Source organism: Klebsiella sp. GG_Kp146, from assembly GCF_040061975.1.
Lineage (GTDB): Bacteria > Pseudomonadota > Gammaproteobacteria > Enterobacterales > Enterobacteriaceae > Klebsiella > Klebsiella quasipneumoniae.
On record NZ_JBEAHA010000007.1, the window covers coordinates 1 to 55,314 of the forward strand.

A 55,314-nucleotide genomic window follows, 5' to 3' on the forward strand; every position below is an offset into this window, starting at 1 on the left:
CGGTGGAAGCCGCCATCGCCCGCGCCAAAGCGCGCAAAGCCGAACAGCAGGCCGCCCAGGCGGAAATCGCGTCAACCGCAGCCAATGACGACCCACGCAAAGCGGCCGTCGCCGCGGCGATCGCCCGCGTTCAGGCGCGCAAAGCAACACAGCAGGCAGTTAACGAGGAATAAATGGTTTTCAGAATCGCAAGCTCCCCCTATACCCATAACCAGCGGCAGACTTCGCGCATTATGCTGCTGGTGCTGCTCGCCGCCGTGCCTGGCATTGTGGTCCAGACATGGTTTTTCGGCTGGGGCACCGTCCTGCAGATTGTCCTCGCCGCTCTGACGGCCTGGGCAATGGAAGCCGCTATTCTCAAACTGCGCAAACAGCCTGTTGCGTCCACCCTGAGGGATAACTCCGCCCTGCTCACTGGCCTGCTGCTGGCGGTGAGTATTCCGCCGCTGGCCCCCTGGTGGATGGTGGTGCTCGGCACCGCCTTTGCCATAGTGATCGCCAAGCAGTTGTACGGTGGACTCGGCCATAACCCCTTCAACCCGGCGATGATCGGCTACGTCGTGCTGCTGATTTCGTTCCCGGTGCAGATGACCTCCTGGCTGCCTTCATACGAGATTGCCGCCCATATCCCGGCGTTCAGCGATACGCTGCAGATGATCTTTACCGGTCATACCGCCGCCGGAGGCGACATGGCCAGCCTGCGGCTGGGTATCGACGGCATCAGCCAGGCAACCCCACTGGATACCTTCAAAACCTCCCTGCATGCCGGACATAGCGTCCAGCAGGTACTGCAGTTGCCGGTTTACGGCGGCGTTCTGGCGGGCCTGGGCTGGCAGTGGGTGAATATCGCCTGGCTGGCGGGCGGACTGTTTCTGCTATGGCAGAAAGCGATCCGCTGGCATATCCCGGTCAGCTTCCTCGTCAGCCTTGGCCTGTGCGCAACCCTCGGCTGGATCTTCTCGCCGCAGAGTCTGGCCTCACCGCAGATGCATTTGCTCTCCGGAGCCACCATGCTTGGCGCCTTCTTTATTCTGACCGACCCGGTGACGGCTTCGACAACCAACCGCGGCCGTCTGATCTTTGGCGCCCTCGCCGGCCTGTTGGTGTGGCTTATTCGTAGCTTCGGCGGTTACCCGGACGGCGTGGCGTTTGCCGTTCTGCTGGCGAATATTACCGTGCCGCTGATCGATTACTACACGCGCCCGCGCGTGTATGGCCACCGTTGAGAGAGCGAAGATGTTAAAAACCATGCGAAAACACGGCGTCACGCTGGCGCTGTTTGCCGCCGGCTCCACCGGGCTAACGGCGGCGATCAATGAGTTGACCAAAAGCACTATCGACCAGCAGGCGGCCCAGCAGCAGAAAGCGTTATTCGACCAGGTTTTACCTGCTGACCGCTATAATAACGATCTGCTCAAGAGCTGCTATCTGGTCAGCGCCCCGGCGCTGGGCAAAGGCCAGCATAAAGTGTGGATTGCCAAAAATAACGACCAGCCGATCGGCGCGGTCATGGAAGCCACCGCGCCGGATGGCTATTCCGGAGCGATCCAGCTGCTGGTGGCCGCCGATTTTAGCGGCACGGTCCTCGGCACCCGCGTGACCGAGCATCATGAAACCCCGGGTCTGGGGGATAAAATCGAGCTGCGCCTGTCGGACTGGATCACCCATTTTACCGGGAAAGTCATCCACGGCCAGGGCGACAGCCACTGGGCGGTCAAAAAAGACGGCGGCGATTTTGATCAGTTCACCGGCGCCACCATCACCCCCCGGGCGGTGGTCAATGCCGTTAAGCGCGCAGGCCTGTATGCACAAACGCTGCCTGCGCAACTTCCAGAATTCAGCGCCTGTGGAGAGTAACCATGAGCGAAGTTAAAGACGTCATCGTCCAGGGTCTGTGGAAAAACAACTCCGCTCTGGTTCAGCTGTTAGGGATGTGTCCCCTGCTGGCGGTCACCTCGACCGCCACCAACGCCCTTGGGCTGGGTCTGGCGACGACCCTGGTGTTGACCCTGACCAACCTGACCATCTCCAGCCTGCGCCGCTGGACCCCGGCGGAGATTCGGATCCCGATCTACGTGATGATTATCGCCTCGGTGGTGAGCGTGGTGCAGATGCTGATCAACGCCTATGCGTTCGGTCTGTATCAGTCGCTGGGGATTTTTATCCCGCTTATCGTCACCAACTGCATCGTGGTGGGCCGCGCCGAAGCCTTTGCCGCCAAAAAAGGACCGGCGCTGTCGGCGCTGGACGGCTTCTCTATCGGTATGGGGGCCACCTGCGCGATGTTCGTGCTGGGCTCCCTGCGCGAAATCCTCGGCAATGGCACGCTGTTTGACGGCGCCGACAGCCTGCTTGGCAGTTGGGCAAAGGTCCTGCGCATCGAGGTTTTCCATACAGACACTCCTTTCCTGCTGGCTATGCTGCCGCCAGGCGCCTTTATTGGCCTCGGCATGATGCTGGCGGTAAAATACCTTATCGATGAACGTAGCAAGCAGCGGAAGGCGCAGGCGGCCCGGGCCGACTCTGTCGCACCGTCTGACGCGACAGGGAAAGCGTAATATGAACAAAGCCAAACGCCTGGCGATCCTTACCAGGCTGCGGGACAACGATCCCCACCCCACCACCGAGCTGCATTTCAGCTCGCCGTTTGAGCTGCTGATTGCCGTCCTGCTCTCGGCGCAGGCGACCGACGTGAGCGTCAATAAAGCGACCGCCAAACTCTACCCGGTGGCCAATACGCCTGCGGCGATGCTGGCGCTGGGGGTGGAGGGCGTGAAATCCTATATCAAAACCATCGGCCTGTTTAACAGCAAAGCGGAAAACGTCATCAAAACCTGCCGGATCCTGCTGGAGCAGCACAACGGCGAGGTACCGGAGGACAGAGCGGCGCTGGAGGCGTTGCCCGGCGTGGGCCGCAAAACCGCCAACGTGGTGCTAAATACCGCCTTTGGCTGGCCGACGATCGCCGTGGACACCCATATCTTCCGCGTTTGCAACCGGACGCAATTCGCCCCCGGGAAAAACGTCGAACAGGTGGAAGAGAAGCTGCTGAAGGTGGTTCCCGCCGAGTTTAAGGTCGACTGCCATCACTGGCTTATTCTGCACGGCCGTTACACCTGTATCGCTCGCAAGCCGCGCTGTGGCTCCTGCCTGATTGAAGACCTTTGCGAATTCAAAGACAAAGTCTACGCCTGAGCGTTTTACTCACGACCATAGCCTAACTTTGGGTTATGGTCCGCGTTTGACTATTTAACCCGCCGTTAACACCAGATAAACCGCATTTTCATGGGTTATTATCCGGTTATATAACAAACAACCAGCTCATTCATTTTTTAGCGGCGCAAAATTTCTATACATTTGTGATCCAGATCATGCTCGCAACTCGATGTTGAAAGAATGTTATTAAAATGGAAATAAAAGTCAGGCAATACAACGGCTGATCAAAGATCACCAGGATAATAAGCCATGAATTTTTAGGATAATGGACCATATCACTGCTTTATTGCGCAATCAGTAGAATATATCGCCTTTCCGGGGAAAATGGGCGAATCAAAAAGATAAAAATAGCAGCGATAACGTAACGGTGAAATTTAACTCTGGATAACATTCATATGTCCGGAGCATTATACCGCCCTGATTATGTGTAACAGATTATTACAAAGGCCTTGCCTGATGCGCCAGGATAGTGAACATTACCTGCCGTTTTCCCTCCAAGAATAACTATAAAGGCGGCGGTCCAACGAGATTGCGCCCCGAACACCCCCCAGTAAATATGGGATGTAAAAAAAGAGGTATATGTGTCTACTGCAAACAATAAACCAGCAGAAAGCGTGAGTCTGAACGCTTTCAAACAACCACGCGCGTTCTATCTCATTTTCTCGATCGAGTTGTGGGAGCGTTTTGGTTACTACGGCCTGCAAGGGATCATGGCCGTTTACCTGGTAAAACAGCTGGGTATGTCGGAAGCGGATTCCATTACTCTGTTCTCCTCCTTTAGCGCGCTGGTTTATGGCCTGGTCGCCATTGGCGGCTGGCTGGGCGATAAAGTGCTGGGTACCAAACGCGTCATTATGCTGGGCGCTATCGTGCTGGCCATCGGCTATGCGCTGGTCGCCTGGTCCGGTCATGACGCCGCTATCGTCTATATGGGTATGGCGACTATCGCCGTCGGTAACGGCCTGTTTAAAGCCAACCCGTCTTCCCTGCTTTCTACCTGCTATGACAAAAACGATCCGCGTCTGGACGGTGCATTTACCATGTACTACATGTCCATCAACATCGGTTCGTTCTTCTCGATGCTGGCAACTCCGTGGCTGGCCGCGCGTTTCGGCTGGAGCGTCGCCTTCGCCCTGAGCGTGGTGGGGATGGTGATCACCATCATTAACTTCGCCTTCTGCCAGAAATGGGTGAAACAGTACGGTTCAAAACCGGACTTTGCCCCGGTGCATATGGGTAAACTGCTGGCGACCATCGCTGGCGTGGTGGTGCTGGTCGCTATCGCTACCTGGCTGCTGCACAACCAGGGTATCGCACGCATGGCGCTGGGCGTCATCGCGCTGGGTATCGTGGTGATTTTCGCCAAAGAGGCGATGGGCCTGAAAGGCGCCGCGCGTCGCAAAATGATCGTCGCCTTCCTGCTGATGGTAGAAGCGATCGTCTTCTTCGTACTGTACAGCCAGATGCCGACCTCTCTGAACTTCTTTGCTATCCGCAACGTGGAGCACTCGATCCTCGGCCTCGCCTTCGAGCCGGAACAGTATCAGGCGCTGAACCCGTTCTGGATCATGATTGGTAGCCCTATTCTGGCCGCCATCTATAACAAGATGGGCGACCGCCTGCCGATGCCGCACAAGTTCGCTATCGGTATGGTGCTGTGCTCCGGCGCGTTCCTCGTCCTGCCTTTAGGGGCGAAGTTCGCCAGCGACGCCGGTATCGTCTCGGTTAACTGGCTGATTCTGAGCTACGCACTGCAGTCTATCGGTGAGCTGATGATCTCCGGCCTCGGCCTGGCAATGGTCGCTCAGCTGGTTCCCCAGCGTCTGATGGGCTTCATTATGGGCAGCTGGTTCCTCACCACCGCCGGTGCGGCAATCATCGCCGGGAAAATCGCCAACCTGATGGCGGTACCGGAAAACGTCACCGATCCGCTGGTGTCGCTGGAAGTGTATGGCCACGTGTTCCTGCAGATCGGTATCGTCACCGCGGTCATCGCCGCCCTGATGCTGCTGACCGCGCCGAAGCTGAACCGAATGACTCAGGACGACAGCGCGGACGTAAAAGCACGCGAAACCGCGGCAGCCTGACGCCGCAGGGAAAACCAATTATTTTTAAGCCGCTAACGTTAGGTTAGCGGCTTTTTTTTTACCCCTGGCGGGACTAACATACAGAAAACTGTAGCCACGAGGAGTAACGCATGAAACTGTTCTACAAACCCGGCGCCTGTTCCCTCGCCTCACATATCGCCCTGCGCGAAAGCGGCCTGGATTTCACTTTGCAGAGCGTGGATCTGGCAAGGAAACAGCTGGAAAACGGGGAAGATTATCTGCTGATCAACCCGAAAGGTCAGGTGCCGGCGCTGCTGCTGGATGATGACATCCTGCTTACTGAGGGCGTGGCTATTATGCAGTATATCGCCGATCAGGTGCCGGACCGCCATCTTCTGGCGCCCGTGGGCTCCGTTGCCCGTTACCAGACCCTGGAATGGCTGAACTACGTCGCTACCGAACTGCACAAAGGCTTTACGCCGCTGTTCCGCCCGGACACCCCGGAGGACTATAAGCCCGTTGCGCGCGCGTTGCTCGAGAAGAAACTGCAGTACGTGGATGCCTCGCTGGCGGATAAACAGTGGCTCACCGGCCATCGCTTCACTATCGCCGATGGTTATCTGTTCACGGTGCTGCGCTGGGGCTATGCGATTAAACTGGATATGGCCGCCTGTGGTCATATCGGCAGCTGGATGGCGCAGGTGGCGGCGCGTCCGGCAGTGGCTGACGCACTGGCAGCGGAAGGCTTAAAGTAAGACCCGACTCTGCCCGGCGCTCTGCCGGGCAGAGTCGGAAAGTTACAGTCGGGTGGCGCTGAAGCAGTGCTCCGGCACAGCAATACGATCCTGCGCCGCCACCACCTGCAGTTCATACTCCTGCATGTTTTTGGTGGTCAACATGATCTCGTACACTGCGGCGGTGACGTGCTCAAGCGCATCGCGCAGGCTGGCGCCCTGCAGCAGTTTCACCAGCAGCAGACCGCTGGTCACATCGCCAACGCCCACCGGCTGACGCAGGCCAAAATCCACCAGCGGCCGGCTGATATGCCAGGCTTCATCTGCGGTTACCAGCAGCATCTCAAAACGGTCCATGCTCATGCCGGCGCGGGAAAGATGCTTAACCAGCACCACCTCCGGCCCCTGGGCAATCAGCTCCCGCGCGGCGGCCACCGCCTCGCTCACGCTGGCAACCGGATGACCGCAGAGGATCTCCAGCTCCACCAGATTAGGCGCAATGATATCGCTGGCCGGCAGCGCATAGCGCACGTGGAACTCCGCCACGCCCGGGGCGACGATGCAGCCCTTCTCCGGATGGCCCATCACCGGGTCACAAAAATACTTCGCCGCCGGATTGGCCGCTTTTACCTGACGCACGATGCCCAGGATATGCTCGCCCTGTTCAGCAGAGCCGAGATAGCCGCTCAGTACCGCATCACAGGTCTGCAGCTTATCGATAGCGGCGATGCCCTGGACGATCTCCGTCAGGTGCGAAGGCGGCATCACACAGCCGGTCCATTTGCCGTACTGCGTGTGGTTGGAGAATTGTACGGTATTGAGGGGCCAGACATTGGCGCCCAGGCGGCGCATCGGGAACTCGGCGGCACTGTTGCCGGCGTGGCCAAACACAACGTGAGACTGAATGGCGAGGATGTTCTTCATTTTCTTACCACAACCCTAAAAAGAAAAAGGGCGTGGTTTCCCACGCCCTGGTAGTATTTTTTTATTTCCAGCAGACCAGGCAGTAATTCTTCTTACCGCGGCGCAGCAAGGTGTAGCGGCCGAACAGGCGATCGCTGTCGGCAAAAACATATTCCGGATCGGCCTGTTTTTCACCGTTGATGGTCACTGCGTTAGAGGCGACGGTTTTACGCGCCTGGCCGCGGGACGGCTGCAGCTCGGAATCCACCAGCGCCTGCAGCAGATCGGCGCCCTTTTCCATCTCGATCATCGGCACGCCGTCCTGAGCCAGCTGTTCGAAGTCAGCTTCGCTCAGGTCGCTCAGGTTGCCGTTGAACAGGCTCTCGGTAATGCGTTTCGCCGCTTCCAGGCCCTCTTCGCCGTGCACCAGACGCGTCACCTGCTCTGCCAGCACGTACTGGGCGCGCGGCGCTTTACCGCTGTTTTTATCTTCTTCTTCCAGGGCATTGATCTCTGCGATGTCCATAAAGGTGAAGAACTTGAGGAAGCGATAGACGTCAGCATCCGCGGTGTTGATCCAGAACTGGTAGAATTTATACGGACTGGTCTTTTTCGGATCCAGCCACACGGCGCCGCCCTCGGTTTTGCCGAACTTGGTGCCGTCCGCTTTGGTAATCAGCGGCACGGTGAGGCCAAACACCTGGTTCTGGTGCAGACGACGCGTCAGATCGATACCGGAGGTAATGTTGCCCCACTGGTCGGAGCCGCCAATCTGCAGCGCCACGCCGTGCAGCTTGTTCAGGCAGGCGAAGTCGTAACCCTGAAGCAGATTGTAAGAAAACTCGGTAAAGGAGATGCCCTGATCGTCACGATTCAGGCGCTGCTTCACCGCTTCTTTGTTGATCATCTGGTTAACAGAGAAGTGTTTACCAATATCGCGCAGGAAGGTCAGCACGTTCATGCTGCCAAACCAGTCATAGTTGTTCGCCGCGATCGCCGAGTTGTCGCCGCAGTCAAAATCAAGGAACGGGGCTACCTGTTTGCGGATTTTATCCACCCACTCCTGTACGGTATCCTCGGTATTAAGCTTACGCTCAGCGGCTTTAAAGCTTGGGTCGCCAATCAGACCGGTAGCGCCGCCCACCAGCGCCACAGGTTTATGACCTGCCTGCTGGAAGCGTTTCAGGCATAACAATGGAACAAGATGCCCCAAATGCAAGCTGTCAGCGGTAGGATCGAAGCCGCAATAGAGCGCGATCGGGCCTTGCGCCAGTCGCTCTGCTAACGCTTCCTCGTCCGTCACCTGGGCTACCAGCCCCCGCTCTTGCAATTGTTTAATCAAGTTACTGCTTGCCATCAAATTCTCCATGTATAAACGACTGCACCTCTGCCGGTACACGACTTTTCGCCAGATGCGAAAAGTACATAGAATAAAGCGCCGGCCCTTTCAGCGCCAGCGCTTCGATAACTAATTTCGGCAATTACGGTGCCAGGCGGTCGATTTTCCAGGCGCCGTTATCGCGCTGGTATAAAAAGCGATCGTGCAGGCGATGTTCGCCCCCCTGCCAGAACTCCATCTGCTCGATGCTGACGCGGAATCCGCCCCAGAAACTCGGCAGCGGCACTTCACCCTGCTGGAATTTCTGCTTCAGCTCGAGGAATTTGCTCTCCAGGATACCGCGGGCAGAGATCCGGCTCGACTGTTGCGAGACCCAGGCGCCGATCTGGCTGTCACGCGGGCGGCTGTGGAAATATTTGACCACCTCCAGCGTCGACAGGCGTTCCGCTTTGCCGATCACCATCACCTGGCGCTCCAGCATATGCCACGGAAACAGCAGGCTGACCTGCGGGTTATTTTCAATCTGATGGGCTTTGCGGCTGCCGAGGTTGGTATAAAACACCAGCCCTTTTTCGTCGTAATGCTTAAGCAGCACAATGCGCTGATAGGGTTGGCCGCGCTCGTCGACGGTGGCAACCACCATGGCCGTTGGGTCGGCGAGTTTCGCGTCGCAGGCCTGACGCAGCCAGCGCTCAAACAGCGGCAGAGGTTCAGCAGGAAGATCGTGGCGACGCAAACCGCCACGGGTGTATTCACGGCGCAAGTGCGCGATTTGCTGGAGTTCGTCGTTATCAGACATGGCCATTGAGGATATAGTCAAAAGGTGGCGTTATTGTGCGCCCCCCGGACAGAAATCTCAACGTTTGGCGGTCTGCAGCTGGCAGTTATCGAGGACGATGCGGTCGCGCTTATAGACGGTGGCGGTATCGCCTTTCGACCAGAAGACATAGACGCCGTCGGTGTAGCGCGCGCCGGAAGCCGACAGCCCCTCTGACAGATTCAGCTGCTGATTGTCATAGATAAAACTAACCTGCTGGCGTTGGTTATTGCGATGGACCGTCAACGGTTTCTGGTCGCATTGATACTCCAGCGTGTCCGTCTGCATCCGCTCGACAAACTGGTTGTAGTAGCTACAGCCCGCCAGCATAAAAGGTACAACTGCGATAAGAATTTTTTTCATTCGTTTGCCTTCGACTTTCCCGGTCACGGAGGGCACTCCGCCCTCCGCTTAACTTTTCCAGTTTACCGGTCGCGTCGTCTTTAAGATTTCAGTTAACTCCGATTCTGCGGCGGGTTAGCAGGAAAAATGGCGCCCAGCACCGTGGCTTCGCTGGCGCCGGTCACGGAGGGCAGATTACCCGGCAGGCCGGCGATCGTGCGCCAGGCCAGCCAGGCAAAGGCCAGCGCTTCCATATCATCGCCGCTGATCCCCGCCTCATCGGTGGTGGAGACTTCGGTTCCCGGCAGCAGGGCCGCCAGGCGCGCCATTAACAATGGGTTACGCGCGCCGCCGCCGCACACTAACAAACGCTCGCAGCCGCCGCTTAACAATACCTGCTCACTGATGGTCACGGCGGTTAATTCTGCGAGCGTTGCCTGCACATCCTGCCCGCGCAGCCCCGGATAACGAGCCAGATGCTGCTCCAGCCAGCCGTAATTGAAATATTCCCGACCGGTGCTTTTCGGCGCCGGCAGGGCAAACCATGGATCGCTCAGCATATCCTGCAGCAGCGGCAGGAGCACTTTACCTTCGCTGGCCCATTGGGCGTCCTTATCGTACGGTTTGCCCTGCTGGCGCCAGATCCAGGCGTCCAGCAACATATTTCCCGGTCCGGTATCATAGCCCCGCACCGGCTGGCCCGGCACCAGCAGCGATACATTAGCGATCCCGCCGATATTGAGCACCATCCGCCGCTCAACGGGGTGCGCCAGCAGCGCATGATGGAATGCCGGCACCAGCGGCGCCCCTTGCCCGCCAAGCGCCATATCCCGGCGACGAAAATCCCCCACCACGGTGACGCCGGTATGGGCGGCGATCTGGTTGTTATCGCCAATTTGCATCGTATGCGGCGCGTCGCCCTGGGGTTCATGCCATACGGTCTGTCCATGGCAGCCGATGGCAATAACGTCGGTGGGTTTGAGCTTTTCCTGACGCATCAGCGCCAGCACGGCATCGGCAAACAGCCGCCCCAGTCGGGTGTCCAGACGACCTAGCTGCGAAAGGGTCAATGACTGGCCCTGGCAAATCGCCAGAATCTCTTCTTTTATCGCGTGTGGGATGGGCCAGGTGAGACTGGCCTGCTGCGCCACCATGTTTTCATTGATGGCAGCCAAAACGACATCGATACCATCAAGGCTGGTACCAGACATAACGCCAATAAAGCGACCCGATCTCATACGTTGTTCCTTCATTCCATGACCCTTGTATATCCTTCACTCCACCATAAAGTGTCCGCTAATGCTATGTTGTAATAATACTTTTTAACAATAGAGCGACAATTCAGAGAACATCGTAAAGAACCGGCGTTTAGTTAAGGTTGAAGCACCATTAATTATTATTTTTTGTATAGTCCGGAGAGAAGCTATGCCCGCCGACGACTAAATGCCATATAATTAACCGCATGGACGTTCAATTGAACACCTTCGGTGAACAGGAGATTCATAAATGATTTTACGTGTTTTGGCTGTATCGATGATTGGTTTCACGCTCGCAGGCTGCGTGAGCAGCAGCGGCCTGTCCGGCGATGTGTATTCCGCATCTGAAGCCAAACAGGTGCAGAGCGTGACATACGGTACCATCGTGCATACCCGCGCCGTACAGATCCAGAGCGGCGACGACAGCAATGCCATCGGGGCGATTGGCGGTGCGGTGCTGGGTGGGTTCCTCGGGAACACCATCGGCGGCGGTACCGGACGCTCTCTGGCCACAGCGGCAGGTGCGGTCGCGGGCGGCGTAGCCGGTCAGGGCGTGCAGGGTGCGATGAATAAAACCCAGGGCGTGGAACTGGAAATCCGTAAGGATGACGGCAATACCATTATGGTGGTGCAGAAACAGGGCAGCACCCCATTCTCCGTGGGTCAGCGCGTGGCGATTGCCGGCAGCGGCAGCCAGGTCACCGTCTCTCCTCGATAATCCCTCTGACGATGCGGCCGGTTATGCCGCATCGTATTTTTCCTCTGCATTTATTACACTCTAATAGCTACGCATTAGCATTCAGACATCTTAATTTTTGAATTGCATTAATCATTGCGCCTGCGCAATATTTTATCAGTCATCCCCGACTACTCTTCTGCACATTACTCTTTTAATGTCGACGCAATATCGTTACCCTTGCTTTTCCCTGTGGAATATTGTCTATGCCCAAACACATGAATCATATCGTTAAACGTCTTATCGTTTATATTTGTATTTGTTTACTGGCCGGGGTCGGCATGACCGGGTTGACGGACTTTTTTCACACCAGATTCAACAGCACTTCATCTACACTATTTCCTCTGCTGACCAGTTTTCTGATGGTGTTTCATATCACTATTGCCTGTTTTATGGGCATGAAATACTGGAGCAGCAAGCGTCGCCTGTATCTGACCCCTGTCGCTTTCGGCTTTGCCTGTTCGGCGTTGCTGATGCTGGGCACGCTCAGCAGCTATCCGGACTGGCTCAGCTGTAATCCCTCGCCGGTGGTGAAACAAAATGACGCCGTCATATATTATTTCTTTCGCAATATAATGATGGCCGTCTTATTCATGTCATCAATTATTTTGTATTATTTCCGCCGGCGCATCATGCATTCCTGGAAAGCCCATGTAATGACTTTCGCGGCATGTATTGTTCTTGTATTAACCATTATTTTTTTATCATGGCTGTACTCCAGCCACTCGCCGAAACTGAGCATCAATTTTATCGACGACCTGAATCATACTTTCACCCCGCTGTGGAAAAGTATTATCAGCTGGCTGCTGATGGCCGTCTGGTTTATCACGCTAATATTAATAATTTGCTTGAGTAAACTGCGCAATATTTTCTGGTATAGCGGCGCTTTTTTTTGCAGCGCATATTTGTTCACCCTCTTCCGGCTGCTCTCTACCGTTGGGGAACTCGATCAGGCCTGGTATCAGGCGCGTTTTTTTGAAACGCTGTGCACCCTGTTCCTGATCCTGGTGCTGCTGGTCGACGTCTTTATCCTCTATCGGGAGTCTAACCACAAGTATGTCAACTCCTACCAGAATTCGATCCGCGACCCACTGACCCGCCTCTATAACCGCAGCTTCTTCTATGACAGCCTAAACCAGCAGCTGGCGAAGGTGAAGGCCCAGCATCCGCTGTCGGTGATTATCAGCGACCTCGACCATTTCAAACGCATCAACGATAACTACGGCCACATCGCCGGCGACAAGGTGATCCAATTTGCCGCCTCGGTGCTGGACAGCCATTCGCGCAAGGATGATGTCGCCGCCCGCATCGGCGGTGAGGAGTTTGCCCTGCTGCTGGTCAACACCTCAGAGAACGAGGCGCAGGCGATCGCCGAGCGCATCCGTCTGGCGGTCAGCGCCGAGCAGACCGCTCTGCCAGAGCGGATGACCATCAGCATGGGGGTGTATACCACCCATGACAGAAGTGTGACGGCGGAGGAGTGCGTTCAGCGTGCGGACGAAGCCATGTATGAAGCAAAAAACAGCGGACGTAACCGGGTGGTGATCTGGCGACGCCAGGGCGGGTAAAAAAAGGCCCGGGATAGCCCGGGCCGCAAAGGATTAATCTTTTGCCTGGAGATCGAGGATATTTTGTTCAAGTTTACGAATTAAGTGGAGCAACGTCTCCACTTCCTGCTTCGAGACCCCCGTGAGGATTTCATCGCGGGTCTTGCCTATCACCTCTTCCATCTCATTGATCAGCGGTTCGGCTTTTTCAGTCAGCTTGATGCGTTTGGCCCGCCGATCGCTTGCGCAGGTCTGGCGAGAAATAAGCCCTTTCTCCTCCAGCTGATCGAGCGTACGCACCAGCGACGGTTGTTCAATACCGATGGCTTTCGCCAGCTGGATCTGCGACTGCTCAGGCGGCAGCTGGTGGATGTTATGCAGCGTGACCCAGTGGGTCTGCGTTAACTCCAGAGGTTTCAGGCGATGGTCGATTAGCGCGCGCCAGACGCGAACTAAACGTGCCAGATCAGAACCAAGTGGCGATTCCAATTTCATCTCCTTATAATTAGCTTGCTAAGTTATTATACTGATTTTAGAATAGTGTGCAGCATTTGAATAATCAAAACAAATGAATTACTTGATTCAACAAAAACCAAAACAATGATTTACACTGTTAAAGAGTAGCACTTCCTGAGGTTATCCCTGTTATGGCAAAGGATTTTTGCTTGTGAAACTGAGTCTTAATTCATCCGGATTGCCGCTGCAGGACCTGATGTTCGGCGCATCCGTCTATTTCCCTCCGTTGTTCAAAGCCGTCTTGCTGGGCTTCTTTATCTGGCTGTTTTTACATCGCCAGCTGCGTGACTGGATGTATGCGGGCGACATCTGGCATCCCCTGCTGATGGATCTCTCCCTGTTCGCGCTCTCGGTCTGTCTGGCCCTGCTGTTATTGATTGCCTGGTGATCTACCTGCTATGAAAAAATTAAAATATTTGTCAACGCTGTTGGTGGCGGCCATCGCACTGGTTGCCGCGTGGTTGTTATGGAATTTCTACACTCAGTCCCCCTGGACCCGCGACGGGAAAGTGCGAGCCGAGCAGGTCGGGATCACCCCTCAGGTCTCCGGCAGTATTTTGCAGCTTAACGTGGCCGATAACCAGCGGGTCAAGGCCGGTGAAGTCTTGTTTACCATCGACGACACCCCCTACCGCATTGCGGTGCTGAACGCCCAGGCGCAGCTGGCGAAAGCGCAAGCTGAGGTGGCGAAAGCGCAGGCAGAGCAAAGCAAAGCCGCCAGCGAGGCCCGCCGTCGCAGAAACCTGTCGCAGAATGCCATCTCGGCTGAAGACCTTGAAAACGCCAATACCGCCCTGAATACCGCCACCACCACCCTGGCGGCCGCCAGAGCGGGAGTCGGTGTCACCGAGGCGGCGCTGAAGCATGCGCAGTGGCAGCTCAACCAGACGGTAGTCAAAGCGCCGGTGGACGGCTGGGTGACTAACCTCTCCACCCGGGTCGGCGATTACGCCACCACCGGCCATCCGGTCTTTGCCCTGGTGGACAGCCATTCGTTCTATGTGCTGGGCTACTTTGAAGAGACCAAACTGCGCCATATTCGCATCGGCGATCCGGCGCAAATCATTCTCTACAGCAATCAGCAGACGCTGCAGGGGCATGTCGCCAGCATCGGTCGCGCGATTGTCGACCAGAGCGTGGAACAGGGAACCGGGCTGGTGGCCAATATCAAACCGAATATCCCCTGGGTCCGCCTCGCCCAGCGCGTCCCGGTGCGGATTGCCTTTGATAGCTTGCCGGCCGATGTCACTCTGGTCTCCGGCACCACCTGCACCGTCTCGATCGGCGGACAGTGATGAATCTGCAGACTCTGTCATGGCGCACGCTGCCCTGGGTTAAAGCCACCCGACCGCAGTGGCGATACGCGCTGCGTAACGGCATCGCCATGTGTCTTGCGCTGAGCATCGCCTACGCGCTGGATCTGGATGAGCCCTACTGGGCGATGACCTCCGCGGCGGTGGTCAGCTTTCCCACCGTCGGCGGGGTGATCAGTAAAAGTTTTGGCCGCATTGCCGGCAGCCTGCTCGGCGCCTGCGCCGCCCTGCTGCTGGCGGGCCATACGCTCAACGATCCCTGGCTGTTCCTGTTCAGTATCTCCGGCTGGCTGGCGCTCTGCACCTGGGCCTGCGCCCTGTTCACCAACAACGTGGCCTACGCCTTTCAGCTGGCGGGCTATACCTGCGCCATCATCGCCTTTCCGGTAATTAATATCAGCGACAGCTACGAGCTATGGGTGATTGCCCAGTCGCGCGTCTGCGAAGTCATCGTCGGGATCCTGTGCGGCGGGTTGATGATGATGATCCTGCCCAGCACCTCCGATGGCAGCAACCTGCTGACGGCTCTGAAAACTATGCACGCCCGCCTGCTGGAGCACGCCAGTCTGCTGTGGGTACCGGAAACGACGGATGCTATCCGCACCGCCCATGAAAGCGTAATTGGCCAGATCCTGACCATGAACCTGCTGCGCATCCAGGCCTTCTGGAGCCACTACCGCTTCCGTCGGCAGAATCCCCTGCTGAACTACCTGCTACACCAGCAGCTCCGAATGACCAGCGTCATTTCCAGCCTGCGGCGTATGCTGCTGAACTGGCCTGACGCCCCGGCCAATACCCGCCAGGTGCTGGAGTCGTTGCTTGCGGAGCTCGCCACCGCCAATGCTGACAGCTATCACGTCGCCCGCATTCTGGCGCCGCTGGCGCCGCCGCCGGGCGCGGATTACCGCCACCTTGCCTTCTGGGGGCGGTTACGCTATTTCTGCCGCATTTATCTGGAAAGCAGCCGCTGGATCCGCCGGGTTGAAAATGCCTCGGCGATCGCCGAGTTCAATGTTCCTTCCGCACCCGCGCTGACCCGCCACACGGACCAGGCGGAAGCCCTGCTCAACGGCATTCGTACCTTTTGCGCCCTGGTGGCGATAGGCGCGTGGGGGATCAGTACCCAGTGGACCAGCTGCGCGGCGGCCCTGACCCTGGCCTCCATCTGCTGCGTACTCTACTCGGTGTCGGCCTCGCCGTTTCGCTCGCTGACCCTGCTGATGCAGACCCTGGTCCTGCTGTCGCTGTTCAGCTTTGTGGTGAAATTTGGCCTGATGGTGCAGATAACCGACCTGTGGCAGTTCTTGCTGTTTCTGTTCCCGTTGCTGACCACCATGCAGTTACTCAAGCTGCAGTGGCCAAAATTTGCCGGCCTGTGGGGGCAGCTTATCGTCTTTATGGGCTCGTTTATCTCCGTCACCAACCCACCGGTGTACGACTATGCGGCCTTTTTCAATGACAATTTAAGCAAGATTGTCGGCGTGGGCTTTGCGTGGCTGGCTTTTGCGGTGCTCAGTCCCGGCTCGGACGCCCGCAAAGGGCGACGGCACATCAGAGCGTTACGGCGTCACTTTGTCGATCAGCTCAGCCGCCGCCCCCAGCACAGCGAGCACGAATTTGAATCGCTGGTATATCACCACGTCAGCCAGCTTAGTCAGAGCCAGGATGCGCTGGCCCGCCGCTGGCTACTGCGCTGGGGAGTGGTCTTGCTGAACTGCTCCCACGTGGTCTGGCAGCTTCGCGAGTGGGAAACCCGCTCCGATCCGCTCGCCCAGGTGCGCGATCTGTGTATCAACCTGCTGCGCGATGTGATGAGCGAGCGCGGCGTGCAGCAGCGGCCGCTGGCCACCACGCTGCAGGAGCTGCTGCGGATCTGCGAGGTTCTGAACCACCATCATCAGCCGGCGGCCCGGGAGCTGGCCGCCGCGATCTGGCGACTGTATTGCGCGCTATCGCAGCTGGAACAGGCTCCGGTCGCCGGAACGATTGGCGAAAAGATTACTTAATCACCCCGCAGGCAAACCGTTCGCCGCCGCCGCCCAGCGGCTGCGGACTGTCGGCCATATTATCGCCGCCGACATGAACCATCAGCGCTTTGCCTTTCACTTCCGCCAGCGTTTTCAGACGCGGAGCGATAATCGGCTGGTCAGCCACGCCCGCGTCGTTGACCACCAGCAGGGGCAAATCGCCAAGATGTCCGGTGCCCAGCGGCCCTTCATGTTTACCGGTATGTTGCGGATCGTAATGTCCGCCCGCCGCTCCGGCGGCCACGGCTTTGCCCTCTTTCATCGCCGGCTGGCAGCTGCCTTCTGCATGGATATGAAAGCCGTGCTTGCCCGGCGGCAACGCTCGCAGATCGGGAGCAAATTCGAGTCCGCGGTCGGTTTCGGTGATTTTTACACTGCCGATGGATTGACCAACGCCCTGGCTGGTCACGAGATTAAGTTGCACATCTTCACTGACGGCCTGCGCGCCAGCGCAAAATGCGAGGGAAAGGATAGCGAGAATACATCGTTGCATAACACCTCCGGATGGCTGTCTCCCTGTTAAGTGTAAACCAGGAACAGGTTTCCGGAGGCGAAATGCCTGTTATGGCACGTCGTAACCGAGCGCGGCTTTGCGGATACGGAACCACTGCTGACGGGTCATACTCAGTTTTTCAGCCACAATCGCCGAGCGCACGCGCTCAATTTTGCCCGAGCCGATAATCGGCAGCGGTTGCGATGGCAGGCGCAGCACCCAGGCATAAACCACCTGCTCGATGCTGTCGGCGTTAAGCTCGTGGGCCACCTGGGCCAGCTCGTCGCGCAGCGGCTGAAAGCCCTCTTCATTAAACAGGCGGCCGCCGCCGAGGCAGGACCAGGCCATCGGGCGAATACGCAGCTGCTGCAGCTGATCGAGGGTGCCGTCGAGCAGCAACGGCTGATGCACCGGCGAGATCTCCACCTGGTTGGTAGCAAGCGTAAACGGCAGGCGCGACTGCAGAAGGGTGAACTGGGCAGGGGTAAAGTTCGAGACGCCGAAATGACGTACTTTGCCGCTGTGATGCAGCGCGAGGAAGGCTTCAGCCACCTCATCGGCGTCCATCAGCGGATCCGGCCGGTGGATCAGCAGCAGATCGAGATGGTCCGTCGCCAGATTACTCAGCGATTGCTCAGCGCTGAGCACGATGTGGTCCCGGTCGGTAATGTAGTGACCGATGGTGTTTTCAGCGCGCGCCCGGGTGGCAATGCCGCATTTGCTGACAATTTCCATTCGGCTACGCAGATGCGGCGCCAGCTTCAGGGCTTCACCAAAGGCGGATTCGCACTGGTAATCGCCATAGATATCGGCGTGATCGACGGTGGTAATACCTAAATCAAGATGCTGTTCGATAAAGCTGACCAGCTCGCCTGGCGACATTTTCCAGTCCATCAGACGCCAGTAGCCCATCACAAAACGCGAAAATTCCGGCCCCTGGGGAGCCATAGCAATACGCTGAACCATAACCGCTTCCTCAATAAAAAAGTGCTCTGAGTATACGTAATTTTTGGCTTAAAACAGTGAGGGTTGCTGCGGTTCTTCCGCCGCCTCTGGCCTGTTTGCGCGGATTTTGCGCAGCAGGCGTTGACGGCACAGACGCAATACCTCCTGTTTCTGCGCATCGCTCATCGTTTGCCAGTTAAAACGTTCCTCACGGCTACGGAAACAGCCGCGACAGTAGCCGCGCTCATCGGTCTGACAAATTCCCCGGCACGGGCTCTGCACCGGGAAAAACTCTAACTGCTCTGCCACCACACGCCTCCTGTCCCCTCATCTCCTTTCATTGAAGACGTTTCCCCGCGCTGACGCAAATTTTGTTCACTACGTGCTGCGCCAGCTAACATTTTTGCGCCGGGTCTTGCATTAGACCAATCGGTCTACTACAGTGTGCTCCATGAACAGACACAGCGATTGTGATACCCGAGAACATATTCTGGCCACCGGCGAGCGGCTTTGCATGCATCGCGGCTTTACCGGCATGGGCTTGAGCGAACTCCTGAAGACGGCGGAAGTGCCCAAGGGCTCTTTCTATCATTACTTCCGCTCTAAAGAAGCCTTCGGCGTCGCCTTGCTGGAAAACCATTTCGCCGGATATCTGCAGCGCCTGGTCGAGCATTTCGCCCATGGCGACGGCAACTATCGCGATCGGCTGCTGGCCTACTATCAGCACACGCTGAATCAGTTTTACCAGCAGGGAATTATTAGCGGGTGTCTTACCGTCAAGCTGTCGGCAGAGGTCTGCGATCTGTCGGAAGACATGCGCACCGCCATGAACCACGGCGCCAGCCAGATCATCGCCCTGCTGGGCGACGCGCTGGAGAAAGGACGTCAGGAAGGCAGTCTGACATTTGACGGCGAGGCCATGACCCTGTCGCAGGTGCTTTATTCCCTGTGGCTCGGCGCCAACCTGCAGGCCAAAATAACGCGTAGCGCAACGCCGCTGGAGAGCGCCCTTGCCCACGCGAAACAGATTATTGCGGCGCCTGCTGTTTAACAGGCGTTTTTATTTCATCAGTTCCTAGACGACCGGTCTACTCAGGAGTCATTATGTCGGAATCAAAATTATTCACCCCGTTGAAAGTCGGTGCCGTCACCGTCCCTAATCGCGTATTTATGGCTCCTCTGACGCGTCTGCGCAGCATCGAGCCGGGCGATATCCCTACCCCGCTGATGGGCGAATATTACCGTCAGCGCGCCAGCTCCGGGCTAATCATCAGCGAAGCGACGCAGATTTCCGCCCAGGCCAAAGGCTATGCCGGCGCGCCAGGCCTGCACAGCCCGGAGCAGATTGCCGCCTGGCAGAAAATCACCGCCGGCGTTCACGCGGAAAACGGCCATATCGCCGTGCAGTTGTGGCATACCGGGCGAATTTCCCATAGCAGCCTGCAGCCCGGCGGCGCCGCCCCGGTAGCGCCTTCTGCGCTGAGCGCCGGCACCCGCACCTCGCTGCGCGACGAAAACGGCCACGCCATCCGCGCCGATACCTCGATGCCTCGCGCTCTGGAAACCGAAGAGATCCCGGGGATCGTCGATGATTTCCGTCAGGCGGTGGGCAATGCCCGTGACGCCGGTTTCGATCTGGTTGAACTGCACTCGGCCCACGGCTATCTGCTGCACCAGTTCCTCTCGCCGTCGGCGAACCAGCGTACCGACCAGTATGGCGGCAGCGTGGAAAACCGCGCCCGTCTGGTGCTGGAGGTGGTTGACGCCGTGAGCAAAGAGTGGAGCGCCGACCGGATTGGCATCCGCGTGTCGCCGATTGGCAGCTTCCAGAATGTGGATAATGGCCCGAACGAAGAAGAAGACGCGCTGTATCTGATTAGCGAGCTGGCGAAACGCGGTATCGCCTATCTGCACATGTCCGAGCCGGACTGGGCGGGCGGCAAGCCGTACAGCGAAGCCTTCCGTCAGAAAGTTCGCGACCGCTTCCCGGGCGTGATCATTGGCGCTGGCGCCTACACCGTTGAAAAAGCCAACGACCTGATCAGCAAAGGGCTGATTGATGCCGTGGCCTTTGGCCGCGATTACATCGCCAACCCGGATCTGGTTGCCCGCCTGCAGAAAAAAGCGGCGCTCAACCCGCAGCGCCCGGAGTCCTTCTACGGCGGCGGCGCGGAAGGCTACACCGATTATCCTACGCTGTAATCCCTCCATTGATAGCGGCGACGTATCGCCGCTATACTCAAGGCTCTGATCTATCAAATAAACTGCATAGGGGACATTATGCGCTTACTCCACACCATGCTGCGCGTTGGCGACCTGCAACGTTCTATCGACTTCTATACCAATGTGTTGGGCATGAAGCTGCTGCGCACCAGCGAAAACCCGGAGTACAAATACTCCCTCGCCTTCGTCGGCTACGGCGAAGAGAGCGATACCGCGGTGATCGAACTGACCTACAACTGGGGCGTGGACAGCTATGAGCTGGGCACCGCCTACGGTCACATCGCGCTGAGCGTCGACAACGCCGCCGAAGCCTGCGAGCGGATCCGCCAGAACGGGGGCAACGTTACCCGCGAAGCCGGGCCGGTAAAAGGCGGCAGCACCGTTATCGCCTTCGTGGAAGATCCTGACGGTTACAAAATCGAGCTGATTGAAGAGAAAGACGCCGGCAAAGGGCTGGGCAACTAACCCCCCCGACCATAGCGACTTCATTATCCTCGTTCGCCCGGGCGCTGCGGCGCCCGTTGTTTTCACCCCTGCCTGCTGCAAGCCGTGGCAAAATTTGCCATAATGCGCGCTACTTTTTTCCAGCTAAGAGAATCTGATGTCCGAGAACGCTCAACTGAATGGTCTGTGCGACCGTTTCCGCGGTTTTTATCCAGTGGTGATTGATGTTGAAACCGCAGGATTTAATGCCAAAACCGACGCCCTGCTGGAGATCGCCGCCATTACGTTGAAGATGGATGAGCAAGGCTGGCTGATGCCCGATGAAACGCTGCATTTCCATGTTGAACCTTTCGAGGGCGCCAATCTTCAGCCCGAAGCGCTGGCCTTTAACGGGATTAACCCGCACGATCCAGAGCGCGGCGCCGTTAGCGAATACGACGCTCTGCATGCCATCTTCAAAATGGTACGCAAAGGGATGAAAGAGAGCGACTGCAGTCGGGCTATCATGGTGGCGCACAACGCCACATTTGACCACAGCTTCACCATGACCGCCGCCGAACGGGCGGGGCTAAAACGCAACCCGTTCCATCCGTTTGTCACCTTTGACACCGCCGCGCTGAGCGGGCTGGCGCTGGGCCAGACGGTGTTGTCGAAAGCCTGTATTGCCGCGGGTATGCCGTTCGACGGCGCGCAGGCCCACTCCGCCCTCTACGATACCGAGCAGACGGCACAGCTGTTTTGCGAGATAGTGAACCGCTGGAAGCGTCTGGGCGGCTGGCCGCTGCCGGTGGCGACGCCGGAGTGATAAAAAAAGCGACTTCCAGGAAGTCGCTTTTTTACTGACCGCGGGAATTATTCCGCTTTCGGCTCGTCAGTGTGGTATTTCGCCGCTGTCTCTTTGATCAGCTGCTGCAGTTCACCGCGCTGGTACATCTCGATGACGATATCGCAGCCGCCCACCAGTTCACCGTCCACCCACAGCTGTGGGAAGGTCGGCCAGTTGGCATATTTTGGCAGCTCGGCGCGGATATCCGGGTTCTGCAGGATATCAACGTAAGCAAAACGTTCGCCACAGGCGGACAGCGCCTGAACGGCCTGAGCGGAGAAACCGCAGCTTGGCAGCTTCGGCGAACCTTTCATGTACAGCAGGATCGGGTTTTCAGCGATTTGGCGTTGGATCTTTTCTAAAGTCGAGCTCATTGTCGTGCTTCCTTAAACTTCTTTCTACGGCAGTAACTTGTCATTGTAGCGTCCCGAGGGCAGGACCGATAATAACATTTTTTTCACTATTCATATTTTATCTTCTGTTGCGCGAAGTTGCCTTAAAAATATCATTTTGCCGTCGCGGGCAGGCGCGTGTTGCGCATTTTCTGTGCGAGGCGGTCAATGTCTGACGCGTTTTCTTGCAATCGTTAACCAATCGACATTTTTGATACAAAAGAATATTAACTTTCCGGGTTTTTATGCTTTAGAATCGTTCCGGTTTGTCATTCATCGTCAGGCATTTGTACATGTCTGTAATTAATCAGGGGATTGCTCAGTGGCGCGGCTAAACAAAATCGCGATATCGCTCTGTGCATTACTGTTCACATCTATCTCATTCACGCCACTGGCTCAGGCTTCAGGGCATACGCACGCCTCCGCCTCGCCAAAGGCGTTACCCGCGAAAAGCGGCTCAGAGCGCAAGAAAAAAGCAACCAGTCAAAAAAGTAAAACCACCGCTAAAACCACCAGTAAAAAATCCTCGAGCACCCGGCTCCCTACCCGCTCTACCGCAGCAAGCCAAACCGCGCTTCATCGTCAGGCCGCCGGCGCCACGAAAAAATGCGTGCTGCGTAAAGGGTATAAAAAGCAGTGCGCAAAAACGGTGGCCGCCAGCGCCGAGCCGACCCTGGCGCTGAACAGCGTCAAAAGCAAATGCGTGGTGCGTAAGGGCTATAAAAAACGCTGTAAACCCGAGGCCAGCGAAGCGAATCTGACGATCGCCGACGCGCATAAAGTCCGGGTGCAAAAAGCGCAGAGTACCGCCATGAACAAACTGATGGGCCAGCTGGGTAAACCGTATCGCTGGGGCGGCACCTCGCCGCGCACCGGGTTCGACTGCAGCGGGCTGGTCTATTACGCCTACAAAGACCTGGTCAAGATTCATATCCCGCGTACCGCCAATGAAATGTACCACCTGCGCGATGCGCGTCCGGTCGATCGTGACGAACTGCAGAGCGGCGACCTGGTCTTCTTCCGCACCCGCGGACGCGGCACTGCCGACCACGTTGGCGTTTACGTCGGCAACGGGAAATTCATTCAGTCCCCGCGCACGGGGCGCGATATTCAAATCACCTCCCTGAGCGAAGATTACTGGGTACGTCATTACGTCGGCGCCCGTCGCGTCATGACCCCGAAAACCATTCGTTGATCCCGGTCTGCCGCTACGGCGGCAGCCCTCTTCACCTGCGCGTTCTCCGCCCCCACCGTCAGGGGAAACTGCATATTCGCCTCTGTGACCGGCGCTTCCCGACGATAGCGGGTGGGCGACATGCCAAAGTGACGGTGAAAGGTGCGGCAGAACGCCGCCTGCCCGTCGTACCCCAGACGTTGGGAAATACTCTGCATGGAGGCCTCGGTCTGCGTTAAGTAGATTGTCGCGATGGTCATCTTCCGTCGGCTGACGTAGCTCGCCAGCGTGCAGCCGGTCACCATGGCGAATTGCCGCTGGAAATACCAGTGCGAGTAGCCGGACTTTTTCGCTATCGCGCTTACCGGCAGGGTGTCAAAAATATGTGCTTCGATCCAGTCAACGATCCCCTGCACGACCGGGATCATTTTCGGGCTTACCACTTCATCTGTTTTTGCCATCGTAGCCATCCTGTGGAAATTACTGCCGGCGGCTATATTTGTCATACAAATATCAAAATAGACAATGAATTATTGGCATAGCGGCGATTGCCTGAAAGCATAGCGTCATTAATTATTTGATTTAAAATGCTTATTTTCACTCAGTCGTTTGCGCTGCGGGGCCTTAAGATGGCCTGCTGAGAAATTAACCATCGCGGTGAGAGGCTGGAGACCCAGCCTCCTTTTACTTATACATTTTTGCAACATCTGCGGGCGTCTTAACGCGCCGCTACGCAGAAAACGGTTAAGCCTTCGGCAGTTGCGCCGGCGATAATAGCCTTTATCGTTGTAAGGCTTTTCACTGCCTGCGGCAAATGTTAACATTCTCAATACAATAACAAGCCCGGGACGCGACAGCGTCGGGCGGTCAGAACGCGATTCAGGTGAAAACCTCATCTTGTCAATGTGAGATAAAACAAAAAAGTTATAAGGAGAGTAGCAATGTCGTTTGAATTACCTGCATTACCATATGCAAAAGACGCCCTGGCGCCGCACATTTCCGCAGAAACCCTGGAATACCACTACGGTAAACACCACCAGGCGTATGTCACTAACCTCAACAACCTGATCAAAGGCACCGCGTTCGAAGGTCAATCGCTCGAAGAGATCGTGCGCACCTCTGAAGGCGGCGTTTTCAACAACGCGGCGCAGGTCTGGAACCACACCTTCTACTGGAACTGCCTGGCACCGAACGCCGGCGGCGAACCGGAAGGCGAGCTGGCGGCCGCGATTGCCAAATCCTTCGGTAGCTTCGCAGAGTTTAAGGCCAAATTTACCGACGCCGCGGCGAAAAACTTTGGCGCTGGCTGGACCTGGCTGGTTAAAAATGCCGACGGCAGCCTGGCTATCGTCTCCACCAGCAACGCGGGTACCCCGCTGACCACCGACGCGAAGCCGCTGCTGACCGTTGACGTCTGGGAACATGCTTACTACATCGACTACCGCAACGCCCGTCCAAGCTATCTGGACCACTTCTGGGCGCTAGTTAACTGGAAGTTTGTTGCCGCTAACCTGGCCGCATAAACGACAAACCGCAGCAGAGTGACCCCTGCTGCGGTTTTTTTTACACCCTTCCCCACCGTTTATGACTGGCTGGCAAAGGCCTCCTCCGGCTGCGCTCGTCCGCTAAACCAGACCAGCAGCAGCGCCAGACCGGCAATAATCGCGCCCATCACCGGCACAAACGCATATCCCAGTCCGCCGGAGATCACCGCCCCGCCGGCGGCGGCGCCCAGCGCGTTGCCCAGGTTGAACGCCCCGATATTCACCGAAGAAGAGAGACCCGGCGCCTCATGCGCCACGCGCATCACTCGCATCTGCAGCGGCGGCACTACCGCAAAGGTGGCTGCGCCCCAGACGATCATACTGATGGCCGCACCCGCCTGGGATTGCGCCAGCAGTGGTATCGCCAGCATGATCGCCATCAGCAGCAGCAGAAAGCCTTTCAGCGTGCGGGAGACCGACCGGTCGGCGAATTTGCCGCCCAGATAGTTGCCCAGCGAAAAACCAACTCCAATCAGCACCAGCATCGCGGTGATAAACAGCGATGAAGCATGGGTCAGCGTATTCAGTACCGGCGAAATGTAGGTATACAGCGTAAACATCGCCCCGGCGCCCAGCACGGTGGTCAGTAAGGCAGAAAGCACCTGCGGCCGTATCAGGACCGAAAGCTCTTGTTTGACATCCGGCCGTTCGCCCGCGCTGCCCTTCGGCAGGGAGAACCACAGGCTCACCATCGCCAGCAGGCCTAACCCCGCGGTGGCGAGGAAGGACATCCGCCAGCCGATGGTTTCCCCAAGCCAGGTCGCGGCAGGCACGCCGCCGATATTAGCGATGGTGAGGCCCATAAACATGGTGGCCACCGCGCTGGCCTGCTTGTGCTTGGGCACCACGCTGGCCGCCACCACCGACCCCAGGCCAAAAAAGGCGCCGTGGTTGAGGCTGGTAATAATGCGCGACAGCAGCAGCGTGGTGTAATCCGGCGCAATGGATGACAGCAGGTTGCCGACGGTGAAGATCCCCATCAGAAAAATCAGCGCGTTGCGTCGGGCGCGATGGGACAGCAGCAGGGTCATCAGCGGCGCGCCGACCATGACGCCGATGGCATACGCACTGATCAGCATTCCCGCTACCGGTATCGAGACGTCCACGCCCTTGGCAATCACCGGCAGCAATCCCATCGGGGAGAACTCGGTGGTCCCGATGCCAAAGGCGCCGATCGCCAGCGCGAGTAAAGGAAAGTTGATTTTCATTCAATGACTCCATCAGACCGTCAGGGAGGACGGCGTAACATCAGAAGCCAAAAGCATGACATCAATCACAAAAAAACAAAAGTGAACGAAATGACAAAAGATTTTTGCAGAATTGATAATAATGGCGGGATACGGGGAGGAGGCCGCGCTCCTCCCTCATCGGAACATTAGTGCAGTATGGCGGTCAGGCTGAATGCGACGATCACGCCGAGGGCAATAATCGTGGTGATCAGCGAAAACTTTAAATTGGTATCCATCATATTTCCCTCTTGTTATCCCCACACCAAAAGTGAGCTTGCTCATTTTTGCACAAAAAATCGCAAAAATCTTCCGGGATTTAGGGCGATGCACATTTTTGCTCTTCCACTTTGCCCCAAGATCGGACAAAATCCCACGCTAATTTAAAAGCGTATCGGCCATTGACCCCTTCCTGTCGTTCTGTGTCGTTTTCCCGACGTGATGCAATGTTGAAAATTGTATTCAGGGTGTGTGTAGGCAAACGTTTACGTATCGATGATCAGGCGATCAGGTCAAGGCATGGAGTGAGATGTAATGGCAACTATTAAAGATGTAGCGAAGCGCGCAAACGTTTCCACTACAACTGTATCACATGTAATTAACAAAACCCGTTTCGTTGCCGAAGAGACGCGCAATGCGGTATGGGCGGCGATTAAAGAGCTGCACTACTCGCCGAGCGCCGTGGCCCGCAGCCTGAAAGTCAATCATACAAAATCGATTGGCCTGCTGGCGACCAGTAGCGAAGCCGCCTATTTCGCTGAAATCATTGAGTCCGTTGAAAAGAGCTGCTTCCAGAAGGGCTATACCCTGATTCTCGGCAACGCCTGGAACGACCCGGAAAAACAGCGGGCCTATCTGTCGATGATGGCGCAAAAACGCGTCGACGGTCTGCTGGTGATGTGTTCCGAATACCCGGACTCCGTCCTGAGCATGCTGGAAGAGTATCGCCATATTCCGATGGTGGTGATGGACTGGGGCGAAGCAAAAGCTGACTTTACCGATGCGGTAATCGATAACGCCTTCCAGGGCGGGTATATCGCCGGACGTTACCTGATTGAACGCGGTCACCGCGAAATCGGCGTGATCCCGGGCCCGCTGGAGCGCAACACCGGCGCGGGGCGACTGGCCGGCTTCATGCAGGCGATGAAAGAGGCGCATATCAGCGTGCCGGAAAACTGGATTGTACAGGGCGACTTCGAGCCGGAGTCCGGCTACCGCGCCATGCAGCAGATCCTGAGCCAACAACACCGTCCAACGGCGGTCTTCTGCGGCGGCGACATTATGGCGATGGGCGCTATCTGCGCCGCGGATGAAATGGGGCTGCGCGTGCCGCAGGACATTTCGCTGATCGGTTATGATAATGTGCGCAATGCCCGCTATTTCAGCCCGGCGTTAACCACCATTCATCAGCCGAAAGATTCGCTGGGCGAAGCCGCGTTCAATATGCTGTTGGATCGTATCGTCAACAAGCGCGAAGAGTCGCAGTCTATTGAAGTGCACCCTCGGCTGGTCGAACGCCGCTCAGTGGCGGATGGCCCGTTTGTCGACTATCGTCGCTAAAGCACTGGCGGGCGCGGATCACTCCGGCGCCCGCAGCCACTCCCGATTCAGCGTGTCGCTGTCCCCCAGGTAGTCCAGCATCCAGTTTAACGCCGGCGAAGCATCATTCTGCTGCCAGGTCAGACAGCAGGCCGCATCCGGAAACGGATTTTCCAGCGCCAGCGCGGTCCACTCGCCGCGATCCACCCATGGCCGGGCGAAATGGCTTGGCACCATGCCGACGCAGAGCCCTGCCGACAGACAGGTTGCCGACGATTCCCAGTCGGGGACCACCACCCTCTTCTGGTTATCCAGCAGCCACGTTGTCCGTTTGGGCAACGAACGCGAGGTATCTTCCCGCACCAGCGACGGCCAGTTGCGCAGGACATCGTCGCTCAGCGGCCCCGCCATCTTCGCCAGCGGGTGATCGCTCGCCACCACGCAGTCCCAGCTCAGCATCCCCATATCGCGGAACGCATAGCGGCCCCCAACCGGAATAGAGCGCGTTGCGCCAATCGCCAGCTCCACGCGGCCGTCGGCCAGCGCATCCCATACGCCATTGAACACTTCCTGAAAAACGATCAGCTCGACATCGGGAAAATGGCGATAGAAATCCACAATCATCTGGCGCATCCGCGCGGGTTTCACGATATCGTCCACCGCGATCGACAACTGCCCGCGCCAGCCGTTGGCGATTTGCTGGCACTGCTGGCGGGTGATCTGCATTTTTTTGATAACAGAGCGCCCTTCCTGTAAAAACCAGACCCCGGCAGGGGTCAGCTCCACATCACGATGACGGCGCTCAAACAACGGGACGGCCAGCCACTCTTCGAGCTGACGCACGGTATAGCTGACGGCGGAAGGCACCCGATGAAGCTCCTGCGCCGCCGCGCTAAAGCTGCCGTTACGGGCGACGGCATCAACCACTTCCAGAGAGTATTCAGACCACATTTTCTGCCTGCAAATTTTTTGAATGCATGTGACAAATATTAGCGTTTCACAAGCCACAATGCACTCCCTACACTCTGCGGCATCGTACCTGTACTCCAAAAATGAGAACGTTATGTCACAACCTGGGAAAGGATTTTTAGTCTGGCTGGCCGGCCTGAGCGTGCTGGGCTTTCTGGCCACCGATATGTACCTGCCGGCATTTGCCGCCATGCAGCAGGATCTCGACACCTCCGCCGCATCCATTAGTGCCAGCCTGAGCCTGTTCCTCGCCGGCTTCGCGCTGGGCCAGCTCTTCTGGGGGCCGCTGTCAGACCGCTACGGGCGTAAACCGGTGCTGCTGAGCGGCCTGGCGATTTTCGCGGTCGGCTGCCTGGGAATGCTGTGGGTGCAGAACGCCACGCTGATGCTGGCGCTGCGTTTTCTGCAGGCGATTGGCGTCTGCGCCGCGGCGGTTACCTGGCAGGCGATGGTGACCGATTACTATCCCGCCCAGCGCACCAACCGCATCTTCGCCACTATTATGCCGCTGGTAGGACTGTCCCCTGCGCTGGCCCCGCTGCTGGGCAGCTGGCTGCTGGTGCACTTCGAGTGGCAAGCCATCTTCGCCACCTTGTTTGCCATCACTCTGCTGCTGATGCTGCCTGCCCTGCGCCTGAAGGCCGCCGCTAAGTCGGCCACAGTGGCTGAAAAGAAAATCACTTTTCTGGCGCTGCTGCGCTCCCGGGAGTACAGCGGCAACGTCCTGATCTACGCCGCCTGTTCCGCCAGCTTCTTCGCCTGGCTTACCGGTTCGCCGTTTATCCTACATGAGATGGGCTACGGCCCGACCGCCATCGGCCTGAGCTATATCCCGCAGACCATCGCTTTTCTGGTGGGCGGCTATGGCTGTCGCGCGCTGCTGCAAAAATGGTCCGGGCAACAAATGCTCCCGTGGCTGCTGGTGGTCTTCGCCGTCAGCGTCGCCGCCACCTGGCTGGTGGGTCTGCAAACGCATGCCTCGCTGGTGGCGTTGATGATCCCGTTCTGCCTGATGGCGGTGGTCAACGGCGGGATCTACCCCATCGTGGTCGCTCAGGCGCTGAAGCCTTTCCCGCAGGCAACCGGCCGCGCGGCGGCGCTGCAGAACACCCTCCAGCTTGGCCTGTGCTTCCTGACCAGCCTGCTAGTCTCCACGCTGATCGCCACACCGCTGCTGACCACCACCAGCGTGATGCTGGTCTCTATTTTGTTAGCCGGAGTGGGTTATCGCCTGCAGCAGACGCCAGCGCTGGCGGCCCACTCTTCCCACGCCTGACGCCCGTCGCCAGAGCCCGGACCAGTGGTTAGCACGCTAAGATATTTTTATTGAAAGCCAGTACTTAGCGTCCTATACTGGATCCGGGTTCACATAAATAAAAAATATTTAACAGATTAACGGATGCAGGATGCCTCCGTTTCACCATGGAAGGCCTTTCGGCAAGGGTTATCTCCCTTCCTCTGTTCTACGTCGGATAGCGACTTCACGGATTATCCGTGAGATTTCTCACAAAGCCAAAAAAGCGTCTACGCTGTTTTAAGGTTCTGATCACTTGGGCGTGATGGAGAAGCTATGAGTTCATCGTGTATAGAAGAAGTAAGTGTACCAAATGATGACTGGTACCGGATTGCAGCTGAATTGTTGGGCCGTGCGGGAATTGAAATCAATGGCTCCGCGCCGTCAGACCTGCGGATTAAAAACCCTCTTTTTTTTAAACGCGTATTGCAGGAGGGGTCGCTGGGTTTAGGCGAAAGCTATATGGACGGCTGGTGGGACTGCGAGCGTCTGGATATATTCTTCCATAAAGTGCTCCGCGCCGGGCTGGAAAAACAACTCCCTCACCATTTCAAAGACACACTCCGCATCGCAGGCGCTCGCCTGTTTAACCTGCAAAGTAAAAAACGCGCCTGGATCGTCGGCAAAGAGCACTATGACCTCGGCAACGATCTTTTCAGCCGGATGCTTGATCCCTACATGCAATATTCCTGCGGGTACTGGAAAGAGGCGCAGACCCTCGAAGCCGCGCAGCAGGATAAGCTGGATCTCATCTGCCGTAAGCTGGAGCTCGAGCCAGGCATGCGAGTGCTGGATATCGGCTGCGGCTGGGGCGGTCTTGCCGAATATATGGCGCGGAATTACCAGGTGAGCGTTGTCGGCGTGACCATCTCCGCCGAACAGCAAAAGATGGCCCAGGCGCGCTGCGATGGCCTTGACGTGGATATTCGTCTTCAGGATTATCGCGATCTGCACGACAGCTTCGACCGCATCGTCTCCGTCGGCATGTTCGAACACGTGGGTCCCAAAAATTACGCCACCTACTTTGAGGTCGCCGATCGTAATTTGAAACCCAACGGCCGCTTCTTACTGCACACCATCGGTTCCAAAGTCACCGACCATAACGTTGACCCGTGGATCAATAAATATATCTTCCCTAACGGCTGCCTGCCGTCGGTACGGCAGATCGCCGATGCCAGCGAGAAGCACTTTGTGATGGAAGACTGGCACAACTTCGGCGCCGATTATGACACCACCCTGATGGCCTGGTATGAGCGTTTCCTCGCCAGCTGGCCGGAAATTGCCGATAACTATTCTGAGCGTTTCAAACGCATGTTCAGTTATTACCTGAACGCCTGCGCCGGCGCCTTCCGCGCCCGCGACATTCAGCTCTGGCAGGTGGTGTTCTCGCGCGGGATTGAACACGGACTGCGCGTCGCCCGTTAAAAAACACCCCCCGCTCACCGGCGGGGGATTTTTTGTCAGGCTTCACTGACCTTAGCCGCGACCTCTTTCGCCGCCAGCACGCGTTCAACCGTATCGACAACCGCCTGGGTTTGCGGGTCGATCTCGATATTGACGCGGTCGCCCAGCTTCTTCGCCCCCAGCGTGGTCCGCTGCAGCGTCTCCGGAATAAGATGCACGCAGAATCGGGTTGCCGTCACCTCGCCTACCGTCAGGCTGATGCCATCGATACCGATGAATCCTTTATAAAGGATATATTTCATCAGCGTCGGATCCTGTACTTTAAACCAGATCTGACGGTTATTTTCGGAAGTGAGGATCTTCACGATTTCCGCCGTGGTCATAATATGGCCGGACATCAAATGCCCGCCGATTTCATCACTGAATTTCGCCGCCCGTTCGACATTGACTTCATCCCCGACCTGAATATCGCCGAGGTTGGTAATCCGCAGCGTCTCTTTCATCAGATCGAAGCTGATGCGCGCGCCGTTGATGTCGGTCACCGTCAGGCAGCAGCCGTTGTTGGCTACCGATGCCCCGGTTTCGAGCCCCTCCAGCATATGCGCCGGCAGCTCCACCACGTGGGTGCGAAAATTGGGTTTATCATCAATGGAGACCACTTTCGCGGTTCCCTGAACAATACCAGTAAACATGTTTGGCTCCTGTTGAAAATCATGACGGTATCATTACCGTTTTCGCTATCGGGAACAATAACAGGAGGGCTGAGCGGTTGCCAGCGCGCTTCGTGCCTCGACTCTTTTTTCACTGGCTTAATGGCTAATCCTCGCTACAATAGACTGGAATTTCCTCATTTTTATCCCCTTGCTGCCAGTTACGGCGGCTTTTTTAGTCTCAAAAAAACAACAATACAAAGGTGTTCACGTGCAGAAGTATTTCATTGAAGCGCGTCAGTTATTAGCTCTGGCTATACCCGTCATTCTTGCGCAAGTGGCGCAGACGGCGATGGGTTTTGTCGATACCGTGATGGCGGGCGGCTACAGCGCCACCGATATGGCCGCGGTGGCCATCGGGACCTCCATCTGGCTACCGGCCATTCTCTTCGGCCACGGGCTGCTGCTGGCGCTGACCCCGGTAGTGGCGCAGCTCAATGGCTCCGGGCGGCGGGAGCGTATCGCGCCGCAGGTGCGTCAGGGCTTCTGGCTGGCGGGGCTGGTCTCGGTGTTGATCATGATCGTGCTGTGGAATGCCGGGTATATCATCAGCTCCATGCACAACATCGATCCGCTGCTGGCGGAGAAGGCGGTTGGCTATCTGCGCGCGCTGCTGTGGGGGGCGCCGGGCTATCTGTTCTTCCAGGTTGCCCGTAATCAGTGTGAAGGGCTGGCGAAAACCAAGCCCGGGATGGTCATGGGCTTTATCGGTTTACTGGTCAACATTCCGGTGAACTACATCTTTATCTATGGCCATTTTGGCATGCCGGAGCTGGGCGGCGTCGGCTGCGGCGTGGCGACGGCCTCCGTTTACTGGGTGATGTTCGCCAGCATGCTGTGGTGGGTGCGCCGGGCGCGTTCAATGCGCGATATCCGCTGCGTCGAGGGCTTCAGCGGCCCCGATTTCGCCGTTCTGCTGCGGTTGGTGCAGCTGGGGCTGCCCATCGCCCTGGCGCTGTTCTTCGAAGTGACCCTGTTTGCCGTCGTCGCGCTGCTGGTCTCTCCGCTCGGGATCATTGACGTCGCCGGCCACCAGATTGCGCTGAACTTCAGCTCGCTGATGTTCGTTCTGCCGCTGTCGCTGGCGGCCGCGGTCACCATTCGCGTCGGCTTCCGCCTCGGCCAGGGCTCAACGATCGATGCCCAGGTTTCCGCCCGCACGGGTGTGGGCGTGGGCGTCTGTCTGGCGGTGTTTACCGCTATCTTTACCGTGCTGATGCGTAAGCAGATTGCCCTGCTGTATAACGATAACCCTGAGGTGGTGATGCTGGCCTCGCATCTGATGCTGCTGGCGGCGGTCTACCAGATCTCCGACTCCATTCAGGTGATCGGCAGCGGTATCCTGCGTGGCTATAAAGATACGCGGTCTATCTTTTTTATCACCTTTACCGCGTACTGGGTGCTGGGTTTGCCCAGCGGCTACCTGCTGGCGCTGACCGACGTGATTGTCCCCCGCATGGGGCCCGCCGGCTTCTGGTGCGGATTTATCATCGGCCTGACCTCCGCCGCCATTATGATGATGCTGCGGATGCGTTTTCTGCAGCGCCAGCCCTCCAGCACAATCTTACAGCGCGCCGCGCGCTAATCCTGCCAAAGCCCGCCACCCCGGCGGGCTTTTTCTTTCTTCAGTTTTGTTCCGGCGTTGTACATTCCGTTACTCCCCGACACCAAAGACTCACTGATGAGCGCCCCGGAGATGCATATAGTGTGGCCAACAGCCCCGCAGTGGGGTTACTCAGGAAACCAATTCGAGGATTTCAGCATGAAAAAAGTATTAGCTCTGGTTGTTGCCGCTGCTATGGGTCTGTCATCTGTTGCTTTCGCCGCCGATGCCGCGACCACCACCCCGGCTGCCGCAGCCAGCCACACCACCGTTCATCACAAGAAACACCATAAAGCGGCGGCGAAACCGGCAGCCGAACAGAAAGCCCAGGCAGCGAAGAAACACCATAAAGCCGCAGCGAAACCGGCAGTAGCGCAGAAAGCCCAGGCGGCGAAGAAGCACCACAAAGCGGCGCACCACGCAGCCAAACCGGCGGTACAACCGGCGGCATAACGGTCAGAGCGTTAAGGTGATAACCGGCGCTGAATAGCGCCGGTTTTTTTTCAGGAGGACATCATGCTGCAACGCTATCGCTTCGAATTGCTGTTGGTTCTGCTCATCGTCTGCGCGCTGTTTACCCTTCGCTTGATGTTTAAATAGCGGGCTGCTGAACCCATTTACGCGCCGGCGGCGTATAGTCGCGAAAACCGGCGATAATCTCCTCTGCCGAGGCAGCAAACGGCAGCATCTCCGCGTAGCGCGGGTGCATAAACCCTTCCCGCACCATGTTATTGACCATCGCCTGCAGCGGATCGTAATACCCTTTAATATTCAGAAATGCGCACGGCTTTTCATGGATGCCCAGCTGCGCCCAGGTCCACTGTTCGAAAATCTCTTCCAGCGTCCCCGCTCCGCCCGGCAGAGCAATAAAGCCGTCGGCCAGCGCCGCCATTTTGGTTTTCCGTTCGTGCATATCCTCAACCACATGCAGCTCCGTCAACCCGCGATGGGCTATTTCCCGTTCCACCAGGCCGCGCGGCATCACGCCAATCACCACGCCGCCAGCCTCGAGCGCCGCATCGGCAACCGCCCCCATCAAGCCAACTTTGCCGCCGCCATAGACAACAGCCAGTCCCTGCTGCGCCAGCGTGTGGCCAACCCGTCGGGCAGTGTCGAGATACAGCGGATGTTCGCCAGCTGAAGAACCGCAGAAAATACCTATCGATTTCATCTTCGTTATTACTCCTCTCTTCTGGTGGGCGATAATTTAACACAACGGCAACCTTTGTGCGCAGGTTGAGACCCGCGGAGAAAAGAGAGGCGAGGCGCCTGCTGGCGAAGAAATATCCTTGTGGTTCAGTAAAATATCGCCGGAATGGGTAAAAGATCCGCAATCGCAAGCAATGTACAAGAAAAGTGACGTTTACCTCTTGCCACATCCCCTGCCTGCCGCTAATATGCGTCCCCGTTGTCACCACAACATTGCGTTCGTAGCTCAGTTGGTTAGAGCACCACCTTGACATGGTGGGGGTCGTTGGTTCGAGTCCAATCGAACGCACCATTATGCGTTTATAGCTCAGTTGGTTAGAGCACCACCTTGACATGGTGGGGGTCGTTGGTTCGAGTCCAATTAAACGCACCATAATGCGTCTGTAGCTCAGTTGGTTAGAGCACCACCTTGACATGGTGGGGGTCGATGGTTCGAGTCCATTCAGACGCACCAAGCTGTTTTTCCTTCCTGATTACACAGCCTCGTTCTTGTCAAATAACGCGCTTTGTTTATAAACTCCAGATCAGCCTGCCATTTCTCACAGTATTTCACTTCCAGAGAGTCCAGATCCTTATAAAACCCATCCCAGCGCCCTGTCGAGCGGCCCCATACCATTCGCTATGATGTTTGACTACCAGCCGGTTGACTACGTTTTTTCACCAGCGGATCCCGCACTGCCAGCGCCTGTCTGATTTCCTCTGCTGTCACTTTCCCGTCGCGGTTGCTGTCCATCTCCGCCATCAGGTCACGATATAACTGTGCTACCAGACCGTATTGAAACCCCGCGCCCTGTTCAGCTGTTCGGCTTATCGCCCCAAACGCCTGGAAATCCATCTCTCATACGGGCTGTTCATCACATCGCCCCCGCTGCTTTCCTCCAGCGCCTGAAATCCAAGTTTCTCTAAATCGTACTGGTTAACTTCCTCAACATCATTTTGTGGTAACCAGCCACTGCCGCTGACTTTATACCACCATTTTTGTGACTCATCCGCGACGGGCGTTGCTGCTCCCCGGGAGAGCTGGCATTGCGCGCCCAGCCTCGCCGATGTCGGGGTAAATACCGGCTATCCTGTCGGGTAAACAGGGATTTTCCCTTTGGTACCAGAACGGACCGTTTACCGCCCTCCACATTCTCTGGGTTGGCTAAAAATCCCGGCATGTTCGGGTCGGTGCTCAGCACCTCCATGGCTTATATCAATTGTGACAACTAATCTCATTCATGAATATGAAGGAATTCATTTCTTTTTATACAATCATTATCAGAAAATTTGTCCTTCATAAATATACAATGCTGTTTCACATACTCATCCCAAAAGGAGTTTGAGGTTCTATTTTCATGTGGCATTGCAACTTTCTGTTTTGATAAGATAGCTTTCAATTCTCGATTGCGTTCATATGTCTGTTCGTACAAGCATGAGTTTTTATAAATCTGTAATTCCTCACCATCAGCTGACATATATGCACATATACTATCCCTGGCTTTAATCCAGGATCTTTGCGTGTTTTTTATGTTTTCTTTTAGTTCAGGATATGTTGTAACTATGGCGTTATATAAATAATTCAAATACACATCTTAATTTTTATAGTTTTCAAGAGAGCATTGCTCTAAACCCATAAAATAATTCAGCCGCATCCCGTTTCTTATTCGTTCAGAATTTATTTCCCTCTTTACGGACAGAGATACAGATTTCTCCTTAACAGGGTTAGTTGTCAGTTGGATGTGTCTTTAGTTTAACGAGTCGTACCAAAGCTTTCCGGAATTATTTATAATGGGATTGTAGATATGTCTTGATTTCTGTTGCATTTTTATATTTGAAATGTAACTCCTCACCATTAAATTCTCCATTGAGGCCGTTGAGATTCTGGTCTTTTTTTATAGAAGGATTTATAGAAAGGCTATTAAGGTTATAGTTATAACCATAAACCTGATACGCAGTTCCATTTATTTTTCCCGCAGAGTGTCGTTGTTCCCATGAGATTAATACAATTATATTTTTTTATTGTTTATTTTAGTAAAAAAATTGTTTCCACATGAGATTCACCACCATCGACCTCATAAGACTCCACTTTGATACTATTACCATTAGCTTTGAAATAAAGCGCTAATGGATAATTAGCATCATCCTCCCTCTTAATATAAACACTATCATTAGCATCTAACTTAAATGGCCCTTGTACTATGTCGGTTTTAGCTAGTGCATAAAAAGAAGAAATCAACAAAGATAAGCCAAAAATAAAGCCACGCATAAATCACTCCTTATCGACTCTTAATAATGGGGCCACTGCATTAAACCTTTGTAGGCGATCAGGGTAACCATTCTGCCCACCATTAACTATTTGCGTGACTTCTTGCACACTCAATGCTCTGGCAGTTTTGTTTAGTCCTTTACTTACCCAAAAGGAAAAAGCTGACTCTACACCATATTCAGTATTACTTATCACTAGATCAGGTTGTTCGACAAAGTCTCTCTTATCATCCGGATTCATTTCATTATGTTTATTAGTAAAAAGAACGGGCCGTTTATCACCTTTCACTTTTTCAGGGTTGGCTAAAAATCCTGGCATGTTTGGATCTGTACTCAGCACTTCCAGATGGACAAACCACTCCCTGTCCACAAGCTGATTCCCTTCACCCGGCGACTCCGTACAGCCCATAAATCCGACGGGCGTTCCGGCGCTGACCTTCCATATTAGCATCTAACTTGAATCCCCCTCGTACTATGTCGGAGTTAGCGCCACAGAGTCAAAAGCGCCTTTTTGTTTTGCCCTCTGTATCCACCCCAGCATCAGCGCCTACATTTCACCATCCGGCTCCATCAGTTCCGGATCCAGCGTTACCCACTACTGTTCTTTGCCCGGGACGTCATCTTTCAGTAAACGGACCAGGCCAAATGTTGTCAGAGTGGCTTTGCCATTCTTCGTGACGTAAAACCGCCCCGTCCGGGAAAAAACAAAACGGTCGCCTGCGTTCAGGCTCTTTCTCGTTTTTCCGGAGCAGAATATGTCCCGGCTTCACCGTTATCCGGCTCCCCCTCCGGTAAGCCGTATTGTCCGTTTTTATACTGGCGTAACAGTATGCCACCGTGTCCATCCCTGACTTTATAACAAGGAGATGAAGGATAATCAGATACCGGGGCCAGATGCATATACAGGCTGTAAAACGCCAGCCAACTTTTTCCCTTTGCGGATCGGGCTGGCACTGCGACTTCACCTGCACAAAGCTGCTGCTGTAGCGCAACATCCGTCCACATGATGCTAACGTAAAAAAGTCAGCGAGAACAAACTAAATACTGAGATCCGCACACAACATGATGTTATCACTAGCTATATTTTTAATATTAATATATCTTGCATTACACCATTTGCCATCTGCACTTATAGATAGCAAATTAACTTTATCTCCTTTAACAAGGTAAGATTTTTTTATTTCGAACGAAGAATCATAAAAATAGGATTTAGGTTTTATGACACTTATCGCAGGATATACAGAGCATTTATTGGAATCTTCTATATTTGGGACTGATTTGATTAGTTCAATCTTGCCATCTGAAATTTCTTCACTCATAATTTCTACCCGCCCTGAGTCATTCTTGTTATATATAATCCATGGAGAATTCACAAAAACCTTGCACCTACCATTTTCACTTAAATAAATAACAGAATAATTGTCATCCAGTAATGCTTGCTTATCACCATAAAATTGATATACCAATTCATCTTTGCTATTATAAATAACAATAGGTAGATAACTTTTTTTGCCATTTAAGATTAAGTTTGTATCTATTGAATCCATGTCATATTTTGTTTTGCTTACTTTTTTCTCTATAAAATCAGCATAACCTTCCACTGGCGACATATCTAAGTTACACTCCCCCTCTTTAACCAAGATTCCATTCTTTTTATTTTTTACATTCAAATATAAACAATCAATCAAAAATTTATTACCATCATATTTCAATGTGGCATAAACGGTAGAATCATGAAGAGATCTACTATCAACTACAATGGCAGGGGAACCTGAAAAAAAATCAAATAAGTAGGATGGATTACCTGTATAATCCTCATTAAATTTTAATACATTTTCCCTACCGTCTTTTTTTGCATAAATTAAATTATTTGATTGATCATACCCATAAGTTACCGAGCCATCCGCAAAACTAAGCATGGAACATCCACTAAAAAAAATACCAATAAAAAAAATACATTTATTCATATTCAATATCCATTGGGAATAGAGGACGTGCTTTCTAAAATAGATTGCAATTTTATAGCATAGGAAGCTATTAGAACCTTTTGATCACTGCCATTAATAACTTGCCGCGCACTCTCATAATCCATTCCATTATTATTCATATATGTGGAAAGTTTTTCCCCAGTAAATATACCTTCCTCCATACCCCAAATCATAATTGGCACAGCATGCTTAAAATCAGCCGCAAGTTCTGGTTGATTCACAAAATCCACACCAAATTTATCTTTCGCTTTCTGATAATTGTTTTTCCATGTAAGATGTACACAACCTCTACCTCGATATTTATACCCATCGCCCTGCTGCATATTGCCGTTAGCTATTGCTCTATTCTTTAATACTTGTGTCACTGCAAGAATTGGATCGTATTTATCAAAATAACTCACCCCACCTACCTCTGGCTGTTCACTAAAATACTCACCTGTTGGGAAGTAATATGTCTCATGTCTCGCTGTAGCTAGCATATAAGAAATACCATATAAATTTGGCTTATACTCCATATGGTTAGGACAAAATTCATTTATGCTTTCCAAAATTTTACGCAAGTTGTTTTTTGAACCTTGGGATAGAATCGGCGTACCCGGAGCAAAGGAAACATGTTCGTTTTCATATTGAGAAATAAAAGCATCAACATTAATTAGATCTAATTTCTCTGCCAGAGAATCTAAAAACACCACCGGATGAAAATGCCACACCGCCTCATCCTTATCAAACGGCGGCACCTTGCTCATCCACTCCAGGTCCGCCTGCCATTTCTCACAGTATTTCACTTCCAGCGAGTCCAGATCCTTATAAAACCCTTCCCAGCGCCCCGTCGAACGGCCACCGCACCACTCGCTGTGATGTTTTACCACCAGACGGTTGACCACATCTTTCACCAGCGGATCACGAACTGCCAGCGCCTGTCTGATCTCCTCTGTCGTCACTTTCCCGTCGCGGTTGCTGTCCATCTCCGCCATCAGATCACGATAAAATTGTGGCACCTGTCCGTACTGCCAGGAGACCTCCTGCTCTGCTGAACGGCTTATCGCCCCAAACGCCTCCGGTACCCAGCTCTCATACGGGCTGTTCATCACGTCACTATTACCGTCTTCCTCCAGCGCCTGAAACCCGAGTTTTAACAGATCATACTGACTTACTTCTTCAACATCACTTTGCGGCAGCCAGCCGCTTCCGCTGACCTTATACCACCATTTTTGTGCTTCATCCGCGACAGGCATTGCTGACTCACGGAGGAGCCGGCACTGTGCGCTCAGTCGCGCTGATGTCGCTGTAAAGACGGGCTGTCCCGTAACATCCTGCCGGGTAAACAGGGCGCTTCCCTTTGCTGCCAAAACGGACCGTTTATCACCTTTCACTTTTTCAGGGTTGGCTAAAAATCCTGGCATGTTTGGATCTGTACTCAGCACTTCCAGATGCACAAACCACTCTTTATCCAGGAGATTATTTCCCTCACCCGGCGATTCCATACATCCCATAAATCCGACGGGCGTTCCGGCGCTGACCTTCCATTCTTCTGTTTCGCCCGTTAGCTCCACAGAGTCGAACCCCCCTTTTTGTTTTGCCTTCTGCATCCATTCCGGCAATAATCCCTGCATTTCGCCGTCCGGCTCCATCAGCTCCGGATCCAGCGTCACCCAGTACTGTTCTTTTCCCGGAACATTTTCTTTCAGTAAACGAACCAGGCCAAAGGTTGTCAGGGTTGCGTTTCCGTTCTTCGTGACATAAAAACGCCCCGTCCGGGAGGAGACAAAACGATCGCCTGCCTTCAGGCTTTTTTTCGTTTTCGCCGGGGCAGGATATGTTCCGGCTTCACCGTTATCCGGCTCCCCCTCCGGCAACCCGTTTTGCCCGGCTTTATATTGACGTAACACTATGCCGCTGTGCCCGTCCCTGACTTTATAGCAGGGAGATGAAGGATAATCAGACACCGGGGCCAGATGCATATACAGGCTGTAAAACGCCAGCCAGCTTTTTTCCTTTTGCGGATCGGGCTGGCACTGCGACTTCACCAGCACAAAGCTGCTGCTGTAACGCAGCGGCTGTCCACAATACGGGGCTGTCAGGTACTCGTTGTTTAACCGGTACGCCACAATAGTACCGTCTGCCATAAACTGGAGGGGAACGGGGTCGCCAGCATTGACTGCATCCGGATTCAGGGCGGAAAAGGGATTAGAGATGTCGTTGATATGGATCCCGCCATGCCACAATCCGTTCGCCCCCAGCAGCCAGGTCCCGTGCGCTTCTCCGTCGATAAGCCGCATAACATCTTCCAGTGAGCGAAATTCTTTACCGCTGGTGTCCCTGAGGGGATAACTGATTTTCATATGAGTTTCTTACCTTGAAATCCTTCCGCGCCGCAGGGGAGGAACCCGTTCCAGTGTGGTTTCCCTGAAGGTCTCCGTGACACCTTTCAATGATGCCCCGGTACGGGGAACCAGATAATTCGCCACTTTCATCACCATCATCCCCTCAGAACCATGCTCAATGCCGTTTTTACTCAGCTTCATATACGATCCGCCGCCATTCAGCGTCAGCGTTTCCGGCGTGCTGATGGAAATCCCATCCTCACTGCAGGTTATCGCCACCTGCTGCTTTGCCAGAAGTCCCATCGTGTTGTGCTGAGCCTGAATCTCGATATCTCCCTGGTTGGCAACCAGCTTTGCCCCATCTTTATGGACAAACAGTCCTAACGCTTTTTCCACCGTCACAGACAGCTGCTTCATCGCACCGATATCAAGATGTTGACCGGCATTGATCATGGTATTGCGGGTGCTGCTGAGCTGAAGATGTTCACCTGAGGTCAGTGCCACCCCCTGAGGAGCACTACCCAGCAGGACCGAAGACTGGAGGTCTTTGATTTTGTCGGTCACAAAACTAATCTGGGTATTGATGTCGCAGACCAGCGCTCCGGCGGCAACAGCAGCGCTGTTCAGCGCCTGCATCTGGCTGTTGGCCTGGTTAATCTGGTTGATGGCAGGGGCCATTTCCAGCACCGGGCCCCGGGCTTTGGCCTGGGCATCGGCCGTCAGGAACAGCCCTTTTGCCGCACGTACTGCGCCATGCTCATCCGTTCGCAGTTCAAAACCGGCCCCGCGCTTTTCACGCTGGCTGTTGACCAGGTGTCCCAGGTTCAGCTGCGTTTTGCCGTATTCCGTCGCGAGCTTGATATGCTCTTCCTGGCGCTTATCCTCCATCCGCAGCTTATTGTTCGCCGGGGTACGCCACACGTTCCGCGTATGATTGTCACTGGTGACAGGGTCCGGATGTTCTGAATCATGCAGGACATAAGCGATGTAGGGACGATCCGGATCTCCGCCGTCAAATACGACGGCCACTTCCGTTCCGTCGATAAGCGGGGAGTGGAATCCGTACGTATCACCGGCATACGGTTTCGCCAGCCGCAGCCACACACAGGCATAACCCTGTTCAGAACTGTTGCGGTCAAAGTCCAGTTTTACCCGGTAGCGTCCTTCCGGATCGAGCCAGGAACAGGTGTCGCCTCTCTGTGTGCTTTCCACCCGGGCAGGCAGCGAGCCGGATATCACCGGGCGATTGAGCAGTGCCGGACGATAACAGACGGTTTCACTGTAGGGGATACCCTCAAACGTCAGCGTAAAGCTACTTTTGCGCGAACCGCTGGTGCGCACCGTGGTGATGACGATGCCTTCCCTGACGGCATCGGGAAGCGTTCCGTCCGTTTCCAGTACCTGACCCGGAGCCAGAAGAGGGCTGGAGGAATGCCCGCTGACGCGATACTGCGCGTTCAGAATGCGTTCGTGACGCAGGCGGGCGAAGTATGCCCCGGACTCTGTACTTTCCGTATCACCCGCCGTCAGGAAGGGTTCCGCGTAATGGTACGTTTCCCCGGCGGTGATCCCTTCCTGACTGCTGATACTTTCCGTACTGTCCTGCGGCGTCAGCGCTTCCCGGTAGTTGTAGTCCCGGGTGGCCACCCTTCCGCTCACAACATTGTATGCAGCCTGAATATCCCAGATGCTCTCCTGCCCGCTGTCACTCATCCCGGCCTGGTTGCGTAACGGCAGCGTGACGCCAAACTCATACTGCTCCTGGCTGTCCTGGAAAATCACCACGTCCTGTTCAAGACGGCCATCCATTTCATAGCGCCAGTAAATGCCCACTTCCGCCAGCAGGCGCTGGATAAACTCAAGATCGGTTTCCCGCCACTGGGTGATGAGCTCCCGGGATGGGTATTCCCGGGTGAGCCGGAACTCAAAATCAGGCCCTTCCAGCCCGTGTTTACGCAGCACCTGTTCAACCACTTCAGTGACCGACTGGTTGAGGTAGATCGCGCTTCCTTTCGTATAGTCCAGAAGGGCAATACGGGGAACGATCGTCAGTGCATAACGGGTCTCATCATTCGAGGTGGAAACGCGGCGAAAGGACTCCACTACGCCAAAAACCGTCCGTACCGGCAGAGCTGGTGTCCCGTCAAACATCGGGGTCTGGAAAGTAAATGACGCCGGTTTCAGCAATAACGACTCACAGACAATATCTTTAGAGGAGCAGGTAACCGCCACGTCATACCGCCAGGGCTGACTGAGGGATTCCACCGAACGGAAGTTCAGCACATCAAGAAACTCAGTACAGGCATGAACGTCCATCCAGTAGCGTGAATGCCCTGGCAGTTGCTTTACCAAACTGGTTGCATCGTTTATCAGCCTATTCCTCATCGCTTCACTCCATCTTTTCTGGCATTAACATCCATCCCAAGGTCCTTCATTCGTTACCCTCCGCCGTCCCGCACCGTAGCAGCCCTGTCCCCCCGCCGGTTTTACGCACGCTACCGCCCTCGCTGTCCTCCTAAAAGAACCCAAAGCGCACTGAGTAATGCAGAACGGTGGTCTTTTATTTAACGCCCGGAAAAGCAGTCACTCAGCAATAAATGTGCAAGAAAATCCCGTTCGTATTCGCGTACTGCCGGAGTACGTTCAGTTTGAATTCAGCGGCATCTCGGTTCAGATCGGGAGTGACTGCGTAATGCTGAAAAAGACGATAAGCAGAATAAAACAAATAAACTGCCAATATTTTGTCAGACGAGAGAATGAAGCCGTCTGGACGCAAGGCGGAAGCGGTGGCTTCGCAACAACAATATTCCATACTGAAAACTATTCCCTGGCGTAAAAAAGCGAGCGCGCGGTACAACAGGGATGAAACCATGCCACAGCAGAATAAAGAAAGTCCAGCCCCGACCGGGCCAGACTAACTTTTTAAGATTAACGCCCGAATTACATTGAGAAATTACATATAAAAGACCTGAGCCATTGTTCATGTCATAATATGGCGGCCGGTTCGCACATATCCAGAATAAGCGGCGAAAACGCACCATGAAATACATTGCTATCCTGATTTACATCAGTAAGCGCCGCCTGACCGTTATTTCGTATAACCCGCTAATATTATCCATGCGATCCTGACAGGGATAATATTCCCCGGCCATAAAGCGCAGCGGCAGCTTGCGCACCTACCGTCTGACAGACAAAACCCGCATATTGCCTTCAGACACGGCGAAGACTGGCCTGCGCCATCGCCAGGGCATCTTCCCCTGCCGGCAGCCGCGAAGGGGCATCAGGATCGTTCACCATTCGCCAGACGGCCTGAGCCACATCGACAGCCCGCGTCACGCTGGCGTTTTCCTGGATGCTGTCGAGGATCTGCTGGCCGAGCGCCGCATAGCTCTCCGGGAGCTGGCCCATCGTTCGACGCGCGTTTTCCCCGAAGCGGGTCTGGGGATCGCGTCCCGGCAGGATCACCCCGACGCGAATATTGAAGGGCCGCAGCTCCAGCGCCAGGTATGCCGTGAAGGCGTTCACCGCCGCCTTACTCGCGGTATAGACCGCCAGCAGGGGCATCGGCTGTAGGGTGACCGCCGAGGTGATATTCACGATCGTCCCGCTACGGCGCGCTCTGAACCGGGGAAGTACCGCCTGGGTCATGGCGATAGTCCCAAGAGTATTGGTGGCAAACAGGTTCGCTATCGCCTCGTGCGACGCCCCCTCCAGGGCGTTGAGCATCCCCACTCCGGCGTTATTGACCAGAACGTCAATCTCTCCGGCCTCGGCAATCGCCTCGGCGATACTCTGCGCTGAGGTGACGTCAAGGCGCACCAGCCGCAGACGGTCGCTGGCTGGCAACAGATCCTCTCGCAGAACCCGCATCGTGGCGATAACCTTCCAGCCCTGTTCAAGAAAATAACGCGCCGTCTCCAGGCCAAAACCCGATGAACAGCCGGTGATCATAATTGTTTGCATCTCTCTGTCTCAGATTGGCTTCTTCCTTTTCATCATAGACAGCCCGCTCCGGACGATATAGGGTCAATAATCCATCATTCTTTAGCAGGAGTCCGGAAATGAGCGACCCGCTGGCGGAAATCATTGCGATGCTAAATCTCAGAGCGGTGCTGACCAAAACCATTGAGGGGGCGGGAGAATGGCGCGTCATTCGCTCGGACCAGGGCATGTCGTTCTATGGCGTGGTGCTGGAAGGAGGCTGTCGGCTGGAAATAGACCAGCATCCGCCGCAGACCCTGCGCGCCGGGGATTTTATGCTGATCCCGGCGGCGTACCGCTTCGCGCTTACCAGCCTGACCCCGCCGCCTTCACCGGCGCTGGAGACCACCCCGGTGAAACTGGCGGAGGAACACTTTCGCCTGGGAGCCCTCGACCAGCCGGCGGAGATGCTGGCGCTGATTGGCCACTGCGCTGCCGATTCGGATAACGCCAGCCTGCTGACCTCGCTGCTGCCCGCCCTGGTGGTGGTTCGCGACCAGCCGCGGCTGGCCACCTTTGTCGGACTGCTAAAAGAGGAAGCCCAGGCGGATCGCGCAGGTAAATCTTTCGTTCTGGCGCGGATGGTTGAGCTGCTGTTTATCGAGGCCATCCGCTCCTGCGAAACACTCGCCACCCCAGGCCTGGTGCGCGGCCTGAGCGACCCGCGGATCGCCCAGGCAATCCGTCTGCTGCATGAGGCCCCCGCCAGACGCTGGACCGTCAACGCCCTGGCCGCCGACTGCGCGCTGTCTCGCTCGACGTTGTTTGAACGCTTTACCGGCCTGACCGGAATGACCCCGATGGGCTATCTGTTGAACTGGCGCATGACCCTGGCGATGCGGTGGCTGGGAGAGCCGGGCATCAGCATGGCGGATATCGCCGAGCGCCTCGGCTATGGCTCGGCCAGCGCGTTCAGCGTGGCTTTTACCCGCTATGCCGGGACATCGCCCGGCAAATATGCCCGCCTGCGGGCGGCGCAGCGTACGCCCGGGCCCGCCTTAAGCTAACCTGCCGCAATCGTCGTCTGCAGCCAGCGCTCAAACGCCTGCAGCGCAGGCTCCCCCTCGCCGCCGCCGGGTTTGATCAGGCAGAAGCGCTTGGCCAGCGTCGGGGAGCCCGGCCACGGGGCGAGCAGCGTCCCGTTACGCAGCTCGCTCTCCACATACATCTTCGGCACCAGGGCCACGCCCTGCTGGCTGAGTACCGCAGCGATCGCCATCTCATGCAGATCATAGCGCGGCCCCTGCGCCGGGTTATCCAGCGCCAGACCATACTCCCGGGCATAGTGCAGCCAGGCATCCGGATTTTGCCGCCGATGAATGCGCGGCAGCCGGTTCAGCAGCCCCGGGAGATCGTTATCCGTCAGCAGCGCAGCATGACAGACCGGCAGCAGATACTCCGCAAACAAAAACGTCACATCCATTCCGGTCCACGCCGGGTGATCAAAATGGATAGCCGCATCAAATCCGCTGCCCGGCAGAATGAAGGGGTCGCTGCGAGCGGCGATATTGACCACGATATGCGGATGCTGCGCCGTGAACTGCCCGAGGCGGGGGATGAGCCAGCGGCTGGCGAAGGTGGGGAGCACGGCGATCTCCAGACTGCGGCCATCGGCCGGCATCCCGCTGACGTCGAGGGTTTCCCGCTCCAGCCTGCTGAGGATCTCGCGGACCTGTCTGGCATAGCGGGCGCCGGCCGGATTGAGCCGTACCCGGCTCCCGATTCTGTCGAATAGTTTGCTGTCGAGGAGCGCTTCCAGACGGGCGATCTGCCGGCTGATGGCCCCTTCCGTTAACGCGAGCTCCGCCGCCGCGCGGGCAAAGTTGCCGTGGCGGGCGGCGGCCTCAAAGGCCAGTAGCGCAGCGCTGCTGGGAATTTTACGACGCATAGCCAATGCTCCTTGTGCGGGCTGACTGAAAGTCAGTGACAGAATATCACTGAGTCTTGAATAAACATCGTTTTTCAGCGCCATTTTCGCCAGATAGGATGAAGTAAATTCACTGAAGCGCCTTATGCGCTGAATCATCTGTCTCTCGAGGTCACTATGCTCTATGTCGTCGAATGCGCCTACACCGACCCGCAAAGCGAAGCGGCGTGGAATACCTTTTACAATCTGGAAAAATTGCCGGCGCTGGTCTCAGTGCCCGGTTTTCATGCCTCCCAGCGCTTCTGCGCGCTCAGCGAGGGGTGCCCTCGCTACCTGGCGCTACACGATATCCGCGATGCCGCCGTCATCGACAGCGACGCCTATCGCCGCAACGGCGGCGGTCATTTTGCCCGCTGGCAATCGGCGATCGCCGACTGGCATCGCCATCTCTATCTCACAACTAACGCGCTGCGGGAGGTTGCTCCGGACGAGGTGCTGCTGCTGAGCGATACCGCGGAAGCCCTGCCCGTCGCTGCGCCGGTCGTCCTGCAGCCCGGCGGTCTGGCCACCCGGCATACCCGCTATGCCGCCATCGTCCCGCGTGACGACCTGCATCACCACGCCGCCACGGCCGCCGTCTTTGTCTATCAGCCCATTACCGCCCGGTTGCGTCACCCGGCGGAGCAAGCGTGAGGTCAACATGACACCAGCTCCCTTTTATTCCCTGACAGCAGGCGACCTGACGATAAGCGCCATCAGTGATGGCCAGATGACGGCGCCGCTGACGTTACTGGCGGGGATCGCCCCTGAAGAGGCGGCGCGTCTGCAGCGCCAGGCCGGGTTAATCTCGCCGGAAACCATCGAGATCGGCGCTTACTTGATCCGCGGACGCGGTCACACGGTGCTGGTGGATACCGGCACCGGCGGGGCCAACGGCGTCGGCGGCGCGCTTATCGCCAATCTGGCGCTGCTCGGCGTGCGCCCTGAGGACATTGACACCATCCTCCTCACCCACGCCCACCCGGACCATATCGGCGGCCTGCTGACCGCCGCCGGTACACCGGCTTATCCCAACGCCACGGTGTTCCTGCCCTCGCGGGAAAGCGCTTACTGGCTGGCGCCGTCGACACTGGACAACGCCAGCGAGCGTGCACAACGCAACGTGCTGCTCGTCCGGCGCGTAATGGCGATCTGCGCGACGCAAATTCGTGCTATCGATGAAGCAGAGCGGATCGCCGGAATCCGACCATGTCCCCTGCCCGGCCATACGCCGGGGCATACCGGATATCGCCTCGAGGCGGGCGGAACGTCGCTGCTGATCTGGGGGGATATCGTCCACTTTCCCTCGATCCAGAGCGCCCGGCCAGAGGCATCGGTGGCCTTTGACGTCGATCCTGACCAGGCCCGGCGTACACGGGAAAGTCTCCTGCGCCAGGCCGCCAGCGAGCGGTGGCTCGTCGCCGGTATGCATCTTGGCCTGCCGGGATTCGCCAGCGTGGAGAATACCGCCTCAGGCTACTGCCTGCGCCCGGTGTGACCTTCGCGCAGAACACCGATCGCAGCAAAACCCCGGTCGTGGCATTAACACGACCGGGGCGTGGTGTCAGGGGAAGTGCATTAGCCGTTAACCGCGGCGCTTCCAGCCTTTTTTACTTTTGCAGCTGGCTGTGGTGGCGACCCAGGGGTGACGCAGCTGGGTCAACTGAAGATCCTGAGAGGCCGGGCTGGCGGCCCAGCGTTTGTTGCACAGAGGCTTACGAGTTGCAATGACCATAAAAACGCTCCTGAAAAGTAATGAACAGTTCCCTGGGTAATTCCATAAGTTCAGAATCAGCTTATCATCACTTAAACGTTGTTATTTCAATCTTTGTTTTGCTATGTAAATGGTGATTACCACCTGAAAGGCATAAAATTGATCTAGATCAAAGTAAATGCAATTTTTTGTTTCCACCACCTATATTTTCAACCGTTTAACTTCGCACACCTCTTGATTAAGACTTTTCCTATACCACATAATCCAACAGATGTGAGCGATTTTATCAGATTTTTATTCTAGTTATGTATGTGAATGTGGTTAATTGTTTTGATTATTCTAGCTCATAAAATTCACTTGGTCAGACCGCCACAGGCGGGTACTCTGCACCGGCAATACGGGGATTTGTCAGGGAGTGGTGGATGACTACAGGCTATAAACTACTTGGCTATAAGTTAGCGGATAATATTTTCTACTGCCTGCATCATCGGGAAATTATCGCGTTACGTGGGACGCGAACGCAAGTTCAGCTGCGCAGCACCATGGCGTGTTTACTGGAATATTTGCTGGCGCATGGCAGAGAACGTCTGGTCAGTGATGAAGAGTTAATGATTAACGTCTGGGAGAAAAATAATCTCCGTCCGTCCGCGCAGCGATTATGGCAGGTCATTCAGACCTTAAAATCTCGCTTAAACCAGGCGGGGGTCGAAAGCGTGTTAATTATCCGCGTTAAGTGCGCAGGGTATTATATTAATCCTGCTTGTGTAGCCGAAATTTATTCCTTCAAACCGCCGGGCATGATGAATTATATAAACACCTCGCCTGCTGATATGAATAAACTTCTGGTTCGCAGCTAATCTCCTTCCCGCGCCGTTTAGATCGCTTGTAACAGGGTTTATTCTTTGAATATTTTAATTCACAGCAATAATATTTATTTTAATATCGGCCTCGCCCAGTGTTTCAGAGATATTCAGGAAACCTTGCCCGGTCTGAACATTATTCATTCACTGCCGCTCAGCCATCTGCCCGATCCGGCCGGGCTGGATGTGATTATTTTAGCGCTGGAAAACTATCACGATTATCAGGCCGCTGCTGAATTAGCCCAGCGCTATCCCGGCCTGGTGGTCGGATTTACCTCCGCCAACAACGTCAAACGCGGACGCGCCTTTTACGCGGATACCCTCCTGTGGGTCAGCCAGCGGGAAAGCGTTCAGGAGATCCGCCGCCTTCTGCTCCGTCTGGCAGATCGCAGCCGCCCTTTCGCGCCGCGCCATCAGCGTCAGAGTCGCTCCTCCCGGCTGCGAGCCCCACTCAATGATCTGGAGATGCAGATGATCCGTGGCGTGGTCGGCGGACAGTCGATTAATCAGATGGCAGACACGCTGGGCGTCAATCGCAAGCGGGTTTACAACGGACTGGAGCGGATCAAAATTAATTTTCGCCTCGTCAGCCATACCCATTTTCATCATTTTATGACCGCGGAGGCCACGTTTAGCCGCCTCTGCGCCGATCTGAGTTGCTATAGACCAGGGCTACGGCCAGCCCGGCAACGGCGAACTGCATCGCGACCGGCCGAAAATCATTCATATTATTTGAATGAGTTTCGCAAATTGTTTTGATTTTAACCGCCAGGCGTTGCGCGTATTCTTTATCACATCAGGGCGACAAGCCCTATATCAGACACCAGATTAAGGAATACGACCATGAAATCCATCAAAACTTTCGTTGCTGTTGCTGCACTGTCGCTGTTCTCTTCCGTCAGCTTCGCCCAGAGCGTCAGCGCCACCGCTTCCACCCTGGACCGTGCAGAGGCCAAAATCGCCGCCCAGGCCGCTGAGCAGGGTGCGTCCTATAAAATCACCAGCGCCCAGTTTAATAATCGCGTTCATATGACGGCTGAGCTGAGCAAATAATCTCTTCCCTCTTTCGCGATTAACAAAGCGCCGTCAAAAACGGCGCTTTTTTTTCGCCTCTTTCTCCGGGCAGTGATTTCCTGACCGGCGCGCTGTGGCGTTCAGCCGATGACGGGCCAATACTTAGCGCATCCCCTGGAAAAGAGAGCCCCATGATGAAAGCCTGGATCGTCAACAAACCCGGTTCGCTGGATAATCTGCAGCTTGTCGATCTTGCCGACCCCGGCGCGCCGGCGGCAGGCGAGATCCGCGTAGCGCTCCACGCCACCTCCCTGAACTATCACGATTTGCTGGTAGCGACGGGGGTGATTCCCACTGCCGATCGGCGGATCCTGATGGCGGACGGCGCGGGGGTGGTCGAAGCGGTTGGCGCCGGGGTCAGCGAGTTTCAGCCAGGCGACCGGGTGGTCGCTGGCTTTTTCCCGCAGTGGCTGGATGGCCGTCCGGGCCCGCAGGTGAAGGACTTCAGCCAGACCCCGGGCGACGGCGCCGAGGGGTTCGCCTGCCAGTATGTGGTCAGACCGGCCAGTCATTTTACCCATGCGCCTGACGGATGGAGCTTCAGGGAGGCGGCGACGATCACCACCTCAGGCCTCACCGCCTGGCGCGCGCTGGTGGTGGAGGGGCGGCTAAAAGCGGGCGATACGGTGCTGACGCTCGGCACCGGCGGCGTGTCGATAACCGCCCTGCAGCTGGCGAAAAGCATGGGCGCGCAGGTCATCGTCACCTCCTCATCCGATGAAAAGCTCGCCCGCGCGCGCGCCCTGGGGGCTGACCATCTCATCAATTACCGCACCACCCCGGCATGGGGCGCTACGGTGCAGGACATCACCGGTCATCGCGGGGCCGATATTATCCTGGAGCTCGGCGGACCGGGCACCCTGGGCCAGTCGTTCGAGGCCGTCAGTGTTGGCGGACACATCGCGCTGATCGGCGTCCTGACTGGCTTCGAAGGTCATGTGCCCACCCATCTGCTGATGAGTAAACAGGCCCGACTGCAGGGGCTGGTGGTGGGTCATCGCCGGCAACAGCAGGACTACGTCAACGCGCTGAACCTGCAGGCGTCGCGGCCGGTCATCGATAAAGTGTTTGATTTTGCGGCCTTACCAGACGCCTTCCGCTATCTGCAAAGCGGCGCCCATTTCGGCAAAATTTGCGTGGAGTGGTAGTGGTGAGGAGAAGAGATGAACAGGGCCTCCATGCCCTGGGAACGGCTTTATTCGAAAAAGACGTCCGGATTTTCCGACAGCGAAACAAAGGATTTGGTGTTTTTATCCAGCGCCTGAATCTCGCCGCTTTCAATGTCATAGAACCAGCCGTGCAGGCGCAGGGTCTGGTCGCGCAGACCGACCGCCACCGACGGATGGGTTTTGATGTTGTTCAACTGAGCGATGACGTTTTCCTGCACCATGCCGTTAACCTTATCGGTTTCGCTGGCCCAGGTTTTCTTTTCCACCACCGCTTTCGCAGCATCAGCGTAGCGCAGCCAGTGAGACACCGCCGGCATCGGCTCCAGGCACTGGCAGGTGGCGATCGCTTTCATCGCCCCGCAGTTAGAGTGGCCGCAGATCACGATATCAGTCACGCCCAGCGCAACCACAGCATACTCAATGGTCGCAGATACACCGCCCGGCTCCGGCCCGAAAGACGGCACGATATTCCCGGCATTACGAATAACAAAGAGCTGTCCCGGCTCCTGCTGGGTAACCAGTTCCGGCACCAGACGGCTGTCAGAACAGGAGATGAAAAGCGCTTTGGGATTCTGGCTGGAGGCCAGGCTGCGGAAGAGCTCTTTACGCTGGGGGAAGATCTCTTTCTGGAAGTTGAGGAAGCCCTCAATGATATGTTGCATAGCAGTGTCTCTTCTCTGTAGTTATTACGGTATGACAAAGATCACAGTTATTCAGTTTACCATCGCTGACAGGAATGGGAATCGTTATTCAAACAGTTGCGCAGAAAACGCGCGCCGCGGCTGCCCGTTCAGCCTCGCCTTTTCCACAGGGTTTTCACGTGCTTTCCTGAGCCAGTTTGTTACTCTGTTTGCTCGTACCGTCCCCACGTTGCCGACCGCCTGCCGGCGGCGGACATACCAGGAGTTGCTATGTTCCTATCCAGCCTGATGGCCCTTGCCGCGGTGCTGATCATGGGGGTGATCAGTCCCGGCCCGAGCTTTATTTTTGTCGCGCGAAATGCGGTCGCCCGCTCGCGTCTGCACGGTCTGGTGACCGCCCTGGGTACCGGCGCCGGCGCCGCCATTTTTTCTATTATGGCGATGCTGGGCCTGCAGAAGGTGCTCACCGCGGTGCCGGAGCTGTTTATTGGCTTGAAAGTAGCGGGCGGGCTCTACCTGCTATGGTTGGGCTATAAGATTTTCCGCGGTTCGGCGCAGACGATGGATTTTTCCGCCAGCGGCATGGCCGGCAACCGTTCGTTGCTGAAGACTTTCCGCGACGGGCTGTATACTCAGTTGAGTAATCCCAAAACCGCGCTGGTGTTTGCCTCGATTTTTACCGCCGTGCTGCCGGCGCAGATCCCCACCGCCTTCTATTACATCGTGCCGCTGATGAGTTTCCTGATTGACGTCAGTTGGTATTCGCTGGTGGCGCTGGTGCTCTCCGCTGATCGTCCGCGTCGGGTCTACCTGCGCCTGAAGCGGCGAATCGATATCGCCACCGCGACGGTGCTGGGGGCGCTGGGACTGCGGCTTATCGCCACCTCCCTCACCCGCTAGCGGCTACACGGTATGGATGCGAATATCGTGTTGCTGAAAGGCAACGCGATATTCACGACTGATGTTCTCCTCCACCACCAGCACATCGATATCGCTGCTCGCGGCCACCACGAATCGCGCCACCGCCGGAATTTTATCCGAGGTCAGGCCGATGATAATTTCGCTGCACTGCTTAATCACCGCTTTCTTAAACTCGCAGTCGGCATAGTCAAAGCCGGTCAGGCCCGACTCTGGCGCCATGGCGCAGCCGCCGATAAACCCCTGGTCGAATAACATCCCCTGCACCTGAGCCACCGCCGCGGCCCCAACGCAGCCCCCGCTCGCCCGCTGCACCTGGCCGCCGAGCATCACCACCTCGTAGAGCGGCTTTTTCACCAGTACCGCGGCGATCTCCGGAGAGTTCGTTACTACCGTCAGCGCCAGCTCGGCGGGCAGCGCCTCGGCCATCGCCAGATTGGTGGTGCCGGTATCAATGAAAAGGATGCCGCCGGGTTTCACCAGCCGGGCGCACTGCTGCGCGATCCTGAGTTTTGTTGCTCGGTTTTTATCTTTCCGTTCACTGTAATCTCCCGCTTCCGGCAGGCTCAACACCGCCCCGCCGTAGACTTTTTTACAGACGCCTTCGCGGCTAAGCTCATGCAGATCGCGGCGGATGGTGTGCTCAGACACCTGAAGACGCGCCGCCAGCTCCGCACACACCACCCTGCCGTTTTCCTGCAGGATCTGGCAAATCAGCGCTTGTCGCTGTTGAGGAAAAGCAGCATAATCGAGCAAAGAAACTCCTTAAATCATCATAAACGAGCAACAGCAAGCATGATCGTCTGCCCTGCCGTGATTGTCAATGTTCCTGCCCGGAGGTTTACCATGAAAATTGCCCATTTCGCCCTGTGGACCCAACGGCTTGAGGCTCAGGCCCGCTTCTGGGTCGAGTTCTTTGCCGCCAGCATCAATGAAAAATACCTCAGCCAGACCAATCCCGGCTTTGCCTCCTATTTTGTCACCATCGACGACGAGGTGGTGATCGAGCTGATGACCAAGCCTGGCCTGCAGCAGGCCAGCGCCGATAATAACCATACCGGCTGGGCGCACCTGGCCCTCTCGGTGGGCGGCGCAGAACAGGTCGATGCCCTTGCCCAGCGCGCCGGCGCGGCGGGAATACTGGTTTCACCGCCGCGCACCACCGGCGACGGCTATTATGAGGCGGTGATCGCCGATCCCGATGGCAACCTGATTGAAATCGTCGCATAGTCAGCAGACCGCCAGCCATAAGGAGGCATCCATGGCACATTACCGGATCATCGACACCGCGGCCTGGCCCCGCCGGGACCATTTCACCTTTTACCGACAATTTGCCAACCCCAGCTTTAATCTCTGCGTTCCGATAGAGGCGCAGCGCCTGTACGAATGTGCGAAGGACCGTCGGGTCTCGTTTTTTCAGCTCACGCTCTATGCCCTGCTGCGCGCGGCCAACGGGGTACCGCAGCTCCGACAGCGCATGCGCAATGGCGAGGTGATTGAATATGACAGTCTGGCGGTCATGACGCCGGTGATGACCGTCGAGGAGGGCTTCCGCCAGGTATGGTGCGACAACGCTCCCGAGTTCACCACCTTCAGCGCCGCGGCAACGCCAAAGATCGTCGCGGCAAGAGAGACATCGCCTGCGCCGCTCATCGTCGATGGCGAACATTTTATCTGCGCCAGCTGTCTGCCGTGGCTCCACT

At 55.9% G+C, this 55,314-nt stretch carries 58 protein-coding genes and 3 tRNA genes (1 of these 61 only partly in view); 35 read left to right on the plus strand and 26 right to left on the minus strand.

Going from position 1 to position 55,314, the window contains the following annotated elements:
* Window positions 1-173 precede the first annotated feature (173 nt).
* The 6 genes from rsxD to gstA all read left to right on the plus strand — a co-directional run bounded on the left by rsxD (window position 174) and on the right by gstA (window position 6,019).
* Entirely contained in the window at window positions 174-1,226 is a 1,053-nt protein-coding gene (gene rsxD, locus ABLU95_RS08790; protein ID WP_048335890.1) for an electron transport complex subunit RsxD, read from the plus strand.
* A gap of 10 nt (window positions 1,227-1,236) precedes the next feature.
* Entirely contained in the window at window positions 1,237-1,857 is a 621-nt protein-coding gene (gene rsxG, locus ABLU95_RS08795) for an electron transport complex subunit RsxG (protein ID WP_032453110.1), read from the plus strand.
* A 2-nt stretch (window positions 1,858-1,859) separates the two neighbouring features.
* A complete protein-coding gene (locus tag ABLU95_RS08800) occupies window positions 1,860-2,558 on the plus strand; it encodes an electron transport complex subunit E (protein WP_023289925.1) in 699 nt (232 codons plus the stop codon).
* 1 nt (window position 2,559) lies between these two features.
* Complete coding sequence (gene nth, locus ABLU95_RS08805) at window positions 2,560-3,195, plus strand: endonuclease III (RefSeq protein WP_023289926.1); 636 nt, start codon at window positions 2,560-2,562, stop codon at window positions 3,193-3,195.
* 602 nt (window positions 3,196-3,797) lie between these two features.
* Window positions 3,798-5,303 (plus strand): dipeptide/tripeptide permease DtpA, encoded by a 1,506-nt coding sequence (gene dtpA, locus ABLU95_RS08810; RefSeq protein ID WP_023289927.1) that lies wholly within the window; start codon window positions 3,798-3,800, stop codon window positions 5,301-5,303.
* Window positions 5,304-5,413: 110 nt separating this feature from the next.
* Complete coding sequence (gene gstA / locus ABLU95_RS08815) at window positions 5,414-6,019, plus strand: glutathione transferase GstA (RefSeq protein WP_004202856.1); 606 nt, start codon at window positions 5,414-5,416, stop codon at window positions 6,017-6,019.
* A gap of 42 nt (window positions 6,020-6,061) precedes the next feature.
* On the opposite strand, the gene pdxY is transcribed toward gstA, so the two are convergent.
* From pdxY to anmK, 5 genes are all read right to left on the minus strand, one after another.
* Entirely contained in the window at window positions 6,062-6,922 is an 861-nt protein-coding gene (gene pdxY, locus ABLU95_RS08820) for a pyridoxal kinase PdxY (RefSeq protein ID WP_023289928.1), read from the minus strand.
* A 61-nt stretch (window positions 6,923-6,983) separates the two neighbouring features.
* Window positions 6,984-8,258, minus strand: coding sequence for a tyrosine--tRNA ligase (tyrS, locus tag ABLU95_RS08825; protein ID WP_004175868.1), 1,275 nt, complete (start codon window positions 8,256-8,258; stop codon window positions 6,984-6,986).
* 124 nt (window positions 8,259-8,382) lie between these two features.
* Window positions 8,383-9,039 carry a pyridoxamine 5'-phosphate oxidase gene (gene pdxH / locus ABLU95_RS08830; RefSeq protein WP_032428866.1) on the minus strand — a complete coding sequence of 219 codons (657 nt, stop codon included), beginning with the start codon at window positions 9,037-9,039 and terminating at the stop codon, window positions 8,383-8,385.
* Between the two features lie 57 nt (window positions 9,040-9,096).
* Window positions 9,097-9,420, minus strand: a complete 324-nt coding sequence (mliC, locus tag ABLU95_RS08835) for a C-type lysozyme inhibitor (RefSeq protein WP_032428867.1) — start codon at window positions 9,418-9,420, stop codon at window positions 9,097-9,099.
* A 92-nt stretch (window positions 9,421-9,512) separates the two neighbouring features.
* On the minus strand, window positions 9,513-10,637 hold the full coding sequence (gene anmK / locus ABLU95_RS08840; RefSeq protein ID WP_023289931.1) for an anhydro-N-acetylmuramic acid kinase: 1,125 nt from the start codon (window positions 10,635-10,637) through the stop codon (window positions 9,513-9,515).
* A gap of 268 nt (window positions 10,638-10,905) precedes the next feature.
* On the opposite strand from anmK, the gene slyB reads away from it, so the two are divergent.
* Together slyB and ABLU95_RS08850 are read left to right on the plus strand one after the other, a co-directional pair.
* On the plus strand, window positions 10,906-11,373 hold the full coding sequence (gene slyB / locus ABLU95_RS08845) for an outer membrane lipoprotein SlyB (protein WP_002907749.1): 468 nt from the start codon (window positions 10,906-10,908) through the stop codon (window positions 11,371-11,373).
* Between the two features lie 224 nt (window positions 11,374-11,597).
* Window positions 11,598-12,959 (plus strand): GGDEF domain-containing protein, encoded by a 1,362-nt coding sequence (locus ABLU95_RS08850; RefSeq protein WP_065881523.1) that lies wholly within the window; start codon window positions 11,598-11,600, stop codon window positions 12,957-12,959.
* Between the two features lie 33 nt (window positions 12,960-12,992).
* Here the strand turns inward: ABLU95_RS08850 and slyA are convergent, their stop codons facing one another.
* A complete protein-coding gene (gene slyA / locus ABLU95_RS08855) occupies window positions 12,993-13,433 on the minus strand; it encodes a transcriptional regulator SlyA (protein WP_025710835.1) in 441 nt (146 codons plus the stop codon).
* Between the two features lie 172 nt (window positions 13,434-13,605).
* Here slyA and ABLU95_RS08860 point away from each other — a divergent pair, with 172 nt between their 5' ends.
* The 3 genes from ABLU95_RS08860 to ABLU95_RS08870 are packed head-to-tail and all read left to right on the plus strand — an operon-like array spanning window position 13,606 to window position 16,773.
* Window positions 13,606-13,842 carry a DUF1656 domain-containing protein gene (locus tag ABLU95_RS08860; protein WP_023289934.1) on the plus strand — a complete coding sequence of 79 codons (237 nt, stop codon included), beginning with the start codon at window positions 13,606-13,608 and terminating at the stop codon, window positions 13,840-13,842.
* Between the two features lie 10 nt (window positions 13,843-13,852).
* On the plus strand, window positions 13,853-14,749 hold the full coding sequence (locus ABLU95_RS08865) for an HlyD family secretion protein (RefSeq protein ID WP_065881522.1): 897 nt from the start codon (window positions 13,853-13,855) through the stop codon (window positions 14,747-14,749).
* Window positions 14,749-16,773, plus strand: a complete 2,025-nt coding sequence (locus tag ABLU95_RS08870) for an FUSC family protein (protein ID WP_241515637.1) — start codon at window positions 14,749-14,751, stop codon at window positions 16,771-16,773. Before ABLU95_RS08865 ends, ABLU95_RS08870 begins: the two co-directional genes overlap by 1 nt.
* On the opposite strand, the gene sodC is transcribed toward ABLU95_RS08870, so the two are convergent.
* The 3 genes from sodC to ABLU95_RS08885 form a co-directional block, all read right to left on the minus strand.
* Window positions 16,766-17,287 carry a superoxide dismutase [Cu-Zn] SodC gene (gene sodC, locus ABLU95_RS08875; protein ID WP_023289937.1) on the minus strand — a complete coding sequence of 174 codons (522 nt, stop codon included), beginning with the start codon at window positions 17,285-17,287 and terminating at the stop codon, window positions 16,766-16,768. The genes ABLU95_RS08870 and sodC overlap by 8 nt on opposite strands.
* Before the next feature lie 69 nt (window positions 17,288-17,356).
* Window positions 17,357-18,253, minus strand: a complete 897-nt coding sequence (locus ABLU95_RS08880; protein ID WP_065881519.1) for an aldo/keto reductase family oxidoreductase — start codon at window positions 18,251-18,253, stop codon at window positions 17,357-17,359.
* Window positions 18,254-18,301: 48 nt separating this feature from the next.
* Window positions 18,302-18,544 (minus strand): DUF1289 domain-containing protein, encoded by a 243-nt coding sequence (locus ABLU95_RS08885; protein ID WP_017901094.1) that lies wholly within the window; start codon window positions 18,542-18,544, stop codon window positions 18,302-18,304.
* A gap of 139 nt (window positions 18,545-18,683) precedes the next feature.
* Here ABLU95_RS08885 and ABLU95_RS08890 point away from each other — a divergent pair, with 139 nt between their 5' ends.
* The 4 genes from ABLU95_RS08890 (at window position 18,684) to rnt (ending at window position 21,704) form a co-directional block, all read left to right on the plus strand.
* Window positions 18,684-19,283, plus strand: a complete 600-nt coding sequence (locus ABLU95_RS08890) for a TetR/AcrR family transcriptional regulator (RefSeq protein ID WP_032428869.1) — start codon at window positions 18,684-18,686, stop codon at window positions 19,281-19,283.
* 53 nt (window positions 19,284-19,336) lie between these two features.
* On the plus strand, window positions 19,337-20,434 hold the full coding sequence (locus ABLU95_RS08895; protein ID WP_044523573.1) for an alkene reductase: 1,098 nt from the start codon (window positions 19,337-19,339) through the stop codon (window positions 20,432-20,434).
* Between the two features lie 78 nt (window positions 20,435-20,512).
* Entirely contained in the window at window positions 20,513-20,920 is a 408-nt protein-coding gene (gene gloA / locus ABLU95_RS08900; RefSeq protein WP_032453119.1) for a lactoylglutathione lyase, read from the plus strand.
* Window positions 20,921-21,056: 136 nt separating this feature from the next.
* Window positions 21,057-21,704 (plus strand): ribonuclease T, encoded by a 648-nt coding sequence (rnt, locus tag ABLU95_RS08905; protein WP_004202881.1) that lies wholly within the window; start codon window positions 21,057-21,059, stop codon window positions 21,702-21,704.
* 47 nt (window positions 21,705-21,751) lie between these two features.
* On the opposite strand, the gene ABLU95_RS08910 is transcribed toward rnt, so the two are convergent.
* On the minus strand, window positions 21,752-22,099 hold the full coding sequence (locus tag ABLU95_RS08910; RefSeq protein ID WP_002907768.1) for a Grx4 family monothiol glutaredoxin: 348 nt from the start codon (window positions 22,097-22,099) through the stop codon (window positions 21,752-21,754).
* A 340-nt stretch (window positions 22,100-22,439) separates the two neighbouring features.
* On the opposite strand from ABLU95_RS08910, the gene ABLU95_RS08915 reads away from it, so the two are divergent.
* Window positions 22,440-23,312, plus strand: a complete 873-nt coding sequence (locus ABLU95_RS08915; RefSeq protein WP_032453120.1) for a C40 family peptidase — start codon at window positions 22,440-22,442, stop codon at window positions 23,310-23,312.
* Here the strand turns inward: ABLU95_RS08915 and ABLU95_RS08920 are convergent.
* Complete coding sequence (locus ABLU95_RS08920; protein ID WP_023289942.1) at window positions 23,267-23,752, minus strand: AraC family transcriptional regulator; 486 nt, start codon at window positions 23,750-23,752, stop codon at window positions 23,267-23,269. The genes ABLU95_RS08915 and ABLU95_RS08920 overlap by 46 nt on opposite strands.
* 480 nt (window positions 23,753-24,232) lie before the next feature.
* Here ABLU95_RS08920 and sodB point away from each other — a divergent pair, with 480 nt between their 5' ends.
* The gene (gene sodB, locus ABLU95_RS08925) at window positions 24,233-24,814 is read left to right on the plus strand and encodes a superoxide dismutase [Fe] (protein ID WP_023289943.1); all 582 of its coding nucleotides are present in this window, start codon (window positions 24,233-24,235) and stop codon (window positions 24,812-24,814) included.
* A gap of 59 nt (window positions 24,815-24,873) precedes the next feature.
* Here sodB and ABLU95_RS08930 read toward each other — a convergent pair whose 3' ends face one another.
* Window positions 24,874-26,043 (minus strand): MFS transporter, encoded by a 1,170-nt coding sequence (locus ABLU95_RS08930; RefSeq protein WP_277475886.1) that lies wholly within the window; start codon window positions 26,041-26,043, stop codon window positions 24,874-24,876.
* A 167-nt stretch (window positions 26,044-26,210) separates the two neighbouring features.
* Window positions 26,211-26,300 (minus strand): YnhF family membrane protein, encoded by a 90-nt coding sequence (locus ABLU95_RS08935; RefSeq protein WP_004152976.1) that lies wholly within the window; start codon window positions 26,298-26,300, stop codon window positions 26,211-26,213.
* 295 nt (window positions 26,301-26,595) lie between these two features.
* On the opposite strand from ABLU95_RS08935, the gene purR reads away from it, so the two are divergent.
* Window positions 26,596-27,621 carry an HTH-type transcriptional repressor PurR gene (gene purR, locus ABLU95_RS08940; RefSeq protein ID WP_004202888.1) on the plus strand — a complete coding sequence of 342 codons (1,026 nt, stop codon included), beginning with the start codon at window positions 26,596-26,598 and terminating at the stop codon, window positions 27,619-27,621.
* Between the two features lie 18 nt (window positions 27,622-27,639).
* Here the strand turns inward: purR and punR are convergent, their stop codons facing one another.
* On the minus strand, window positions 27,640-28,551 hold the full coding sequence (gene punR / locus ABLU95_RS08945; RefSeq protein ID WP_004202889.1) for a DNA-binding transcriptional activator PunR: 912 nt from the start codon (window positions 28,549-28,551) through the stop codon (window positions 27,640-27,642).
* 112 nt (window positions 28,552-28,663) lie between these two features.
* Here punR and punC point away from each other — a divergent pair, with 112 nt between their 5' ends.
* Window positions 28,664-29,845 (plus strand): purine nucleoside transporter PunC, encoded by a 1,182-nt coding sequence (punC, locus tag ABLU95_RS08950; protein WP_065881515.1) that lies wholly within the window; start codon window positions 28,664-28,666, stop codon window positions 29,843-29,845.
* A gap of 294 nt (window positions 29,846-30,139) precedes the next feature.
* Window positions 30,140-31,288, plus strand: coding sequence for a cyclopropane fatty acyl phospholipid synthase (gene cfa / locus ABLU95_RS08955; protein ID WP_023289946.1), 1,149 nt, complete (start codon window positions 30,140-30,142; stop codon window positions 31,286-31,288).
* A gap of 35 nt (window positions 31,289-31,323) precedes the next feature.
* Here cfa and ABLU95_RS08960 read toward each other — a convergent pair whose 3' ends face one another.
* Window positions 31,324-31,959 carry a riboflavin synthase gene (locus ABLU95_RS08960; RefSeq protein WP_023289947.1) on the minus strand — a complete coding sequence of 212 codons (636 nt, stop codon included), beginning with the start codon at window positions 31,957-31,959 and terminating at the stop codon, window positions 31,324-31,326.
* A 229-nt stretch (window positions 31,960-32,188) separates the two neighbouring features.
* Between ABLU95_RS08960 and mdtK the strand changes: the two genes are divergently transcribed.
* A complete protein-coding gene (gene mdtK, locus ABLU95_RS08965; protein WP_049014242.1) occupies window positions 32,189-33,562 on the plus strand; it encodes an MdtK family multidrug efflux MATE transporter in 1,374 nt (457 codons plus the stop codon).
* A gap of 177 nt (window positions 33,563-33,739) precedes the next feature.
* Window positions 33,740-34,033 carry an acid resistance repetitive basic protein Asr gene (gene asr, locus ABLU95_RS08970; protein WP_064154508.1) on the plus strand — a complete coding sequence of 98 codons (294 nt, stop codon included), beginning with the start codon at window positions 33,740-33,742 and terminating at the stop codon, window positions 34,031-34,033.
* Window positions 34,034-34,172: 139 nt separating this feature from the next.
* Here asr and ABLU95_RS08975 read toward each other — a convergent pair whose 3' ends face one another.
* Window positions 34,173-34,751: a TIGR00730 family Rossman fold protein gene (locus ABLU95_RS08975; protein ID WP_049013570.1), complete on the minus strand. Its 579-nt coding sequence runs from the start codon at window positions 34,749-34,751 to the stop codon at window positions 34,173-34,175.
* A 253-nt stretch (window positions 34,752-35,004) separates the two neighbouring features.
* On the opposite strand from ABLU95_RS08975, the gene ABLU95_RS08980 reads away from it, so the two are divergent.
* The 3 genes from ABLU95_RS08980 (at window position 35,005) to ABLU95_RS08990 (ending at window position 35,243) form a co-directional block, all read left to right on the plus strand.
* A tRNA-Val gene (locus ABLU95_RS08980) sits at window positions 35,005-35,081 on the plus strand.
* A 4-nt stretch (window positions 35,082-35,085) separates the two neighbouring features.
* A tRNA-Val gene (locus ABLU95_RS08985) sits at window positions 35,086-35,162 on the plus strand.
* Between the two features lie 4 nt (window positions 35,163-35,166).
* Window positions 35,167-35,243 (plus strand) — tRNA-Val (locus ABLU95_RS08990).
* A 1,551-nt stretch (window positions 35,244-36,794) separates the two neighbouring features.
* On the opposite strand, the gene ABLU95_RS08995 is transcribed toward ABLU95_RS08990, so the two are convergent.
* From ABLU95_RS08995 to ABLU95_RS09020, 6 genes are all read right to left on the minus strand, one after another.
* On the minus strand, window positions 36,795-37,037 hold the full coding sequence (locus ABLU95_RS08995; RefSeq protein WP_348879266.1) for a hypothetical protein: 243 nt from the start codon (window positions 37,035-37,037) through the stop codon (window positions 36,795-36,797).
* 3 nt (window positions 37,038-37,040) lie between these two features.
* Window positions 37,041-37,487 (minus strand): hypothetical protein, encoded by a 447-nt coding sequence (locus ABLU95_RS09000; protein WP_065881506.1) that lies wholly within the window; start codon window positions 37,485-37,487, stop codon window positions 37,041-37,043.
* A 586-nt stretch (window positions 37,488-38,073) separates the two neighbouring features.
* A complete protein-coding gene (locus ABLU95_RS09005) occupies window positions 38,074-39,003 on the minus strand; it encodes a hypothetical protein (RefSeq protein ID WP_065881503.1) in 930 nt (309 codons plus the stop codon).
* A gap of 2 nt (window positions 39,004-39,005) precedes the next feature.
* Window positions 39,006-41,366, minus strand: a complete 2,361-nt coding sequence (locus ABLU95_RS09010; RefSeq protein WP_348879268.1) for a hypothetical protein — start codon at window positions 41,364-41,366, stop codon at window positions 39,006-39,008.
* A gap of 9 nt (window positions 41,367-41,375) precedes the next feature.
* Window positions 41,376-43,733 (minus strand): type VI secretion system tip protein VgrG, encoded by a 2,358-nt coding sequence (gene vgrG / locus ABLU95_RS09015; protein WP_348879269.1) that lies wholly within the window; start codon window positions 43,731-43,733, stop codon window positions 41,376-41,378.
* A gap of 825 nt (window positions 43,734-44,558) precedes the next feature.
* Window positions 44,559-45,311 (minus strand): SDR family oxidoreductase, encoded by a 753-nt coding sequence (locus tag ABLU95_RS09020; protein ID WP_348879271.1) that lies wholly within the window; start codon window positions 45,309-45,311, stop codon window positions 44,559-44,561.
* A gap of 98 nt (window positions 45,312-45,409) precedes the next feature.
* Here ABLU95_RS09020 and ABLU95_RS09025 point away from each other — a divergent pair, with 98 nt between their 5' ends.
* Window positions 45,410-46,336, plus strand: a complete 927-nt coding sequence (locus tag ABLU95_RS09025; protein WP_072420058.1) for an AraC family transcriptional regulator — start codon at window positions 45,410-45,412, stop codon at window positions 46,334-46,336.
* Here the strand turns inward: ABLU95_RS09025 and ABLU95_RS09030 are convergent.
* A complete protein-coding gene (locus tag ABLU95_RS09030; protein WP_218810920.1) occupies window positions 46,333-47,217 on the minus strand; it encodes a LysR substrate-binding domain-containing protein in 885 nt (294 codons plus the stop codon). The two genes, ABLU95_RS09025 and ABLU95_RS09030, sit on opposite strands and share 4 nt — an antisense overlap.
* 156 nt (window positions 47,218-47,373) lie before the next feature.
* Here ABLU95_RS09030 and ABLU95_RS09035 point away from each other — a divergent pair, with 156 nt between their 5' ends.
* Together ABLU95_RS09035 and ABLU95_RS09040 are read left to right on the plus strand one after the other, a co-directional pair.
* Window positions 47,374-47,889 carry a hypothetical protein gene (locus tag ABLU95_RS09035; RefSeq protein ID WP_023289959.1) on the plus strand — a complete coding sequence of 172 codons (516 nt, stop codon included), beginning with the start codon at window positions 47,374-47,376 and terminating at the stop codon, window positions 47,887-47,889.
* Window positions 47,890-47,896: 7 nt separating this feature from the next.
* Window positions 47,897-48,733: an MBL fold metallo-hydrolase gene (locus tag ABLU95_RS09040; protein WP_086075945.1), complete on the plus strand. Its 837-nt coding sequence runs from the start codon at window positions 47,897-47,899 to the stop codon at window positions 48,731-48,733.
* An 87-nt stretch (window positions 48,734-48,820) separates the two neighbouring features.
* On the opposite strand, the gene ABLU95_RS09045 is transcribed toward ABLU95_RS09040, so the two are convergent.
* Window positions 48,821-48,970 carry a hypothetical protein gene (locus ABLU95_RS09045; RefSeq protein ID WP_023289961.1) on the minus strand — a complete coding sequence of 50 codons (150 nt, stop codon included), beginning with the start codon at window positions 48,968-48,970 and terminating at the stop codon, window positions 48,821-48,823.
* Between the two features lie 401 nt (window positions 48,971-49,371).
* Here ABLU95_RS09045 and ABLU95_RS09050 point away from each other — a divergent pair, with 401 nt between their 5' ends.
* The 4 genes from ABLU95_RS09050 (at window position 49,372) to ABLU95_RS09065 (ending at window position 52,031) form a co-directional block, all read left to right on the plus strand.
* Entirely contained in the window at window positions 49,372-49,806 is a 435-nt protein-coding gene (locus ABLU95_RS09050) for a winged helix-turn-helix domain-containing protein (RefSeq protein WP_023289962.1), read from the plus strand.
* A 45-nt stretch (window positions 49,807-49,851) separates the two neighbouring features.
* Window positions 49,852-50,568, plus strand: coding sequence for a hypothetical protein (locus ABLU95_RS09055; RefSeq protein ID WP_087776897.1), 717 nt, complete (start codon window positions 49,852-49,854; stop codon window positions 50,566-50,568).
* A gap of 84 nt (window positions 50,569-50,652) precedes the next feature.
* On the plus strand, window positions 50,653-50,862 hold the full coding sequence (locus ABLU95_RS09060; RefSeq protein WP_004202908.1) for a YdgH/BhsA/McbA-like domain containing protein: 210 nt from the start codon (window positions 50,653-50,655) through the stop codon (window positions 50,860-50,862).
* Between the two features lie 152 nt (window positions 50,863-51,014).
* Window positions 51,015-52,031, plus strand: coding sequence for an NAD(P)-dependent alcohol dehydrogenase (locus ABLU95_RS09065; RefSeq protein ID WP_198046917.1), 1,017 nt, complete (start codon window positions 51,015-51,017; stop codon window positions 52,029-52,031).
* 47 nt (window positions 52,032-52,078) lie between these two features.
* Here ABLU95_RS09065 and ABLU95_RS09070 read toward each other — a convergent pair whose 3' ends face one another.
* Complete coding sequence (locus tag ABLU95_RS09070; RefSeq protein ID WP_023289965.1) at window positions 52,079-52,714, minus strand: carbonic anhydrase; 636 nt, start codon at window positions 52,712-52,714, stop codon at window positions 52,079-52,081.
* A gap of 249 nt (window positions 52,715-52,963) precedes the next feature.
* Here ABLU95_RS09070 and ABLU95_RS09075 point away from each other — a divergent pair, with 249 nt between their 5' ends.
* The gene (locus tag ABLU95_RS09075; RefSeq protein WP_087776895.1) at window positions 52,964-53,593 is read left to right on the plus strand and encodes a LysE family transporter; all 630 of its coding nucleotides are present in this window, start codon (window positions 52,964-52,966) and stop codon (window positions 53,591-53,593) included.
* Between the two features lie 3 nt (window positions 53,594-53,596).
* Here ABLU95_RS09075 and ABLU95_RS09080 read toward each other — a convergent pair whose 3' ends face one another.
* A complete protein-coding gene (locus tag ABLU95_RS09080; protein ID WP_032453133.1) occupies window positions 53,597-54,367 on the minus strand; it encodes a DeoR/GlpR family DNA-binding transcription regulator in 771 nt (256 codons plus the stop codon).
* 90 nt (window positions 54,368-54,457) lie between these two features.
* Here ABLU95_RS09080 and ABLU95_RS09085 point away from each other — a divergent pair, with 90 nt between their 5' ends.
* The gene (locus tag ABLU95_RS09085; protein WP_032453134.1) at window positions 54,458-54,841 is read left to right on the plus strand and encodes a VOC family protein; all 384 of its coding nucleotides are present in this window, start codon (window positions 54,458-54,460) and stop codon (window positions 54,839-54,841) included.
* A 31-nt stretch (window positions 54,842-54,872) separates the two neighbouring features.
* Window positions 54,873-55,314, plus strand: partial view of a CatA-like O-acetyltransferase, family 1 gene (locus tag ABLU95_RS09090; protein WP_241516431.1) — the 5' portion only. 242 nt of this gene lie beyond the right edge of the window; only the first 442 of its 684 coding nucleotides appear in the window; the start codon lies at window positions 54,873-54,875; its stop codon lies off the right edge, out of view.

Bases quoted from the DNA above. Each gene is read 5' to 3' on its own strand.
- pdxH (WP_032428866.1), bottom strand. From the start codon at position 9,039: ATGTCTGATAACGACGAACTCCAGCAAATCGCGCACTTGCGCCGTGAA.
- vgrG (WP_348879269.1), bottom strand. From the start codon at position 43,733: ATGAGGAATAGGCTGATAAACGATGCAACCAGTTTGGTAAAGCAACTG.
- ABLU95_RS09045 (WP_023289961.1), bottom strand. From the start codon at position 48,970: ATGGTCATTGCAACTCGTAAGCCTCTGTGCAACAAACGCTGGGCCGCC.
- slyB (WP_002907749.1), top strand. From the start codon at position 10,906: ATGATTTTACGTGTTTTGGCTGTATCGATGATTGGTTTCACGCTCGCA.
- purR (WP_004202888.1), top strand. From the start codon at position 26,596: ATGGCAACTATTAAAGATGTAGCGAAGCGCGCAAACGTTTCCACTACA.
- ABLU95_RS08975 (WP_049013570.1), bottom strand. From the start codon at position 34,751: ATGAAATCGATAGGTATTTTCTGCGGTTCTTCAGCTGGCGAACATCCG.
- rnt (WP_004202881.1), top strand. From the start codon at position 21,057: ATGTCCGAGAACGCTCAACTGAATGGTCTGTGCGACCGTTTCCGCGGT.
- ABLU95_RS09025 (WP_072420058.1), top strand. From the start codon at position 45,410: ATGAGCGACCCGCTGGCGGAAATCATTGCGATGCTAAATCTCAGAGCG.
- ABLU95_RS08920 (WP_023289942.1), bottom strand. From the start codon at position 23,752: ATGGCAAAAACAGATGAAGTGGTAAGCCCGAAAATGATCCCGGTCGTG.
- ABLU95_RS09000 (WP_065881506.1), bottom strand. From the start codon at position 37,487: ATGCTAATATGGAAGGTCAGCGCCGGAACGCCCGTCGGATTTATGGGC.
- ABLU95_RS08910 (WP_002907768.1), bottom strand. From the start codon at position 22,099: ATGAGCTCGACTTTAGAAAAGATCCAACGCCAAATCGCTGAAAACCCG.
- ABLU95_RS09030 (WP_218810920.1), bottom strand. From the start codon at position 47,217: ATGCGTCGTAAAATTCCCAGCAGCGCTGCGCTACTGGCCTTTGAGGCC.
- anmK (WP_023289931.1), bottom strand. From the start codon at position 10,637: ATGAGATCGGGTCGCTTTATTGGCGTTATGTCTGGTACCAGCCTTGAT.
- punR (WP_004202889.1), bottom strand. From the start codon at position 28,551: ATGTGGTCTGAATACTCTCTGGAAGTGGTTGATGCCGTCGCCCGTAAC.
- pdxY (WP_023289928.1), bottom strand. From the start codon at position 6,922: ATGAAGAACATCCTCGCCATTCAGTCTCACGTTGTGTTTGGCCACGCC.
- ABLU95_RS08880 (WP_065881519.1), bottom strand. From the start codon at position 18,253: ATGGTTCAGCGTATTGCTATGGCTCCCCAGGGGCCGGAATTTTCGCGT.
- rsxD (WP_048335890.1), top strand. From the start codon at position 174: ATGGTTTTCAGAATCGCAAGCTCCCCCTATACCCATAACCAGCGGCAG.
- slyA (WP_025710835.1), bottom strand. From the start codon at position 13,433: ATGAAATTGGAATCGCCACTTGGTTCTGATCTGGCACGTTTAGTTCGC.
- ABLU95_RS08870 (WP_241515637.1), top strand. From the start codon at position 14,749: ATGAATCTGCAGACTCTGTCATGGCGCACGCTGCCCTGGGTTAAAGCC.
- rsxG (WP_032453110.1), top strand. From the start codon at position 1,237: ATGTTAAAAACCATGCGAAAACACGGCGTCACGCTGGCGCTGTTTGCC.
- ABLU95_RS09035 (WP_023289959.1), top strand. From the start codon at position 47,374: ATGCTCTATGTCGTCGAATGCGCCTACACCGACCCGCAAAGCGAAGCG.
- ABLU95_RS09010 (WP_348879268.1), bottom strand. From the start codon at position 41,366: ATGAAAATCAGTTATCCCCTCAGGGACACCAGCGGTAAAGAATTTCGC.
- mliC (WP_032428867.1), bottom strand. From the start codon at position 9,420: ATGAAAAAAATTCTTATCGCAGTTGTACCTTTTATGCTGGCGGGCTGT.
- nth (WP_023289926.1), top strand. From the start codon at position 2,560: ATGAACAAAGCCAAACGCCTGGCGATCCTTACCAGGCTGCGGGACAAC.
- ABLU95_RS09060 (WP_004202908.1), top strand. From the start codon at position 50,653: ATGAAATCCATCAAAACTTTCGTTGCTGTTGCTGCACTGTCGCTGTTC.
- ABLU95_RS08930 (WP_277475886.1), bottom strand. From the start codon at position 26,043: ATGAAAATCAACTTTCCTTTACTCGCGCTGGCGATCGGCGCCTTTGGC.
- punC (WP_065881515.1), top strand. From the start codon at position 28,664: ATGTCACAACCTGGGAAAGGATTTTTAGTCTGGCTGGCCGGCCTGAGC.
- ABLU95_RS08895 (WP_044523573.1), top strand. From the start codon at position 19,337: ATGTCGGAATCAAAATTATTCACCCCGTTGAAAGTCGGTGCCGTCACC.
- ABLU95_RS09075 (WP_087776895.1), top strand. From the start codon at position 52,964: ATGTTCCTATCCAGCCTGATGGCCCTTGCCGCGGTGCTGATCATGGGG.
- gloA (WP_032453119.1), top strand. From the start codon at position 20,513: ATGCGCTTACTCCACACCATGCTGCGCGTTGGCGACCTGCAACGTTCT.
- ABLU95_RS09005 (WP_065881503.1), bottom strand. From the start codon at position 39,003: ATGAATAAATGTATTTTTTTTATTGGTATTTTTTTTAGTGGATGTTCC.
- ABLU95_RS08850 (WP_065881523.1), top strand. From the start codon at position 11,598: ATGCCCAAACACATGAATCATATCGTTAAACGTCTTATCGTTTATATT.
- sodB (WP_023289943.1), top strand. From the start codon at position 24,233: ATGTCGTTTGAATTACCTGCATTACCATATGCAAAAGACGCCCTGGCG.
- sodC (WP_023289937.1), bottom strand. From the start codon at position 17,287: ATGCAACGATGTATTCTCGCTATCCTTTCCCTCGCATTTTGCGCTGGC.
- asr (WP_064154508.1), top strand. From the start codon at position 33,740: ATGAAAAAAGTATTAGCTCTGGTTGTTGCCGCTGCTATGGGTCTGTCA.
- ABLU95_RS09070 (WP_023289965.1), bottom strand. From the start codon at position 52,714: ATGCAACATATCATTGAGGGCTTCCTCAACTTCCAGAAAGAGATCTTC.
- ABLU95_RS08995 (WP_348879266.1), bottom strand. From the start codon at position 37,037: ATGCGTGGCTTTATTTTTGGCTTATCTTTGTTGATTTCTTCTTTTTAT.
- ABLU95_RS08800 (WP_023289925.1), top strand. From the start codon at position 1,860: ATGAGCGAAGTTAAAGACGTCATCGTCCAGGGTCTGTGGAAAAACAAC.
- ABLU95_RS09065 (WP_198046917.1), top strand. From the start codon at position 51,015: ATGATGAAAGCCTGGATCGTCAACAAACCCGGTTCGCTGGATAATCTG.
- ABLU95_RS08865 (WP_065881522.1), top strand. From the start codon at position 13,853: ATGAAAAAATTAAAATATTTGTCAACGCTGTTGGTGGCGGCCATCGCA.
- ABLU95_RS09020 (WP_348879271.1), bottom strand. From the start codon at position 45,311: ATGCAAACAATTATGATCACCGGCTGTTCATCGGGTTTTGGCCTGGAG.
- gstA (WP_004202856.1), top strand. From the start codon at position 5,414: ATGAAACTGTTCTACAAACCCGGCGCCTGTTCCCTCGCCTCACATATC.
- ABLU95_RS08935 (WP_004152976.1), bottom strand. From the start codon at position 26,300: ATGGATACCAATTTAAAGTTTTCGCTGATCACCACGATTATTGCCCTC.
- cfa (WP_023289946.1), top strand. From the start codon at position 30,140: ATGAGTTCATCGTGTATAGAAGAAGTAAGTGTACCAAATGATGACTGG.
- tyrS (WP_004175868.1), bottom strand. From the start codon at position 8,258: ATGGCAAGCAGTAACTTGATTAAACAATTGCAAGAGCGGGGGCTGGTA.
- ABLU95_RS09085 (WP_032453134.1), top strand. From the start codon at position 54,458: ATGAAAATTGCCCATTTCGCCCTGTGGACCCAACGGCTTGAGGCTCAG.
- ABLU95_RS09040 (WP_086075945.1), top strand. From the start codon at position 47,897: ATGACACCAGCTCCCTTTTATTCCCTGACAGCAGGCGACCTGACGATA.
- ABLU95_RS08960 (WP_023289947.1), bottom strand. From the start codon at position 31,959: ATGTTTACTGGTATTGTTCAGGGAACCGCGAAAGTGGTCTCCATTGAT.
- ABLU95_RS09050 (WP_023289962.1), top strand. From the start codon at position 49,372: ATGACTACAGGCTATAAACTACTTGGCTATAAGTTAGCGGATAATATT.
- ABLU95_RS08890 (WP_032428869.1), top strand. From the start codon at position 18,684: ATGAACAGACACAGCGATTGTGATACCCGAGAACATATTCTGGCCACC.